Annotated in this window: 59 protein-coding genes, 1 tRNA gene and 1 pseudogene (2 of these 61 only partly in view); 38 read left to right on the top strand and 23 right to left on the bottom strand. The window is 64.6% G+C overall.

The genetic code is table 11. The annotated features are described in order from the left end of the window. Positions 1 to 583 carry the end of a leucyl aminopeptidase family protein gene (locus L8F97_RS03790; protein WP_242146640.1) on the top strand. 806 nt of this gene lie to the left of the window's left edge, so only the last 583 of its 1,389 coding nucleotides appear in the window; its start codon lies off the left edge, out of view; its stop codon occupies positions 581 to 583. A gap of 7 nt (positions 584 to 590) precedes the next feature. On the opposite strand, the gene tpiA is transcribed toward L8F97_RS03790, so the two are convergent. Further along, on the bottom strand, positions 591 to 1,340 hold the full coding sequence (tpiA, locus tag L8F97_RS03795) for a triose-phosphate isomerase (protein WP_242146641.1): 750 nt from the start codon (positions 1,338 to 1,340) through the stop codon (positions 591 to 593). Positions 1,341 to 1,474: 134 nt separating this feature from the next. Here tpiA and L8F97_RS03800 point away from each other — a divergent pair, with 134 nt between their 5' ends. Next, a complete protein-coding gene (locus L8F97_RS03800) occupies positions 1,475 to 3,433 on the top strand; it encodes a peptidylprolyl isomerase (protein WP_242146642.1) in 1,959 nt (652 codons plus the stop codon). Continuing rightward, positions 3,423 to 4,943, top strand: coding sequence for an anthranilate synthase component I (gene trpE, locus L8F97_RS03805; RefSeq protein ID WP_242147154.1), 1,521 nt, complete (start codon positions 3,423 to 3,425; stop codon positions 4,941 to 4,943). The genes L8F97_RS03800 and trpE overlap by 11 nt, the downstream gene beginning before the upstream one ends. A gap of 26 nt (positions 4,944 to 4,969) precedes the next feature. Here trpE and L8F97_RS03810 read toward each other — a convergent pair whose 3' ends face one another. Together L8F97_RS03810 and L8F97_RS03815 are read right to left on the bottom strand one after the other, a co-directional pair. Continuing rightward, positions 4,970 to 5,353, bottom strand: a complete 384-nt coding sequence (locus L8F97_RS03810; RefSeq protein WP_242146643.1) for a hypothetical protein — start codon at positions 5,351 to 5,353, stop codon at positions 4,970 to 4,972. 58 nt (positions 5,354 to 5,411) lie between these two features. After that, the gene (locus L8F97_RS03815) at positions 5,412 to 5,924 is read right to left on the bottom strand and encodes a hypothetical protein (RefSeq protein WP_242146644.1); all 513 of its coding nucleotides are present in this window, start codon (positions 5,922 to 5,924) and stop codon (positions 5,412 to 5,414) included. 135 nt (positions 5,925 to 6,059) lie between these two features. Here L8F97_RS03815 and L8F97_RS03820 point away from each other — a divergent pair, with 135 nt between their 5' ends. From L8F97_RS03820 to lexA, 6 genes are all read left to right on the top strand, one after another. Beyond that, a complete protein-coding gene (locus tag L8F97_RS03820; RefSeq protein WP_242146645.1) occupies positions 6,060 to 6,644 on the top strand; it encodes an anthranilate synthase component II in 585 nt (194 codons plus the stop codon). Next, positions 6,641 to 7,636 (top strand): anthranilate phosphoribosyltransferase, encoded by a 996-nt coding sequence (gene trpD / locus L8F97_RS03825; RefSeq protein WP_242146646.1) that lies wholly within the window; start codon positions 6,641 to 6,643, stop codon positions 7,634 to 7,636. The genes L8F97_RS03820 and trpD overlap by 4 nt, the downstream gene beginning before the upstream one ends. Continuing rightward, positions 7,633 to 8,418: an indole-3-glycerol phosphate synthase TrpC gene (gene trpC, locus L8F97_RS03830; RefSeq protein WP_242146647.1), complete on the top strand. Its 786-nt coding sequence runs from the start codon at positions 7,633 to 7,635 to the stop codon at positions 8,416 to 8,418. Before trpD ends, trpC begins: the two co-directional genes overlap by 4 nt. After that, on the top strand, positions 8,415 to 8,900 hold the full coding sequence (gene moaC, locus L8F97_RS03835) for a cyclic pyranopterin monophosphate synthase MoaC (RefSeq protein ID WP_242146648.1): 486 nt from the start codon (positions 8,415 to 8,417) through the stop codon (positions 8,898 to 8,900). Before trpC ends, moaC begins: the two co-directional genes overlap by 4 nt. After that, a complete protein-coding gene (glp, locus tag L8F97_RS03840) occupies positions 8,901 to 10,085 on the top strand; it encodes a gephyrin-like molybdotransferase Glp (RefSeq protein WP_242146649.1) in 1,185 nt (394 codons plus the stop codon). It abuts the gene before it with no gap. A gap of 69 nt (positions 10,086 to 10,154) precedes the next feature. After that, on the top strand, positions 10,155 to 10,835 hold the full coding sequence (lexA, locus tag L8F97_RS03845) for a transcriptional repressor LexA (RefSeq protein ID WP_242146650.1): 681 nt from the start codon (positions 10,155 to 10,157) through the stop codon (positions 10,833 to 10,835). On the opposite strand, the pseudogene L8F97_RS03850 reads toward lexA, so the two are convergent. After that, a pseudogene (locus L8F97_RS03850) lies at positions 10,807 to 12,981 on the bottom strand (ComEC/Rec2 family competence protein); the annotation flags it as partial. The gene lexA and the pseudogene L8F97_RS03850 overlap by 29 nt on opposite strands. Before the next feature lie 27 nt (positions 12,982 to 13,008). On the opposite strand from L8F97_RS03850, the gene gltX reads away from it, so the two are divergent. The 3 genes from gltX to L8F97_RS03865 are packed head-to-tail and all read left to right on the top strand — an operon-like array spanning position 13,009 to position 15,952. After that, positions 13,009 to 14,451, top strand: a complete 1,443-nt coding sequence (gene gltX, locus L8F97_RS03855; RefSeq protein ID WP_242146651.1) for a glutamate--tRNA ligase — start codon at positions 13,009 to 13,011, stop codon at positions 14,449 to 14,451. Between the two features lie 18 nt (positions 14,452 to 14,469). Beyond that, the gene (locus tag L8F97_RS03860; protein WP_242146652.1) at positions 14,470 to 15,753 is read left to right on the top strand and encodes a citrate synthase; all 1,284 of its coding nucleotides are present in this window, start codon (positions 14,470 to 14,472) and stop codon (positions 15,751 to 15,753) included. Then, positions 15,743 to 15,952 (top strand): hypothetical protein, encoded by a 210-nt coding sequence (locus L8F97_RS03865; RefSeq protein ID WP_242146653.1) that lies wholly within the window; start codon positions 15,743 to 15,745, stop codon positions 15,950 to 15,952. The genes L8F97_RS03860 and L8F97_RS03865 overlap by 11 nt, the downstream gene beginning before the upstream one ends. Positions 15,953 to 16,020: 68 nt before the next feature. Here the strand turns inward: L8F97_RS03865 and L8F97_RS03870 are convergent, their stop codons facing one another. Continuing rightward, positions 16,021 to 16,989, bottom strand: a complete 969-nt coding sequence (locus L8F97_RS03870; protein WP_242146654.1) for a magnesium and cobalt transport protein CorA — start codon at positions 16,987 to 16,989, stop codon at positions 16,021 to 16,023. Positions 16,990 to 17,101: 112 nt separating this feature from the next. On the opposite strand from L8F97_RS03870, the gene L8F97_RS03875 reads away from it, so the two are divergent. Next, entirely contained in the window at positions 17,102 to 17,896 is a 795-nt protein-coding gene (locus L8F97_RS03875) for a TrmH family RNA methyltransferase (RefSeq protein WP_242146655.1), read from the top strand. 106 nt (positions 17,897 to 18,002) lie between these two features. Then, positions 18,003 to 18,287 carry a hypothetical protein gene (locus L8F97_RS03880; RefSeq protein WP_242146656.1) on the top strand — a complete coding sequence of 95 codons (285 nt, stop codon included), beginning with the start codon at positions 18,003 to 18,005 and terminating at the stop codon, positions 18,285 to 18,287. Positions 18,288 to 18,329: 42 nt separating this feature from the next. Here the strand turns inward: L8F97_RS03880 and L8F97_RS03885 are convergent, their stop codons facing one another. The 5 genes from L8F97_RS03885 to L8F97_RS03905 all read right to left on the bottom strand — a co-directional run bounded on the left by L8F97_RS03885 (position 18,330) and on the right by L8F97_RS03905 (position 23,762). Continuing rightward, positions 18,330 to 19,733: an NAD(P)H-dependent flavin oxidoreductase gene (locus L8F97_RS03885; protein ID WP_242146657.1), complete on the bottom strand. Its 1,404-nt coding sequence runs from the start codon at positions 19,731 to 19,733 to the stop codon at positions 18,330 to 18,332. A 69-nt stretch (positions 19,734 to 19,802) separates the two neighbouring features. Next, complete coding sequence (locus L8F97_RS03890) at positions 19,803 to 20,939, bottom strand: glycosyltransferase family 4 protein (RefSeq protein ID WP_242146658.1); 1,137 nt, start codon at positions 20,937 to 20,939, stop codon at positions 19,803 to 19,805. Positions 20,940 to 20,980: 41 nt separating this feature from the next. After that, positions 20,981 to 22,093 (bottom strand): glycosidase, encoded by a 1,113-nt coding sequence (locus tag L8F97_RS03895; protein ID WP_242146659.1) that lies wholly within the window; start codon positions 22,091 to 22,093, stop codon positions 20,981 to 20,983. Positions 22,094 to 22,097: 4 nt separating this feature from the next. Further along, positions 22,098 to 22,856 carry an SDR family oxidoreductase gene (locus tag L8F97_RS03900; protein WP_242146660.1) on the bottom strand — a complete coding sequence of 253 codons (759 nt, stop codon included), beginning with the start codon at positions 22,854 to 22,856 and terminating at the stop codon, positions 22,098 to 22,100. Positions 22,857 to 22,889: 33 nt separating this feature from the next. Further along, positions 22,890 to 23,762 (bottom strand): alpha/beta fold hydrolase, encoded by an 873-nt coding sequence (locus tag L8F97_RS03905; RefSeq protein ID WP_242146661.1) that lies wholly within the window; start codon positions 23,760 to 23,762, stop codon positions 22,890 to 22,892. Positions 23,763 to 23,799: 37 nt separating this feature from the next. Here L8F97_RS03905 and L8F97_RS03910 point away from each other — a divergent pair, with 37 nt between their 5' ends. The 8 genes from L8F97_RS03910 (at position 23,800) to L8F97_RS03945 (ending at position 31,031) form a co-directional block, all read left to right on the top strand. Next, a complete protein-coding gene (locus L8F97_RS03910) occupies positions 23,800 to 25,161 on the top strand; it encodes a protein adenylyltransferase SelO (protein WP_242147155.1) in 1,362 nt (453 codons plus the stop codon). A gap of 55 nt (positions 25,162 to 25,216) precedes the next feature. Continuing rightward, on the top strand, positions 25,217 to 26,632 hold the full coding sequence (gene astD, locus L8F97_RS03915) for a succinylglutamate-semialdehyde dehydrogenase (protein WP_242147157.1): 1,416 nt from the start codon (positions 25,217 to 25,219) through the stop codon (positions 26,630 to 26,632). Between the two features lie 41 nt (positions 26,633 to 26,673). Next, the gene (locus L8F97_RS03920; protein ID WP_242146662.1) at positions 26,674 to 26,889 is read left to right on the top strand and encodes a hypothetical protein; all 216 of its coding nucleotides are present in this window, start codon (positions 26,674 to 26,676) and stop codon (positions 26,887 to 26,889) included. Positions 26,890 to 27,030: 141 nt separating this feature from the next. After that, the gene (gene cobA / locus L8F97_RS03925; protein ID WP_242146663.1) at positions 27,031 to 27,822 is read left to right on the top strand and encodes a uroporphyrinogen-III C-methyltransferase; all 792 of its coding nucleotides are present in this window, start codon (positions 27,031 to 27,033) and stop codon (positions 27,820 to 27,822) included. Further along, entirely contained in the window at positions 27,819 to 28,109 is a 291-nt protein-coding gene (locus tag L8F97_RS03930; protein ID WP_242146664.1) for a DUF2849 domain-containing protein, read from the top strand. The genes cobA and L8F97_RS03930 overlap by 4 nt, the downstream gene beginning before the upstream one ends. Positions 28,110 to 28,174: 65 nt before the next feature. Further along, positions 28,175 to 29,806 (top strand): nitrite/sulfite reductase, encoded by a 1,632-nt coding sequence (locus L8F97_RS03935; RefSeq protein WP_242146665.1) that lies wholly within the window; start codon positions 28,175 to 28,177, stop codon positions 29,804 to 29,806. 45 nt (positions 29,807 to 29,851) lie between these two features. Then, the gene (locus L8F97_RS03940; RefSeq protein WP_242146666.1) at positions 29,852 to 30,292 is read left to right on the top strand and encodes a DUF934 domain-containing protein; all 441 of its coding nucleotides are present in this window, start codon (positions 29,852 to 29,854) and stop codon (positions 30,290 to 30,292) included. Then, the gene (locus tag L8F97_RS03945; protein ID WP_242146667.1) at positions 30,273 to 31,031 is read left to right on the top strand and encodes a phosphoadenylyl-sulfate reductase; all 759 of its coding nucleotides are present in this window, start codon (positions 30,273 to 30,275) and stop codon (positions 31,029 to 31,031) included. The genes L8F97_RS03940 and L8F97_RS03945 overlap by 20 nt, the downstream gene beginning before the upstream one ends. Before the next feature lie 13 nt (positions 31,032 to 31,044). Here the strand turns inward: L8F97_RS03945 and L8F97_RS03950 are convergent, their stop codons facing one another. Continuing rightward, positions 31,045 to 32,538 carry a replicative DNA helicase gene (locus L8F97_RS03950; RefSeq protein WP_242146668.1) on the bottom strand — a complete coding sequence of 498 codons (1,494 nt, stop codon included), beginning with the start codon at positions 32,536 to 32,538 and terminating at the stop codon, positions 31,045 to 31,047. Positions 32,539 to 32,656: 118 nt separating this feature from the next. Between L8F97_RS03950 and L8F97_RS03955 the strand changes: the two genes are divergently transcribed. The 4 genes from L8F97_RS03955 (at position 32,657) to dcd (ending at position 35,003) form a co-directional block, all read left to right on the top strand. Then, positions 32,657 to 33,139, top strand: a complete 483-nt coding sequence (locus L8F97_RS03955) for a UPF0262 family protein (protein ID WP_242146669.1) — start codon at positions 32,657 to 32,659, stop codon at positions 33,137 to 33,139. Between the two features lies 1 nt (position 33,140). Next, positions 33,141 to 33,833: a glycoside hydrolase family 25 protein gene (locus tag L8F97_RS03960; protein WP_242146671.1), complete on the top strand. Its 693-nt coding sequence runs from the start codon at positions 33,141 to 33,143 to the stop codon at positions 33,831 to 33,833. A gap of 26 nt (positions 33,834 to 33,859) precedes the next feature. Beyond that, entirely contained in the window at positions 33,860 to 34,303 is a 444-nt protein-coding gene (locus L8F97_RS03965) for a cytidine deaminase (protein WP_242146673.1), read from the top strand. 145 nt (positions 34,304 to 34,448) lie between these two features. Beyond that, positions 34,449 to 35,003 (top strand): dCTP deaminase, encoded by a 555-nt coding sequence (gene dcd, locus L8F97_RS03970; protein ID WP_242146675.1) that lies wholly within the window; start codon positions 34,449 to 34,451, stop codon positions 35,001 to 35,003. Between the two features lie 293 nt (positions 35,004 to 35,296). Here dcd and L8F97_RS03975 read toward each other — a convergent pair whose 3' ends face one another. The 4 genes from L8F97_RS03975 to L8F97_RS03990 form a co-directional block, all read right to left on the bottom strand. Continuing rightward, on the bottom strand, positions 35,297 to 35,722 hold the full coding sequence (locus tag L8F97_RS03975) for an ExbD/TolR family protein (protein ID WP_242146677.1): 426 nt from the start codon (positions 35,720 to 35,722) through the stop codon (positions 35,297 to 35,299). 46 nt (positions 35,723 to 35,768) lie between these two features. Continuing rightward, positions 35,769 to 36,254 (bottom strand): ExbD/TolR family protein, encoded by a 486-nt coding sequence (locus L8F97_RS03980; RefSeq protein ID WP_242146679.1) that lies wholly within the window; start codon positions 36,252 to 36,254, stop codon positions 35,769 to 35,771. Positions 36,255 to 36,344: 90 nt separating this feature from the next. Beyond that, complete coding sequence (locus L8F97_RS03985; RefSeq protein ID WP_242146681.1) at positions 36,345 to 37,109, bottom strand: MotA/TolQ/ExbB proton channel family protein; 765 nt, start codon at positions 37,107 to 37,109, stop codon at positions 36,345 to 36,347. Positions 37,110 to 37,170: 61 nt separating this feature from the next. Then, positions 37,171 to 37,836 (bottom strand): energy transducer TonB, encoded by a 666-nt coding sequence (locus L8F97_RS03990; protein ID WP_242146683.1) that lies wholly within the window; start codon positions 37,834 to 37,836, stop codon positions 37,171 to 37,173. 358 nt (positions 37,837 to 38,194) lie between these two features. Here L8F97_RS03990 and L8F97_RS03995 point away from each other — a divergent pair, with 358 nt between their 5' ends. Continuing rightward, positions 38,195 to 38,893 (top strand): hypothetical protein, encoded by a 699-nt coding sequence (locus L8F97_RS03995; protein ID WP_242146685.1) that lies wholly within the window; start codon positions 38,195 to 38,197, stop codon positions 38,891 to 38,893. 11 nt (positions 38,894 to 38,904) lie between these two features. On the opposite strand, the gene L8F97_RS04000 is transcribed toward L8F97_RS03995, so the two are convergent. Continuing rightward, entirely contained in the window at positions 38,905 to 39,276 is a 372-nt protein-coding gene (locus tag L8F97_RS04000; RefSeq protein ID WP_242146687.1) for a dihydroneopterin aldolase, read from the bottom strand. 171 nt (positions 39,277 to 39,447) lie between these two features. On the opposite strand from L8F97_RS04000, the gene L8F97_RS04005 reads away from it, so the two are divergent. The 4 genes from L8F97_RS04005 to L8F97_RS04020 are packed head-to-tail and all read left to right on the top strand — an operon-like array spanning position 39,448 to position 42,365. Beyond that, positions 39,448 to 39,957: a GNAT family N-acetyltransferase gene (locus L8F97_RS04005; RefSeq protein ID WP_242146690.1), complete on the top strand. Its 510-nt coding sequence runs from the start codon at positions 39,448 to 39,450 to the stop codon at positions 39,955 to 39,957. 37 nt (positions 39,958 to 39,994) lie between these two features. Beyond that, positions 39,995 to 40,579 carry a DUF1285 domain-containing protein gene (locus L8F97_RS04010; RefSeq protein ID WP_242146692.1) on the top strand — a complete coding sequence of 195 codons (585 nt, stop codon included), beginning with the start codon at positions 39,995 to 39,997 and terminating at the stop codon, positions 40,577 to 40,579. Then, a complete protein-coding gene (locus L8F97_RS04015) occupies positions 40,576 to 41,178 on the top strand; it encodes a CoA pyrophosphatase (RefSeq protein WP_242146694.1) in 603 nt (200 codons plus the stop codon). Before L8F97_RS04010 ends, L8F97_RS04015 begins: the two co-directional genes overlap by 4 nt. Then, complete coding sequence (locus tag L8F97_RS04020; RefSeq protein WP_242146696.1) at positions 41,166 to 42,365, top strand: CCA tRNA nucleotidyltransferase; 1,200 nt, start codon at positions 41,166 to 41,168, stop codon at positions 42,363 to 42,365. The genes L8F97_RS04015 and L8F97_RS04020 overlap by 13 nt, the downstream gene beginning before the upstream one ends. Here the strand turns inward: L8F97_RS04020 and L8F97_RS04025 are convergent. Together L8F97_RS04025 and parC are read right to left on the bottom strand one after the other, a co-directional pair. Then, on the bottom strand, positions 42,335 to 44,002 hold the full coding sequence (locus L8F97_RS04025; protein WP_242147160.1) for a putative bifunctional diguanylate cyclase/phosphodiesterase: 1,668 nt from the start codon (positions 44,000 to 44,002) through the stop codon (positions 42,335 to 42,337). The two genes, L8F97_RS04020 and L8F97_RS04025, sit on opposite strands and share 31 nt — an antisense overlap. Before the next feature lie 154 nt (positions 44,003 to 44,156). Further along, entirely contained in the window at positions 44,157 to 46,412 is a 2,256-nt protein-coding gene (gene parC / locus L8F97_RS04030) for a DNA topoisomerase IV subunit A (protein ID WP_242146699.1), read from the bottom strand. Positions 46,413 to 46,573: 161 nt separating this feature from the next. Between parC and purC the strand changes: the two genes are divergently transcribed. The 3 genes from purC (at position 46,574) to purQ (ending at position 48,496) form a co-directional block, all read left to right on the top strand. Next, entirely contained in the window at positions 46,574 to 47,353 is a 780-nt protein-coding gene (purC, locus tag L8F97_RS04035) for a phosphoribosylaminoimidazolesuccinocarboxamide synthase (protein WP_242146702.1), read from the top strand. 247 nt (positions 47,354 to 47,600) lie between these two features. Beyond that, positions 47,601 to 47,831, top strand: a complete 231-nt coding sequence (gene purS, locus L8F97_RS04040; RefSeq protein ID WP_242146704.1) for a phosphoribosylformylglycinamidine synthase subunit PurS — start codon at positions 47,601 to 47,603, stop codon at positions 47,829 to 47,831. After that, positions 47,828 to 48,496 (top strand): phosphoribosylformylglycinamidine synthase subunit PurQ, encoded by a 669-nt coding sequence (purQ, locus tag L8F97_RS04045; protein ID WP_242146706.1) that lies wholly within the window; start codon positions 47,828 to 47,830, stop codon positions 48,494 to 48,496. Before purS ends, purQ begins: the two co-directional genes overlap by 4 nt. A 4-nt stretch (positions 48,497 to 48,500) precedes the next feature. Here the strand turns inward: purQ and L8F97_RS04050 are convergent, their stop codons facing one another. After that, on the bottom strand, positions 48,501 to 49,343 hold the full coding sequence (locus tag L8F97_RS04050; protein ID WP_242146708.1) for a GGDEF domain-containing protein: 843 nt from the start codon (positions 49,341 to 49,343) through the stop codon (positions 48,501 to 48,503). A gap of 128 nt (positions 49,344 to 49,471) precedes the next feature. Continuing rightward, positions 49,472 to 50,245, bottom strand: coding sequence for a queuosine precursor transporter (locus L8F97_RS04055; protein WP_242146709.1), 774 nt, complete (start codon positions 50,243 to 50,245; stop codon positions 49,472 to 49,474). Positions 50,246 to 50,324: 79 nt separating this feature from the next. On the opposite strand from L8F97_RS04055, the gene L8F97_RS04060 reads away from it, so the two are divergent. Both L8F97_RS04060 and L8F97_RS04065 read left to right on the top strand, forming a co-directional pair. Then, positions 50,325 to 50,401 (top strand) — tRNA-Arg (locus L8F97_RS04060). Between the two features lie 20 nt (positions 50,402 to 50,421). Then, a complete protein-coding gene (locus L8F97_RS04065) occupies positions 50,422 to 50,682 on the top strand; it encodes a hypothetical protein (protein ID WP_242147162.1) in 261 nt (86 codons plus the stop codon). 32 nt (positions 50,683 to 50,714) lie between these two features. On the opposite strand, the gene L8F97_RS04070 is transcribed toward L8F97_RS04065, so the two are convergent. Both L8F97_RS04070 and L8F97_RS04075 read right to left on the bottom strand, forming a co-directional pair. After that, positions 50,715 to 51,308, bottom strand: coding sequence for a cytochrome b (locus L8F97_RS04070; protein ID WP_242146711.1), 594 nt, complete (start codon positions 51,306 to 51,308; stop codon positions 50,715 to 50,717). Next, the gene (locus L8F97_RS04075; protein WP_242146713.1) at positions 51,305 to 52,369 is read right to left on the bottom strand and encodes a catalase family peroxidase; all 1,065 of its coding nucleotides are present in this window, start codon (positions 52,367 to 52,369) and stop codon (positions 51,305 to 51,307) included. Before L8F97_RS04075 ends, L8F97_RS04070 begins: the two co-directional genes overlap by 4 nt. A gap of 243 nt (positions 52,370 to 52,612) precedes the next feature. Between L8F97_RS04075 and rplK the strand changes: the two genes are divergently transcribed. Both rplK and rplA read left to right on the top strand, forming a co-directional pair. Further along, positions 52,613 to 53,044 carry a 50S ribosomal protein L11 gene (gene rplK / locus L8F97_RS04080; RefSeq protein WP_242146715.1) on the top strand — a complete coding sequence of 144 codons (432 nt, stop codon included), beginning with the start codon at positions 52,613 to 52,615 and terminating at the stop codon, positions 53,042 to 53,044. A gap of 4 nt (positions 53,045 to 53,048) precedes the next feature. Further along, positions 53,049 to 53,747: a 50S ribosomal protein L1 gene (gene rplA / locus L8F97_RS04085; RefSeq protein ID WP_242146717.1), complete on the top strand. Its 699-nt coding sequence runs from the start codon at positions 53,049 to 53,051 to the stop codon at positions 53,745 to 53,747. An 89-nt stretch (positions 53,748 to 53,836) separates the two neighbouring features. Here rplA and L8F97_RS04090 read toward each other — a convergent pair whose 3' ends face one another. After that, positions 53,837 to 55,091, bottom strand: the 3' portion of a protein-coding gene (locus L8F97_RS04090; RefSeq protein WP_242146719.1) for an AsmA family protein. Its footprint extends 662 nt past the window's final position; the window shows 1,255 of its 1,917 coding nt (coding positions 663–1,917); the start codon falls outside the window, past its right edge — the gene reads right to left on this strand; it ends in the stop codon at positions 53,837 to 53,839.

The raw sequence follows: 55,091 nt of genomic DNA on the forward strand, positions 1-55,091 counted from the left end.
GCATCTGCCGGTGCGCCTGCATCTGCTGATCCCGGCGGTCGAAAACAGCATCGCCGGCAACGCCTTCCGCCCGGGCGACGTCCTCGCCACACGCAAGGGCATCACGGTGGAAAACACCAACACCGATGCGGAAGGCCGCCTGATCCTCGGCGACGCGCTCACCCGCGCGGGCGAAAATACGCCCGAACTGATCCTGGATTTCGCGACGCTCACCGGCGCGGCACGCGTAGCGCTTGGCCCTGATCTGCCCGCCACGTTCGTCAACGACGATGCGCTCGCCGAGGCGCTGCTCGCCGCCGGCACCGCCAGCGAAGACCCGCTGTGGCGCATGCCGCTGTGGGACGGTTATGACGAGATGCTGAGTTCCGACATCGCCGACATGGTCAACGCCCCCGATGGCGGCTTTGCAGGTGCGGTGACCGCCGCCTTGTTCCTTCGCCGCTTCGTGCCGGAGGGCACCGCCTGGGCCCATCTCGACACATTCGCGTGGCGACCCTCTCGCAAAGCCGGTCGCCCAAAAGGTGGCGAGGCGCTGGGTTTACGCGCAGCATGGGGGATGCTCCGCACCCGGTACGGCACGTGAGCGCGCGCTAGGTCAGCGCGGCTGCGGCTTCGATGATGGGCACGAACTTGGCCGCGGTCAGGCTCGCTCCGCCGACCAGAGCACCGTCTACGTCAGGCCCACCGAGTAGCTCGGTGGCATTTTCGGCTGTGACCGAGCCGCCGTACAGCACCCGCATCGACGCTGCATCGGCGCCGAGCAGTTCGGTCAGCATCGCGCGGATCGCGCCATGCATGGCGGAGATTTGCTCCAGCGTCGGGGTATGGCCACTGCCGATCGCCCAGATCGGCTCATAAGCGACGGAGAGCCAGCCCGAGGCCGCGCCCCACGGCATCGATGCGCGTACCTGCCCGGTCACCGTCGCCACCGCTTTGCCTGCGTTCCGCTGATCCGACGTTTCACCGACACACAGGATCGCGGCGAGTCCATGGCGCAGCAACGCCTCCGCCTTGGCTTTGACATCGGCGTCGGTCTCACCGCACCCGGCCCGCCGCTCGCTGTGCCCGACGATCGCGAAGCTGGCCCCCGCCTCGCGGACCATCGGCGCTGAAATGGAGCCCGTGAACGCACCGTGGTCGACCGCGTGAACGTCTTCCGCGCCGATCGCCAGCCTTGGTGCGCGGGCGTGCGCCGGCCCGATCAGGGTCGCCGGCACGCCGATGCCGACGTCCACCGCAGGGTTCGCGACCGCCGCCGCAGCGATGGCGTCGATTTCGGCGAGCGCGGCAAGATCGCCGTTCATCTTCCAGTTGCCGGCGACCAATTTCCTCCGCGCCATCGCGAGCGTTCCCTTTTTCGATGTTTGTTGCAGTGCGATAACGTGCTTGGTGAGCGGCACAAGCTTGAAGCGGCACGCCTCCGCCCGTAAAGCAGCCGCCGAGTTCGCCTTCAATAGATCGGCCCATCGCCCTTATGCTCAGTTTCTTTCGTCGCCTGACCCACTCCAAGGTTGGCGTCGTCATCACCATCGGCGGGCTGATCGTGCTCGCGCTGATGTTCCTGCTCAGCGACGTGACCGGCGTGATGGGCGGTGCGGTCAGCAGCGCCAACTCGGGCGATTCGCTCGCCAGCGTCGGTGGCCAGAAGATCAGCGCGAATGACGTGCGCTCCCGCGCGCAACGCGAGCTTGAAGCGTATCGCCAGCAGAACCCGAACGTCGACATGGCGCAATATGTCACCGGCGGCGGCGTCGACGGTGTGTTCAATCGCCTTGTCGACACGATCTCGCTGGAAGTGTTCGGGCATAAGCAGGGCATGGTCATCAGCAATCGGCTGGTCGACGGGCGGATCGCCAGCATCCCGCAGTTGCAGGGGCCGGACGGAAAGTTCAGCCAGGACGCCTACGACCGCGCGCTGAGACAATCGCATCAGACCGATGCCGCTCTGCGCGCCGATATGAAGCAGGGCATGATGGCGCAGTTGCTCGTCACGCCGCTGCAAGCCGAAAATACGCCCGTGCCGAAGTCGATCGCGCAGATCTATGCCGGGTTGCTGCTAGAGAAGCGGCACGCACAGATCGCAGTGATCCCGAGTGCCGCGCTTGCCACCGGCCCCGCACCGAGCGATGCCGACCTTGCTGCATATTACAAGGCCAATGCGGCCCGCTATTCGGTGCCCGAGCGGCGTACGATCCGCTACGCCAATGTCTCCGCCAAGACGCTGACCGATCCAGTCACGGTCAGCGATGCCGAAATCGCCAAGGCCTATCAGGCGCAGATCGCGAACTTCCGTGCGGTGCAGCGCCGTACCGTCACGCGCGTTATCGTCGGCGATGCCGCCGCTGCGAACGCGCTGGCCGCGAAGGTCAAGTCGGGCACGCCGATCGACGCCGCCGCGCGTGCCGCCGGGCTCGAACCCGCGACGCTGAAGGCGGCGGAAAAGAGCGCGATCGCCGCCCAGACCTCCGACGCGTTCGCCGATGCCGTCTTCGCCGCCGCCAAGGGCGCGGTGGTCGGACCGGTCAAGGGCACGCTCGGCTATGTGGTCGGCCGCGTCGACAGCTTCGACGATCGCGGCGAGGTATCGCTCGCCGCCGCGACGCAGCAACTGCGCGAGCAACTCACCACGCAGAAGAAGAACGATCAGCTTCGCAAGATCCATGACGCGCTCGATGATGCGATCTCGAACCATGCCACATTCGATCAGCTCGTCACGCGGCAAAAGCTGACGGCGGAAACCTCCCCTCCCGTGGTGGCGAGCGGCGCCGATCCAGCGCATCCCGATGCGAAGGTACCGCCGGCGGCCAAGGCGATCGTCGACGCCGGGTTCGCCAGCCAGCCGGGCGACGCACCGCAGTTGGTGCCGATCGACGCCGACACTTTCGCCGTCGTGTCGACCGCCAAGGTGTTCCCCGCCGCGCCGCCGCCACTTGCCGCCATTCACGACGCGGTCGCGCACGATCTGACGATGGAACGTGCCGCCAAGGCTGCGGGTGATGTCGCGCGCAAGGTGGTGGCGCAGGCTAACGCCGGCACGCCGCTCGCCAAGGCGGTGGCCGCCACCGGGCTGAAGCTGCCGCCGATCCAGCCGCTCGACAAGTCGCGTGCGGAACTAGCCGCTGCGCAGGGTGGCGTTCCGGCGCCGCTCGCGCTGATGTTCGGCATGGCGGCGCACTCGGCCAAGGTGATCGCGGCGCCCGGCAACAACGGCTGGTTCGTGATCTGGCTCGATCGGATCGACCGGGGCAACGCCGCCAATCGCCCCGACATCATCGCCGCGACCCAGTCGGACGTCGGCAAGGCGGTCGGCGGCGAGTATGTGCAGCAATTCGTCAAAGCGGTGCGCGGCACGGTCAAGGCGAAGGTCGACGCCGCCGGTCTCGCCAAACTCAAGGCAGCAATGCTCGGGCAGGAGACGACCGATCAGCCCTGATCGCGATGACGGCACGGCAGCGGCGATCGCGGCGCTTGGCGCCGGGCGGCCTGCCCTGCTGTGGCGGCGCCAGATCGCCGATACAGAAACTCCGGTCGCCGCCGCGCTGAAGTTGATCGAGCCGGGCCGGGGCGACTTCCTGCTCGAATCGGTGGAGGGTGGCGAGACACGCGGGCGGCACAGCCTGATCGGCCTCGCACCCGATCTGGTGTTCCGCGCACGCGGACAAGCGGCGGAGATCAATCCCCACTGGCTGACCGATCGGGAGGCGTTCGCCCCCGCCGAGAAGACGACGCTCGCGGCATTGCGTGATCTCGTCGCGTCGTGCCGGATGGATGTGCCTGCGGAACTGCCCCGCGCACTTGCCTGTCTGGTCGGCTACTTCGGGTACGAAACCGTTGGTCTGGTCGAGACGCTGCCGCGCCCGACAGCCGATCCGCTTGGCCTGCCCGACATGATCTTCGTGCGTCCGACCGTGATCCTGATCTTCGACCGGCTGGCCGACGCGCTGTTCGTGGTCGCGCCGGTCTGGCCCGACCCGACGCGCGACGCGCACGCGATCGTCGTCGAGGCAGCGGAGCGGATCGACGCGACCGCCGCGCGGCTCGCCACCACCACCCTGCCCGCGCCGGTGCGGGCGAACGATCTGCCCGACCTCGCGCTCACGCCGACATTGCCAGCAGGCCGCTACACGGAGATGGTCGAGCGGGCGCGCGAGTACATCGTCGCCGGTGACATCTTCCAGGTCGTACTGGCGCAGCGCTTCACCGCGCCGTTCCCGTTGCCGCCGTTCGAGCTGTATCGCTCGCTTCGTCGGATCAACCCGTCACCCTTTCTCTACCATCTCGATCTGCCGGGCTTTGCGCTGATCGGTTCGTCGCCGGAGATCCTCGTCCGCGTGCGCGATGGGGAGATCACGATACGCCCGATCGCCGGCACCCGCCCACGCGGCAAGACTGCGGCCGAGGACGAGGCCAATCGCACCAGCCTGCTCGCCGATGCCAAGGAGCGTGCCGAGCATCTTATGCTGCTCGATCTTGGCCGCAACGACGTCGGCCGGGTCGCAAAGGCGGGTAGCGTCCAGGTGACCGCAAGCTACACGACCGAGTTCTACAGCCACGTCATGCACATCGTCTCGAACGTGGTGGGCGAACTGGCTCCCGAGTCCGATGCGCTCGACGCGCTGTTCGCGGGCTTTCCTGCGGGTACCGTCAGCGGCGCTCCAAAGGTGCGTGCGTGCGAGATCATCGCCGAACTCGAAGGCACGGTGCGCGGCGCTTATGCCGGCGGCGTCGGCTATTTCTCACCGGACGGGTCGATGGATTCGTGCATCGTGCTGCGTACCGCCATCGTCAAGGATGGCGTGATGCATGTCCAAGCCGGAGCCGGCATCGTCGCCGACTCGGTGCCTGCTTACGAACAGCGCGAGTGCGAGGCGAAGGCGGGTGCCCTGCTTGCCGCCGCACGGGAGGCGATCGCACGCGCGGGCGAGGCGGACTTCGGACAGTAGCGCCGCATTGAAGCGGCGCTCGGCAATCAGGCGAGCGGCTGTTCCGGAATGGGTGCGAACAGCCACGCCTCTGCATCTTCGATGCTCGAGAAGGTTGCCGCATCCTGACGCACCTGAGCGACGCGTTGTGCCTGCATGCGCGCCAGTGACGCGCCACCGACCACGGCGACCCGACGTGCTTTCAACGGCACCGCCAGCATTTGCGTCATGAACGCCCCGACCACGTCTTGCGACTGGATTACAGCTTTACGCGCATCGAACAACAGCACGTAATCTCCCGACCTGTACCCGAGAGAACGGACCAGTTCCTGCTCCTGGCGGAAGAATGCGGCGACCTCTTCCACCTCAAGGAACCCTTCAAGCGTCGCCCGAACCAACGCCCGCGATGTATCCGTCTCGATAGTCAGCATGTCTGTTCGCCCCGGCTACTCATCCTGCCCCGGTACATGAAGGAGATTAATGCCGCGATTATGGTGCGGTCGGGTCGATTGACTGACCATTGCGCTTGGCGACACGCTCTGCTGTCCAGTTTTGCAGCATCTGCGTGGTGCACCCGGTCTGCCCGCCCGTGCCTACCGGCGAACAGGTATCGGGCAGGCCACCTGCCTCACGACCGACTTGATCCATCATCGCCGTGCGGTTGACCCAGCTCTGATTCTGCGCCGGGATCGGCTTCTTGTCGCGCAGCGGCTTGGGGATGCGAAACGGCTCGTCAACGCGTGAACATACCACCACCTCATCCGGGGTGCTCGCCTTCGGGCATGGTGTCGTGCCGGTCAGCGCGATGTTGCGAATGCGCTTCACCGGCTGTCCGGTCTCCGCCTGCTCTGCCACGCCGGCGTGATCCTCGCGTGCCATCACGTCCGCGGCAGTGATGGTGTCGCCCGATTGCGCGGCAGGCTTGGCGGTCGTAGCCGGTGCCTGCGCGGCGGCCATCATCGGCAAGGTCAGGGCAGCAACGAACATCAGGGCGCGAACCATCGTGATAATCTCCTTGCGGGCCGAACGCTCAGACCCGGCGAAACGCTCCATCCGGAATAGAGCCGAACGCCGCCGAAAACGCGGCCAAATCGGGGCGGTGTTGCGCTGTGTGTCACAAAGGCTATGGCAAGCGTCATGATCCTCGTCATCGACAATTACGACAGCTTCACCTGGAACCTCGTCCATTACCTGATGGAGCTCGGCGCCGAGGTTAAGGTCGTGCGCAACGATGCGCTCACCGCCGCCGACGCGGTCGCGAGCAACGCGCAAGGTTTCCTGATCTCGCCCGGACCGAAATCCCCCAACGAGGCCGGCATCAGCCTCGATCTCGTCGCCGCCTGCGCGGACGCCGGCAAACCGCTGATGGGCGTGTGCCTCGGGCATCAGGCGATCGGCCAGCATTTCGGTGGCAGCGTGGTGCGCGGCGGGCTGATGCACGGTAAGACCTCCCCCGTCACCCATGACGGGACCGGCCTCTTCGAAGGCTTGCCTTCCCCGTTCATCGCCACCCGCTACCATTCGCTGATCGTCGAGGATTTACCGGCCGGCCTGATTGTCAACGCGCGCGCCGACGATGGATCGGTGATGGGTGTGCGGCACGAAACCCTTCCGATCCACGGCGTACAGTTTCACCCCGAGAGCATCGCCACCGAACATGGCCACGCGCTGCTCGCCAACTTCGTGCGACTGTCAGGCATCGACGTGAAGGCGCTCGCGTGACCACGATCGCTCTGCTCCCCGACCCGGAGACGCCGCTGTCGCGCGAAAGCGCTGGCGAGGCGTTCGCCACGATCCTCGATGGCGCCGCGCCGGACGATCTCACCACGGACTTTCTGACCCGTCTGGCGATCCGCGGCGAGACCAGCATCGAAATCGCCGCCGCCGCCCGCGCGCTTCGCGAACGGATGATCGCGATCGACGCCCCTAAAGACGCGATCGACGTGTGCGGCACCGGCGGCGACGGGCACCACACGCTCAACGTATCAACCGCGGTTTCGATCGTCGTAGCCGCGTGCGGCGTGCCCGTTGCCAAGCACGGCAATCGCGCAGCCTCCTCAAAAGCGGGCGCTGCCGACACGCTGGAGATGCTGGGCCTCGATCTCGACCGCGCGGCGCGGGATGCCGAGGGGAGCCTTGCCGACATCGGCATCGCGTTCCTGTTTGCCGCCAGTCATCACCCCGCGATGAAGCGCCTCGCGCCGATCCGGCGCGCGATCGGCCGACGAACGATCTTCAATCTGATGGGTCCGCTCGCCAATCCGGCGCGCGTGACGCGCCAGTTGATCGGCATCGCCCGCCCGGATTACGCCATCACCTATGCCGAAGCGCTGCGCGATCTCGGGACCGAACGCGCGCTCGTCGTCGCAGGTGAGGACTCGCTCGACGAGCTGTCCTGTGCCGGATCGAGCGTCGCGGTCTCGATCGGGCCGCTCGGCCTCGGCGACCGCATTACGCCCCAGGATGCCGGCCTGCCCTGCCATCCGCTTTCCGCCATTCGTGGTGGCGATCCGGCCCACAACGCGCGCGCGCTGCGCGCGTTATTGCGAGGCGAGCGCGGGCCGTACCGCGACGCCGTTCTCCTCAACGCCGCAGCCGCGCTGATCGTCGCAGGCACCGCGGATACCCTGAGCGAAGGCGCGGAAACCGCCGCCGCTGCGCTCGACGATGGGCGCGCGAATGCGCTGCTCGACAGATGGATCGCTTACCGATGACCGACGTGCTCGACCGTATCCTCGAAACCAAGCGCGCCGACGTCGCCGCGCGTAAGGCGACCACGTCGCTCGCCGAACTGGATAAGCGCATTGCCGCGCGCACGAAACCGCGCGGGTTCCGCGCCGCGCTCGATGCGAAGGCGCAAACCGGTTATGCGTTGGTTGCCGAAATCAAGAAGGCCAGCCCGTCCAAGGGTCTGATCCGCGAGAATTTCGATCCCCCAGCCCATGCGGCCGCGTACCAAGCCGGCGGCGCGGCATGCCTGTCGGTGCTGACGGATGAGCCGTGGTTCCAGGGTTGCGATGACTATCTCACCACCGCGCGTGAAGCGTGCACGCTGCCGGTGCTGCGCAAGGACTTCATGGTCGATCCATGGCAAGCGCCGGAGTCGCGCGGGTTGGGAGCGGACTGCATCCTGCTGATCGTCGCCGCGCTCGACGATGGTCTGCTCGCCGACATCGAGGCAAGCGCGATGGAGTGCGACATGGACGTACTGGTCGAGGTCCACGACGCGAAGGAGATGGAGCGCGCCTTGAAGCTCAAGTCGCGGCTGATCGGCGTGAACAACCGCAACCTGCGCGACTTCACCGTCGATTTCGCCCGCACCTATGAACTGGTGTCGAAAGCACCGAAGGATTGCACCTTCGTCGCCGAAAGCGGTCTGACCACGCGCGCCGATCTCGACGCGATGGCCGAACATGGCATCAAATGCTTCCTGATCGGCGAGGCGCTGATGCGGCAGGACGATCTCGAAGCGGCGACACGGGCGCTGGTCGGATGAGTAATCTGACGCATCTCGACGAGAGCGGTGCCGCGCACATGGTCGATGTCGGCGGCAAGATCGTCACCGCGCGACAAGCAATCGCCACCGGTCACATCGCCATGTCGGCAGAGGCCGCGCATGCGATCCGCTCAGGCACCGCGCTGAAAGGCGACGTCCTGGCCGTCGCTCGCATCGCGGGTATCATGGCGGCGAAACGCACCAGTGAGGTGATCCCTTTATGTCATCCGTTGCCGTTGACCCGGGTGGCGATCGATCTCGTACCCGAGACAGATGGCGTGACCGTGACCGCCACCGCCGCAACCGAGGGTAAGACCGGCGTCGAGATGGAGGCGCTCACCGCGGCGAGCGTGGCCCTGCTGACGATCTACGACATGGCGAAGGCGATCGATAAGGCGATGGTGATCTCCGGCATCCGCCTGCTCGAGAAGCGCGGGGGCAAGTCGGGCGACTGGAACGCCCCGACCCAGGTGTCCGCCTGAATGGCAGCGCTACTGCCGGTCGATGAGGCTGTTGCGCGATTGCTGGCGTTGGCGGACCCGGTCGCACACGAGGATGCCCCGATCCGGCTCGCTGCCGGCCGCTGGGCTGCCGCCGACGTACCAGCGCTCCGCACGCAACCGGCGAGCGACTTGTCCGCGATGGACGGTTATGCGCTGCGTTTTGCCGACCTGCACGGCCCGCTATACGTGATCGGCGAAAGCGCCGCCGGCAGACCATTCGACAAGGTTCTTCGCCCGGGCGAAGCCGTCCGTATTTTCACCGGGGCGGCGATGCCCGACGGCTCCGACACCGTATTGGTACAGGAAGAAGCACGCCGAGACGGCGAACGGCTGATCGTAACAGGCGACGGCCCGGCGCGGCTCGGCCGTAACGTTCGGCGCAAGGGGCTAGATTTCACCGCGGGCGACATACTGGTCACGCGGGGTGAGCGACTCACACCAGCGCGGATCGCCGTCGCGGCGACCGGCGGACACGGCACGTTGCCTGTGCACCGGCCGTTGCGCGTGGCTACGGTCGCGACAGGAGACGAGCTGGCGGCACCGGGCGCGCCGCTGTCACCGGGCGCGCTACCGGAATCAAACGGTGCGATGCTCGCGGCGATGCTTGCCGATCTGCCTGTCGAGATCGTCGACCTCGGCATTCTACCCGATCGTCTCGACACCATCACCCAGGTATTTGCGGCGGTTCGGGCGGACATTCTCGTCACCACGGGTGGCGCGTCGGTTGGCGACCACGATCTGGTCCGACCGGCGCTCGAAGCTGCCGGTGGGAAGCTCGACTTCTGGAAAATCGCGCTGCGGCCGGGTAAGCCGATGCTCGCGGGGCGATTGAACGACGTGGTCGTGCTCGGCCTCCCGGGCAATCCCGTGTCCGCATTCGTCACCGCGACATTGTTCCTGCGTCCGCTCATCGCTCATATGGCTGGCGCCGCCCAACCCCTGCCGCGCCGCGCCTCCGCGATATTGGGCGAAGATCTGCCTGCCAACGATCACCGCGCCGACTATCTACGCGCCGAAACGCGCGGCGGTCACGTGTACGTCGCCGCGATCCAGGACAGCTCGATGTTACGCACGCTCGCGCGCGCTGACTGCCTCGTTATCCGCCCGCCCAATGCTCCGGCGGCAAAAGCCGCCGACTCGGTGGAAATCCTGCCGCTTTCGTGATGGATCGGCCTTGACGAGGGTAATGTCGTTCCATATTGGTTCCTCATCTGTTCGGATGGAGGAACGTCGATGCTCACTCGCAAGCAGCACGAGCTGATTTGCTTCATCAATGATCGCCTCGAGGAGACCGGCGTATCCCCTTCGTTTGAGGAAATGAAGGAGGCGCTCGACCTCAAGTCGAAGTCGGGTGTCCATCGCCTGATCAGCGCGCTGGAGGAGCGGCAATTCATCCGCAGACTGCCCAACAGAGCACGAGCCCTCGAAGTGCTGCGTATGCCGGAGCGGATCGCACCGGCAAAGAAAGTGGCTTCGCTGCCCGAACCGGCTGCCGCTTCCAACGTCCGTACCATGCCGCAGCCTGCGAACGACGTGATCGAAATTCCGTTGCATGGCCGTATCGCCGCCGGCGTGCCGATCGAGGCTTTCGAGGGGCAGTCTATGCTTGCAGTCCCGGCTGCCTTGCTGGGCGGTGGTGAACATTACGCGCTCGAAGTTGCCGGCGATTCGATGGTCGACGCCGGCATCCTGGATGGCGATTACGCGCTGATCCGGCGCACCGAGACTGCGCGGGACGGTGAGATCGTGGTGGCGCTGATCGAAGAGGCTGAAGCCACGCTCAAGTATTTCCGCCGCGAGGGCGCGATGGTTCGGCTTGATCCTGCCAATCGCTCCTACGACCCGCAGCGCTACGCACCCGCGCAGGTGCGGATCCAGGGTAAGCTCGCCGGGTTGCTGCGCCGCTACGATTGATCCGCCATGGGTGGCGGTCGCCCGGCTGGTTAACGGTGGTCACGGTAGCGGTCGAGAACGTCACCGCCACGCCACCGGTTTTCGCCAGCATCGCCTTGTTGAGCTTGAGCCAGCGTGGGCGGCAGGCACGTGGCAGGTTGCGATCACTAATGACGATATCGACAGTCGTGCATAACGGCACGAGTTGTTCGGTTGGAACGAAGTAGCCGCTTCGTGTGGCCAGAATGCGCCAGCGCCGACCGCCGCTGCTGCGCTGAACGAGGCACACGTCCCGGCTGCACCGCGCATCGGGCTGCTCGGACAGCAGCAACGGCACGCCGACGATACCACCATTCTCGGCAAAGGTGTTTGCGGTGTAGTCGCCAGTTCGGTCGCGCAGCACGGCGACATTGCCGGCGGCTGTGCGAATAGCAGCATGTCGACCATCGCTGGTTACCAGCAAGTCCGGAACGGGTGTGAGCAGCGCCCAAGTCGCACCGATCACCAGCGGCACGGCACCGACACGTCGCCACCGCGTCCGCCACAAGGCGATCCACAAGCCACCCACGACCATCAGCGCGTAGGCGCCGGTCGGCATCGCCGGGATGGAGGCAACGGCTCCCGGCAGCGCGGCGACCGAGTGCGCGATCCACAACAGCAGGTCGAGAGAACGAGCCGTCACCCACCAGAACGGGCAGCCTGCGCCAATTACGTCGAACACCAGCGCGAGCGCTTCGAACGGCATGGTGACGAACGTGGTGAGCGGGATCGCGATGATGTTGGCGACCGATCCATACACGCCGGCACGGTGAAAATGGAACGCCGAAATCGGGATCAGCGCCAGTTCAACAACCACGCCGGTGAACAACAACGACAGCAGCCCACGCGCGATCGCTCGCCACCGCTTCTCCTCATGTGGGCCGAACCAGCGCTTCACTGCCGGATGTTCATGCAGCGACACGATCGCCGCAACCGCCGCAAACGACAGTTGGAAGCTTGGGCCAGCCAGTGCCTCCGGATACAGCACCAGCACCACGAACGCACCCGCCGCAACCAGTCGCAACGTAATCGCCTCACGCCCCATCATCAGCGCCGCCAGCACCAGCAGCGCCGCCACGCACGATCGCACCGTCGGCACCTCCGCCCCGGTCAGCAGCGTGTAGCCGATCGCCGCGACGGCTCCCGCGCCGGCCGAGATCATCGGCACGCGCCAGCGCAAGGCGACCCACGGGCTGAGCGCCAGTAGCCGCCCGACGATCAGCATCACGGCACCGACTGCGGCGGTTATGTGCAGCCCGCTGACCGACAGCAGATGCGCCAGCCCCGATCTGCGCATCGCATCGGCGTCACCCTCTGAGATCGCATTTTGGTCGCCTGTCGCCAGCGCTGCCGCGATCGCGCCCGCTCCCCCGGGGGCGCTATGCTGGATATGAAGCGATAGCGCCGCGCGAAGGCGGCCTAGCCCCAATTCACTGCCGCGCGTTCCGGGGGTCAGCACCGTCACCGGCGCGAGCCCGCGACCGGTCGCGCCGATCCCGTCGAACCAGGCGACACGCGCAAAATCGTACGCGCCGGGCACCGCCGGACCAGGCGGCGGCATCAGCCGCGCGCCGAGCCGGATCGTCGCCCCCTCGTTCATCCCCGCTGGCACATCGCCGCTGGCGAGATTGATCCGGAGGTGCGCGGGCAAACTTGGCTCGGGGCGTCTGCCATCACCGATAACGCGTAGTGGCGTGAGCCGCAGCCGTACAAGGTCGCGCGCGGCAAGCGGCTCGACCCGCTCCACCCGCGCCTCAAACCGCGCGATGACCGGTGCGGCGATCGGCACCACAGCGATGGACTCAGCGCGCGCCCATATCAGTAGAACCCCAAAAGCGGTCAACATGGCCCCCGCGGCAAGCGCCCGCCCGGCCCGCCCGCCACGCCCCACCGCGAGCGCGGCAAGCGACACCCCGCCTGCCACCAGCGCAACGACGCTCCACGCAAGTGGATCGGGCAGCACGAGCCATAGCGCGATGCCGAGACCCAGCATCACCGGCAGCCACAGCACCAACTGATCGCGCTCGGCCTCTAGCCAGCGCTCGATCGAGACCCCAAATGCGACGTGCCAGCCGATTTGAAGCGGCCGGGGTCGCGTGCTAGGGGCGGCGTCGGCTGAACTGGCCATCGTTTTCACGTCTGGGAGACAGCGCGGTTGAGCGCAACATCTGATAGCGCGTCGGCCGAAATCGCCACGCCCCGTACCGCAAAGGTCGTGACCCGGTTCGCGCCGTCGCCGACCGGTTATCTGCACATTGGCGGCGCCCGTACGGCGTTGTTCAACTGGCTCTACGCCAAGAGCATGGGCGGCACGTTCCTGCTGCGGATCGAGGATACCGACCGCGCCCGCTCGACCCAGCCGGCAATCGACGCGATCCTTACCTCGATGCGCTGGCTCGGCCTTGATTGGGACGGCGACGCGGTGTTCCAGTTCCAGCGCGCCGCGCGGCATGCCGAAGTCGCACACCAAATGGTCGCGAACGGCCACGCCTATCGCTGTTACATGACGCAGGACGAACTCGCCGAAATGCGCGCGGAGGCGGAAGCGGCCAAGCGGCCGTTACGCGTGCGCAGCCCCTGGCGCGACCGCGACCCTGCCGAGGGTGGCGACAAGCCGTACGTCGTGCGTCTCAAGGCGCCGACTGACGGTGCCACCACGATTGTCGATCAGGTACAGGGCAGCATTACCGTCCAGAATGCCGAATTGGACGATCTCATCCTGCTGCGCTCGGACGGCACGCCGACCTATATGCTCGCGGTGGTGGTGGACGATCACGACATGGGCGTGACGCATGTCATCCGTGGCGACGATCACCTCAACAACGCGTTTCGCCAGCTTCCCATCATCACGGCGATGGGGTGGCCCGAACCGGTCTATGCGCATGTGCCGATGATCCACGGACCTGACGGCGGCAAGCTTTCCAAGCGGCACGGCGCTGTCGGTGTCGAATATTACCGCGACGAACTCGGCATGTTGCCCGAGGCGGTCGATAACTACCTGCTGCGGCTCGGCTGGGGGCACGGCGATGACGAGATCATCAGCCGTGCGCAGGCTATCGAATGGTTCGACCTGTCCGGCATCGGGAAATCGCCGTCGCGATTCGACATCAAGAAACTGGAAAATCTCAACGGCCATTACATCCGCGAGGCGGATGATGCGCGATTGGCCGAACTCGTCGCCGAGCGATGCGATCCCCCGCTCGCGGACACGCAACGCACGTTGCTGGAGCAGGCGATGCCCTCGCTGAAGCCCCGCGCGGCGAGCCTGATCGAGCTGGCGGACGGCGCGCAATTCCTGTTTCGCAGCCGCCCGCTTGAGATCGCGCCGGAGGCTGCGCCGCTGGTCGCCGGAAACGCGCCACAGCTCCTTGCTGCGCTGCACACGGCGCTTGACGCGCTCGACCGCTGGGATACGGAGAGTACCGAGTCTGCGGTTCGGCAGGTTGCCGAGGATGCGGGGGTCAAGCTTGGCCAGGTCGCGCAGCCGCTGCGCGTCGCCTTGACCGGCCGCAAGACCTCGCCCGGCATCTTCGACGTGCTTGTGCTGCTTGGGCGCGATGAAAGCCTGGGCCGGATCGCCGATCAGATAAAGAACTGAATAGAGGAACTGAAACCGATGACCGACACCGCGAAACTGAGTGTAGCCGGCAAGGACGTTGAGAACGCGGTGCTTTCGGGCACGGTTGGCCCCGACGTGATCGATATCCGCAAGCTGTATGCGCAGACCGGCATGTTCACGTACGATCCCGGCTTCACCTCGACGGCGAGCTGCGATTCCGCGATCACCTATATCGACGGCGACGAGGGCGTGCTGCTCCACCGCGGCTATCCGATCGGCCAGCTGGCGGAACAGTCGACGTTCATGGAGACGTGCTACCTGCTCCTCAACGGAGAACTGCCGTCGAAAGACGAACTTGCCAAGTTCGACCACACTATCACGCGCCACACGATGCTGCACGAACAGCTCGCCACCTTCTACAAGGGCTTCCGCCGCGATGCGCACCCGATGGCGGTGATGTGCGGCGTGGTCGGCGCGCTGTCGGCGTTCTACCAGGATTCGGCGGACGTCACCGATCCGATGCAGCGCATGATCGCCAGCCACCGCCTGATCGCCAAGATGCCGACGATCGCGGCGATGGCGTACAAATATTCGGTCGGTCAGCCGTTCATGCATCCGCGCAACGACCTCAGCTACACCGGCAATTTCCTCCAGATGACGTTCGGCGTTCCCGCCGAGCCGTATGAGGTCAACCCGATCGTCGAAAAGGCGATGGACCGCATCTTCATTCTCCACGCCGATCACGAACAGAACGCATCGACCTCGACGGTACGGCTCGCCGGTTCGTCGGGTGCGAACCCGTTCGCGTGCATCGCGGCGGGCATCGCCTGCCTGTGGGGCCCGGCGCATGGCGGCGCCAACGAAGCGGCGCTCAACATGCTGCGCGAGATCGGCACGCCCGACAAGATCCCGGAGTATATCGCGCGCGCCAAGGACAAGAACGATCCGTTCCGCCTGATGGGCTTCGGCCACCGCGTGTACAAGAACTACGATCCGCGCGCGACGGTGATGCAGAAGACCGTGCGCGAGGTGTTCGAGTCGCTCAACGTCACCGATCCGGTGTTCGAGACGGCGCTGCGGCTTGAGGAAATCGCGCTGAGCGATCCGTACTTCATCGAGAAGAAGCTGTTCCCGAACGTCGATTTCTATTCGGGCATCATCCTCTCGGCGATCGGCTTCCCGACCACGATGTTCACCGCGCTGTTCGCACTCGCTCGCACCGTCGGCTGGGTCGCGCAGTGGAACGAGATGATCTCGGATCCGGCGCAGAAGATCGGCCGCCCGCGCCAGCTCTACACCGGCGCGACCCAGCGCGATTACGTGCCCGTCAGTGGCCGCTAAGAACGCGATCCGCGTCGTGCTCCTCATCGCCGGCGCGCTTGCGCTGGCGATGGGGCTGCTGTGGATCGGGCAAGGGCTTGGCCTGATCCGCTGGCCGGCGTCGAGCTTCATGATCGATGAGCGCCGCTGGACGCTGTACGGCGCGGTGCTGGTCGTTGCGGGCGTGCTGCTGATCGCCAGGAACCGGCGCATCCGCTGAATCTAGGGAGCTGGTTCCAAGCGGCTGACTCGCTCGGGCTGACCGACATCCTGCCTGGCGCAGCGATCCTACAGCCAGTTCAGCCGCTTGAACCGCCAGTACAGCACGCTGCACACTACCACGATGATGACGAGCGTCAGCGGATAGCCATATTCCCACTTCAGCTCGGGCATATGTTCGAAGTTCATGCCGTAGATGCCGGCGATCGCGGTCGGCACCGCCAGGATCGCCGCCCAGGCGGCAAGCTGTCGGGTGATATCGCCGGTACGCTGCCCCTCCAGCAGATTGCTGATCTCGAACACCGACGTCAGCACGTCCCGCAAGCCGTCGACCATCGATTGTACGCGCCGAATATGGTCGAGGACGTCGCTGAAATACGGCCGCGCCTCCGGGTCGATGCACGGCAGCTCGAGCCGCACGAACTTGCCCGCCACCTCGCCCATCGGCACAAGCACGCGCTGGAACCGCATCAGTTCACGGCGCAGCGCGAAGATGCGCGCCACCTCGCCGCGATTCAGGAACGTATCGAGCGCGCGCCGCTCCATTGCGATCACATCCTCCTCGATCGTTTCGACGATGGGCAGATAGCCGTCCGCAATGAAATCAAGGATCGCGTGCAGCACGTAGTCGACACCCTGCGCAAGAAGGGTCGGCGCTTTTTCGAGATTGTCGCGCAGGCTGACATGCTTGCGCGGCGACCCGTGTCGGACGCTGATGATATGGCTGTGCCCGACGAAAATTGACGTTTCACCGTAGATGATCTTGTCACCCTCAAGGTGCGCGGTGCGCGCCACCACGAACACCTGATCGCCATAGACGTCGACCTTGGGCAACTGATCCGCCTTCAGCGCGTCCTCGATCGCGAGCGGGTGAAGATCATACGTTTTTTGCAGACGCCGCAGTTCCGCCTCGTCCGGGTCTGCGATCCCGATCCAAACGAATTCGGATTTGTCGTGCGCGCAGTCGACCTTTTCTTCGATGTCGATCTCCCGCACCCGCGCCCCGTGGCGGTACAAATAGGCGGCAATCACGCTCATCGGCAAAGCCCTTGGTAGTCCAGTATGGCGCGCGGTAGCAGACCGTTAGCGTGCCGTCAGCGTCTTCGCGCAAAACATCGACGCGGACGTCAGGTTGCGGCATAGCGGCGCGATGCCGCGCGAGATCACCGCTTATTCCAATCCGCTCATCAAGCGCATGCGTGCGCTTCGAGAGAAGCGCCACCGCCGCGAAGAGGGGCTGTTTCTCGCCGAGGGATTGCGCATCCTGACCGAAGCACGCGAGAGCGGCCGGTTGCCGATCTACCTGTTCTACGCTCGCGACAGTGCCGCGCATCCGCTGGTTCGCACCTTAATCGAGCAGGTCGAGGCTGCCGGTGGCGAGGCGATCGAGACGGTGGCCGACATCCTGTCGAAGCTGTCCGGCAAGGACAACCCGCAGGCGGTGGTCGGCGTGTTCGAGGAGTTCGCGCAGCCCCTTACCGCGCTCGACCGTCAAAGCTCGAGTATCTGGCTGGTAGCGGAGCGGCTGCGCGATCCCGGCAATCTCGGCACGATCCTGCGCACTGGAGACGCAGTCGGCGCGGGCGGGCTGATCCTGATCGGCGAATGCGTCGATCCGTTTTCCGTCGAGGCTGTGCGTGCCAGCATGGGGGCGTTGTTCACCGTGCCGATCGTGCAGAGCGGCTGGGACCCGTTTCTCGCCTGGCTACGCGCCGGCCCGGGGCAGCTCGTTGGGCTGAGCCTCGATACCGACCAACATTACCGAACCGCGACGTACGCGAAGCCAACATTCCTCCTCACCGGTAACGAGGCGCAAGGCATGCCGCCGGAATATGCGCAGGCGTGCGATCTGCTCGTCAAGATTCCCATGCTTGGTAAGGCGGATAGCCTGAACGCGGCGGTGGCGACCGCGGTGATGGCCTATGAAGTGTTGGCCCGCGGGTAAGCGGCGCACGGCAAACCTGTACCTGACACTACAATGACATTCAGCAACGATACGAATCGCGGTGCTTAGAACCAAGTTACTCGATGAGCTTGGAAAGGATCGTTCGATGAAGAGTCTGAAAATTGCGGCCGCTGTTGGCCTGATGGTTGCTGGCGTGGGCGTCTCCACCAGCGCGGATGCGCAGCGTTACGATCATGGCGATCGGCGCGACTGGCGCGGTGGCCATCATGAAGGGCGGGACTGGCGCGATGGTCGTCGTGGCTATTACGGCCATGATCGCGGCTACGGCTATGGCCGTAGCGGCTATGGTTATAATCGCGGTTGGCACGGCCGGCGCGATTGCCGGACGACCTATCGGTATCACCGCCCCGTGACGGTCTGCTACCGCTAAGAAGCACAGGGGGCGGCGGAGCGATCCGCCGCCCCTTCTCTGTCAGTCGCCGGTCAGGATGCGATCGACCAGTTCCTTCACCGTCGGCACGAAGCCGTTCGAGTAGAATGGGTCACGCTTGAACTGATAGGCTCCATGCCCGGCGAACATTAAATTCTGTTCGACGTCGCCGCCATGCGCGATATCCTGCAAAGTCTTCTGGATGCAGAAACTGCGCGGATCGGCCAGCCGCCCGGTCGAGTTGGTCTCGCTATCCGCCCAGGACGAGAACGAGCATTGGCTGAGGCAGCCCATGCAATCCGCCTGATCCTTGCGGATAACGCCTTTCTCTACGGGCGTCACGAACACCAAAGTATTGTCCGGCGTCTTGAGCGCGTCGGTAAAACCTGCGCCGAACCATTCGCGCGCGCGCAGCAGATCGTTGCGCGTCACCCAGAAGTTTTTGCCCTTCACGCCGACATCAAGCTGGAACACGTGGTCGCCCGCTTCCTGCGTCGAGAAGGCGATCTGCCGGTCCGACCGTGCTTCGAGCTGGCGGAGAAACGGGTTGAGCACCGCGCTCGAATAGAAACCGGTCGGCGAAAATTTGTGCAGCAGCACCTCGCCTTCCTGGATATTGGTCAGCCGCGCCTTCCACGCCTCGGGAATCGGGCTTTCCTTGGTCAGCAGCGGTCGCGTGCCGAACTGAAACGCGATCGTGCCGAGTTCGGGATTGTCGATCCAGTCGCTCCAGTCGCGTAGGTACCAGACGCCGCCCGCCATCACGATCGGCACTTCGTCGGAAATGCCGCCCTCGCGCATCGTGTCGCGCAGCGCTTTCACGCGCGGATAAGGATCTTCCGGCTTGCGCGGATCTTCCGCATTGGACAGGCCGTTGTGCCCGCCAGCCAGCCACGGGTCTTCGTACACCACCGCCGCCAGCCACTCGGACGCCTTGGAATAGGCGCGCTTCCACAGAGCGCGAAATGCCCGGCCCGAACTGACGATCGGCAGATAGCTGACGTCGTAGGAGGAAGCGATCTCGGACAATTTATACGGCATGCCCGCCCCGCAGGTTACGCCCGAAACGAGGCCGCGCGTGCGCTCCAGCACGCCATGCAGGATTCGCTGAGCGCCGCCCATCTCCCACAGCACGTTGATGTTGATCGCACCCTTGCCGCCGGCGATGTCGAACGCGCGGCGCACCTGCTGTACGGCACCCTCGATCGCGAACTCGATCAGTTCCTCGTGCCGCTCGCGCCGGGTCAGCGATTTATACACTTGCGGAATGATTTTGCCGTCGGGATCGTAGCTGTCGGCGTTGACCGCCGACACGGTACCGATCCCGCCTGCCGCCGCCCAGGCGCCCGCGCTCGCGTGATTGGTCGCGGCGACGCCTTTTCCGCCCTCCACCAACGGCCAGACCTCGCGGCCGTTGTACATGATGGGCTTCAAACCTTTGAACACCGAACTCTCCCGGAAACAACTCAAACCGTCCTATAGCGGATCATCAACGCTTGACGAGAGGCTTGCGGCTCACCCCAAGGCGCCGGGCCGACCCATTGCCCCGGAATAGAGCGCGGCGTAGCGCGCGATCATCACCGCCTCGTCATATTCGGCGACCGCTTTCATGCGGTTCTGCTCGCCCAGCCAGATCCGCGCTGCCGCGTCCGCCCCCGCGATCGACTGCAACGCGTCGCGGATACGCACTTCATCCGAGGCGTGCTGGATGTACGGCAGGTTTGACGGTGCGACCATGTCGAGAATGTCGCCGACCGGCGGCGCGACGATCGGCAAACCCGCCGCCATGCCCTCCAGGATCGATATCGGAAACTGCTCGCTGCGGGATGATAAGGCCATGATATCGAACAGCCCGACATAGCGGTGCGGCTCGGGCAGGAAGCCCGGCATCACCAACTGGTCCGCCAGCCCCATCGCCTCGGCCGTGTCGAGGATTGCCTGCCGCTCCGGCCCCTCGCCCACCACCACCAGTCGCGCGCGCGACGCCATGCCGCCGACCGCGCGCACCAGCAGGGGCAGGTTCTTCACCGCGCGGAGCCCGGCGAGCGTGCCGATCACGATCTCGCCCGGTTTGCGGCGGAAACCGGGGATCGCGTTCGGTGCTGGCGCTACCGCGTAGCGGGCGGTGGCGATGCCGTTAGCGATCCGGTGAACGCGCGTCTCCGGCTGCTTCCATGTCTTTCGCGCGATCGTCTCAAGCGTCTTCGACGGTACCACCAGCGCGTATGCGGCGCCGAGCGCGATGCGGCGGTATAGATTGCGCTGCGGCTTCAGGCCTTCCGCTTCATCCTCGTTGAAACCGTCCTCGTGGTGAACGACCGGCGGACCTTTCGATCCCACCACCCGCCGCGCCATCACCCCGTCAATGCCGCCCCAATTATAGGTCAGAACGAGATCGAAGCGTCGCATGAATCGCGCGATCTCTTCATAACGCTTTACCGATGGCCGGCCGGTCAACGGCGGCGCGGCTTGCGCGAGTTCATAGGAGATGCCCGGCGCAATCGCGTCGCGCGCGCCATATTGGTCTGGCATCGCCGAGACGATAGTGTGCCGCGCCCGCTCTCCGAACGCGTTCATCAGCCGGACGGCGCGCGCCTCCTTGCCGCCGAGGCTAAAGCTGGAATGGAGATGGAGGATATGGACCGCAGGCATCGCGAAGCCTCCTGCCCGCTTTCTCTCTCGGCTTTCAAGGCTCAGGCGGAAAAAACGGCCTTATCGACATGCGTGATGCGGCAGGCGAGATCCGCCTCACCGCTCGCCACGACATAGTGATCGCCCGCGTCGGCGATGCCGGTCGTGAACACCACATCGTTAAGGTACATCAGATCCTTGATCGGCTCGGTCAGTTCGGGGGATGCCTCCAGCAGCGGCGTGTCGCTGGTCGCCACCACTACGGAGGGATCGTCACGGTCTAGCACCGACCAATAGGTGCGATAGATGCCCACCACCCCAGACGGCTCTACCCCATGCCAGAGGGTCAGCCAGCCACGATCGGTCAGCACCGGCGGCGCGCCGCCCCCCATCCGCGCGGTCGCGAGCGTCTTGGCATGCGGACGGATGCCGGGTTTGTCGTACGGCTTCCAGTGCAGTGCGTCGGGTGACGACGCGAGATTGATCGACGGTCCTGCCCGCCACTCGCTGCCGGGAGGATAGGCGAAGTAGAGGTCACCCAACGGCCGGGTCTGCGCGAAATACTTGCCGACGATCTGCCCTTCGAAGATGAGCATGTCCTTGTTCTGGTGATCGAGCACGATCCCCTCCAGCCGCCAGTCGAGCGCATTGTCCGACGTATACAGCGTGGTCGAATGTCGCTCCGGGCTGACCGAACAGGTCGTCATCAGATACCGATCGCCGACCCGGCTGATCCGCGCATCCTCCACCCCGTAGCATTGGTACGATGCGCGCGGCACGATGGCGCGGTTATAATGCACGTCCACGACCTCGGTACCATCCGCGGACAGCTCGACCGGCAGCAACCAGGAAAGCGAGGTCAGCGCCATGACCTTCCACCCGCCGCCGCGCATCATGAACTTGCGCGGGTCGGCGGTATCGACATAGTCGATCGGCCAGGCGTCGAGCACGTAAGCGCCCTCGTCCCAGCGGATCGCATGGATATGTTGATCGACGATCGGCCGCTTCAACGCCTCCGCCACCCGCACCATCAACAGCAGATTGCCGTTTCGAAGCCGCGTCATGCCGGGGTTGAACGCGCCCAGCACATAGGTTTCCGCATCGACCTTCCCCGCCAGTGGAGACCGCACGAGATCCACGTCGCGCGGGTCGAAGACGATCTGGTCGAACGCCACCCGCTTACTCCTCGCTGATGCACGGGGCGACGACGACGGTCTGCACCACCGCCCGGCGCGGCTGCGTCAATGCGTAATGCACCGCAACCGCGATATCCTCGGACCGGAGCATCTTGTCCTTACGCACCATCTCCTTCTGCGCGTCGGCATCCTTGTCGGGGTAGTGCATGTCGGATTGGGTCAGCGCCGGCTCGACCAGCGTGACGCGAATGTTTTTGGGGCCCAGTTCCCTTCGAAGCGCTTCGGCAAACCCGGCGATGCCCGCCTTGATGCCGGCGTACACCGTCGAACCCGGGCCGAGGATGTGCGAGGAAACCGAACCGATCAGCACGATGTCACCACCCGCTTCGCCGATCGCCTCGACTGCGGCATGCGCGCTGGTAAGGTATGCCGTAAAATTGGTGGCGATCGCGTAGCGCAAGTCGCTGTCGCTCATGTCCGACAGGCCCTCCGCCGGGATCGCCGCGTTGATCACCGCGACGTCTAGTCCGCCGAGCCATTCGCTTGCCGCCTTCACGTAACGCTCGGGCGCGCCCTGCTCCGCGAGATCGACGGTGGTGCCGGCGCCCGCGCCAACCTCGTTGAGCCGCCCAACCGCATCGGCGAGATGTTCGGGCGTGCGGCCGCAAACGTGGAGGCGCGCGCCCTCGCTCGCCAGCAGCACCGCGATGGCACGACCGATCCCGGTGGTGCCGCCGGTCACGAGGATGCGCTTGCCTGACAGGCTGGAAACGGCGGTGTGCGCGTCGGCGAGATCAAGCATGTACAGCTCCCGTAAAGTCCCGGGGAAGACGGTTCAGCCCGCCTCCGGTTCCCCGATGTGGGCCAGCAAACGGTCGATCGCCGCCACCGCTTCGGGTTCGCACAGGCTCGGCGCGTGGCCCACGTTGGGCACAGTGACGAGTTCGGCCTGGTCCAGCGCCGCCACCATCCGCGCCGCCGTGCGCGCCGACAGCAGATCGGACAGGCTCCCGTGCACCACCAGCGTCGGTACGCCATGCAACCGCGCGAGCGCGCCCCACATATCCAGCCCCGCCTCGTTCCCCGGCACGCGGAACGGTTCGGCGATCTTCATGTCGTAATCGAGCACGATGCGGCCGGCACTGTTCACCCGGTACAGCCGCTTCGCCATCGCCAGCCAGTCCTCGATGGCATAAGCCGGAAACGCATCGGCGTTGGCCTCGGCGACTGCACGTGCGGCGTGCAGCCAAGTCGGCCAGCTGTTCGATTTGCCGACGTAGCCACGGATGCGCAGGATGCCCGCCGCTTCGATCTCCGGCCCCACGTCGTTGATGAGCGCCCCGGCCAACCGCTCGCGCGCCGCGCCCGCCAGCAGCATCGTCAGGATACCGCCGAGCGAGGTTCCGAACGCAATGAAACTCTCAAGCTCCAATTCAGCGAGCAACGCTTCGATGTCCTGCACGTACGTCATCGGCACGTAGGTCATCGGGTCCTTCGCATAGGCGCTCTCGCCGCGCCCGCGCAGATCCAGCGCGATCACCCGCCAGTCGGGCGACAAGCGCATCGCGAGATCGTCGAAATCGCGCGCGTTGCGTGTCAAACCGGGGATGCAGACGATCGGGGGGCGCCCATTGCCGCCCGGATAGTCGCGATAGTGTAGCCGCAGCCCGTCGTTAGACCACCAATAGCGGTTTTCGTATGCGGGCATGGTTGCGTCCTCGGCTGCGGCGCACCCATATCGCGGCATGGCAGACTTCCCGCAAGCATATCACCCCGATCCGCGCATCCTTGATCTGGGAGACGCCTTTTACGATCCGGTGGCGGCGGCCAACTTCCCCGAAACCCGGCTGCGCTTCCGCAACGACCGCGCTGCCACCGGCGTCGGACTTGACGGGTTGAGCGATGGCGAGTGGATCCGCCATTTCGGACGGTTCACGCCACTACCGGGAAACCTCCCGCAGCCGCTCGCGCTTCGCTACCACGGCCATCAGTTCCGCGTGTACAACCCGGACATTGGTGACGGGCGCGGCTTTCTGTTTGCGCAGATGCGCGACACGCAAGGGCGCCTCATGGACCTCGCCACCAAGGGCAGCGGCCAGACGCCGTGGAGCCGCTTCGGCGACGGTCGCCTGACGCTGAAGGGCGGCGTCCGCGAAATCCTCGCGACCGAGATGCTGGAGGCGCTGGGCGTCGAAACGTCCCGTACCTTCTCGCTGATCGAAACCGGCGAAGCGCTGGATCGCAACGACGAACCCTCACCCACGCGCGCGGCGGTGATGGTGCGGCTCAGCCATGGTCACATCCGCATCGGCACCTTCCAGCGGCTCGCCTATCACCGCGACGAGGACAATATGCGCCGCCTCGTCGATTACGTGCTGCGCAACCTCTACCGCGAAGAACCCGGCGCGGAGCCTGCCACCCGCCTGCTCGATCTGGTCGTGCAGCGCACTGCGAAGCTGGCGGCAAGCTACATGGCGGCGGGATTCGTGCACGGCGTGCTGAACACCGACAACATCAACGTGACGGGTGAGAGCTTCGACTATGGCCCTTGGCGCTTTCTGCCGACATGGGACGCAGGGCTCACCGCCGCCTATTTCGACCACGCCGGCCTGTACGCGTTCGGTCGCCAGCCCGAGGCGATCCACTGGGACGTGATGCAACTTGCGGTCAGCTTGCGCGCGATCAGCCCGGCCGAGCCGCTGATCGCGGTGCTCGACACGTTTGGTGCGCGCTATCAGGCGGCGGTGGGCGACGCGATCCTGTGGCGGCTCGGCCTTGTTTCGCGCGGGCCTGAGGACAACGCCGCCCTTGTCAACGCGGTTGAACGCGGGTTGCGCTCCGACAACCTCCAGGTCGATCGCTTTTTTCTCGACGCGTTCGGCGGCGCCCTGCCCGATACCGAAGCTTTTGCCGAGGCCCGCACGCTAGCCGCACCCTATGCTGCGCGGAAAAGCCGCACCCACGCGTATTGGCGCGACGACACGCCCTGTTCGATGCTGATCGGCGAAGTCGAGGCAATCTGGTCAGCGATTGCCGAGCGGGACGACTGGTCGCTTCTGCACGCGAAGGTCGATGCAATTCGTGACATGGGCGCGGCACTCGCGTGAGGTGGTAACGCCCGGAGTGGATTTGCGCCGCGAACTCGGGCAAGACCGCGCCAATATGGTCGCAACAGAACTAACTTCGATCGAACCGGCCACGGGTGCCGTTCTCTGGCGTGGGCATAGCGGCGATGTCGACGCCGAGGTGGCGACTGCGCGCGAAAGCTGGGCGAATTGGGCCGCACGCCCGCTCGCCTATCGCACCGAGGCGCTTCGCCGCTTCGCCAATGTCGTTCGCCGCCGCGCCGACGCGTTTGCCGATCTGATCGCGCGCGAAACCGGCAAGCCGCTCTGGGAGGCGCATACCGAGGTCGAGTCGGTCATCGCAAAGGTCGACATCTCGGTAAAAGCCTATGCCGAGCGTAGCGCGCAGCGTCGCCTCGACGCGCCGATGGGCAGCCGCATCGCGCTCCGCCACAAGCCGCATGGTGTGCTGGCGGTGCTGGGCCCTTATAATTTCCCCGCGCATCTACCGAACGGCCACATCGTTCCCGCGCTCCTCGCCGGCAATGCAGTGGTGTTCAAGCCCTCCGAAAAAACGCCAGCGGTCGGCGAGTTTCTCGTTTCCTGCTTCCACGAAGGCGGCGTGCCGGAAGGCTGCGTGCGATTGCTGCTAGGCGGTCCGGACGAGGGCAAGGCACTCGCCGCGCATGACGGCATCGACGGGCTGCTGTTCACAGGGTCGGCACGCACCGGCATCGCGCTCAACCGCGCGTTCGCCAACCGGCCCGAGAAGATCCTGGCGTTGGAGATGGGCGGCAACAATCCGATCGTGGTGTGGGAATCGCCCGACGTTCACGCCGCCGCTATCATCATCGCGCAATCTGCCTTCATGAGCGCGGGCCAGCGCTGCACCGCCGCACGACGGCTGATCGTAGACGAGCGCGTGCACGATCAGCTTATCGAGGCGGTGAACGGCTTGATTGCGCGCATCATCGTCGATGAGCCGCACGCCAAGCCGCAACCTTTCATGGGTCCGGTGATCGACAACGAATCCGCCGATCTTCTGACCGAAAGCTTTCTCGAGCTGATGATCCGTGGCGGTCGCCCGATCCGCCACCTCGAACGGCCGAATCCCGATCTGCCGTTTTTAGTCCCCGCGCTGATCGACGTGACCGAGATGAACGATCGCCCCGATATCGAGCTGTTCGGTCCGATCCTTCAAGTGGTCCGCACGCGCAGTTTCGAGGATGCCATCGCCGAGGCGAACAACACCCGTTATGGGCTGTCGGCGACGTTGCTCAGCCAGAACCCAGCGCTCTACAACCAGTTCTGGGCAAACGCGCGCGCCGGTATTGTGAATTGGAACAAGCCGACCAACGGCGCCTCGTCTGGCGCGCCATTCGGCGGTATTGGCTGGTCCGGCAATCACCGACCGAGTGCTTTTTATGCGGCAGATTATTGTGCTTACCCAGTGGTTTCCAGCGAATCGGAACAAGCCCGCGCCAGCATCGGCGTTGGCCTTCGCGACAGCTGACGAACCGTTGATCGCATCATAGTGTTGCCGTGCGACGAACCGTGGAACCTCTGTTCAAACCGGTGATTACATCGATCGTGACGACCGACGATTCTGCCCCAGTTCGCTTTACCCGCTCTGCAAAGTTGCGTCAGCAAGCTACCAATTGCCTGTCGATCGCGGTTCGCGAAAAGACACCCGATTTCGCGGCCGACCTGATCGATGAGGCTATTCGCCTCTCCCGCCGGGCACGTGAACTGGAAGTTCCGAAGCGGTGATGCTGCGGGCTACGCGTTGCCCGCTTCATCGTCACCGGCCAACACCGCTCACCAGGCGTTGCGCGACCATCAAGTTATCCTACCTCGCCCGATAGCAGGCGTCGGGTTGAACCCACACGCCAATTCGCGCATCTGGCGGGCATGGCTACTCTGCTCGATCCTACCGCGCGCGGGCGCGTCATCCTCGTTGGTGCAGGGCCGGGCGATCCCGGCCTGTTAACAGTGCGCGCGGTCGCAGCGCTGAAGTCCGCCGATGTCGTGGTGCATGACGGGCTGATCGATCCACGCGTGCTGGAGATCGCGCCCGCCGCCGCACAGCGCATCTCCGTCGCCAAGCGGCGCGCGCGTCACACATTGCCGCAGGAATCGATCAATGCGCTTATCGTCGCGCATGTGAAGACCGGCGCGATCGTGGTGCGGCTGAAGGGTGGCGACCCATTCATCTTCGGGCGCGGCGGCGAGGAGGTCGAGGCGGTGCGCGCCGCCGGTCTGCCGGTCGAGGTGATCCCCGGCGTATCGGCTGCGCTCGGGTGTGCGGCGGAGGCGATGTTGCCGCTCACCCACCGCGATTATTCCAGCGCGGTCAGCTTCGTCGCCGGGCAGTGCAAGGGGCTCGCCGATCAGGATTGGTCCGGTCTCGCCGGCAAGGGCCGAACGCTCGTCATCTACATGGGCGTCGCCACCGCAAACGATATCGCCGACAAATTGATGCGCGACGGTGTCGCCCCGGACATGCCGGTGGCGGTGCTGGAACGCGGTACGCTTGTCGGGTCGCGCGCGCTGCGGACCCTGTTGGCGGATCTCGGCGCGATGGTGACGCGGGAGGCTGTCGGCAGCCCGGCGATCATCGTCGTCGGCGAGGTTGTCGAACTGTCCGATGCCGAGGATCGGCTCGGCCGCTGGGCGAACGTTGCTGAAGGAACCTTTGCGTGAAGCTGTTGACGGGAAACGATCTGGCGACGGGCGATGTGATCTGGTGGACCGGTTCTGGCTGGTCCCGCCACGTCGCGGACTCGGTGGATGTCGGCAGCGAAGGCGAGGCGCTGGGCCGCATTGAGGAGGCCGCGCGCCGCGTCAACGGGCCGGTGGTGATCGAGGCGGTCGCCACGCCGGAAGGCCCCCGCCCCGACCACATCAAGGATCGCATCCGCGCGCTCGGCCCGACTGTGCGGATGGACCTGACGCTCGCGCCGGACGTCTCACCGCAGGTGGTGCTGTGACCGCGCGCGACCTGATCGACCAGAACTCCACGTTCCCGGCGCCGACCGGCGCGACGAGGTAAGCCATGTACCAGTACGACCAATACGACCAGTCGATCGTCGACGCCCGCGTCGAGGAGTTCCGCGATCAGGTGAAGCGCCGCCTGTCGGGGGAAATGACCGAGGACCAGTTCAAGCCGCTGCGGCTGATGAACGGCCTCTATCTTCAGCTGCACGCCTATATGCTGCGCGTCGCGGTGCCGTATGGCACGCTGTCGGGCAAGCAGATGCACATGCTTGCTCACATCGCGCGCAAGTACGATCGCGGCTACGGCCACTTCACCACGCGGCAGAACATCCAGTACAACTGGATCAAGCTGGACGAGGCACCCGACATCCTCGCCGAACTGGCGACGATCGAGATGCACGCCATCCAGACCAGCGGCAATTGCATCCGCAACATCTCGTCCGACCAGTTTGCCGGTGCCGCCGCGGACGAAGTCGCCGATCCGCGCCCTTGGGCCGAGCTGCTGCGCCAGTGGAGCACCTTCCACCCCGAGTTCAGCTACCTGCCGCGCAAGTTCAAGATCGCGGTCATCGCGGCGGAGGAGGACCGCGCGGCAATGCGGCTGCACGATATCGGCATCCAGTTGCTCAAGCGGGACGGCGTGCTCGGTGCAAAGATCTTCGTCGGTGGCGGTATGGGCCGAACGCCGATGATCGGCCCTGAGATCAAGGACTTCATTACCGCCGAAGACCTGATGAGCTATCTCGAGGCGTGCCTGCGCGTCTACAACCGCTACGGCCGGCGCGATAACATCTACAAGGCGCGGATCAAGATCCTCATCCACGAGATCGGCGCGGCGGAATATGCACGTCAGGTCGAGGAGGAGTTCGCGCACGTCAAGACACTCGGCATCGACCCGCCGCTTGCCGAGCTGGAGCGGATCACCGCGTTCTTCGCGCCCCCTGCGTTCGACACCGCCGCCGCCCACACGGTGGATCGCAGCGACCCGGACTTCGCGGTCTGGCTCGACCAGAACGTGCGCGCGCACAAGCAAGCGGGCTATGCCATCGTCAACATCAGCCTCAAGCCGACGGTGGGCATCCCCGGCGACGCCTCGGCCGACCAGATCGACGTGATGGCCGATCTCGCCACGCGCTATGCGTTCGACGAACTGCGCGTCACCCATGCGCAGAACATCGTCCTGCCGCACGTCCGCAAGGCTGATCTGTATGCAGTGTGGCAGGCGCTCGACGCCGCCGGCCTCGCCACCGCCAACCTCGACCTGATCGGCGACATCATCGCCTGCCCCGGGCTTGATTATTGCGCACTGGCCAACGCCCGCTCTATCCCCGTCGCGCAGAAGATCGCCGATCGCTTCGCCAGCCTCGAACGGCAGCGCGATCTCGGCGAGCTGAAGCTGAAGATCAGCGGTTGCATCAACGCCTGCGGCCACCACCATGCCGGCCACATCGGCATCCTTGGCGTCGACAAGAAGGGCATCGAAAATTACCAGCTTTCGCTCGGCGGGTCGGGCGCGGAGGATGTCAGTCTCGGCAAGATCACCGGCCCCGGCTTCGACGAGGACGGGATCGTCGACGCGGTCGAGACGGTGACCAATGTCTATCTCGCGCACCGTACGAGCGGCGAGCGCTTCCTCGATACCTATCGCCGGGTCGGCATGGAGCCGTTTAAGGTCGCGCTCTATGGGTAAGACCACCCGCAGCGTCCCGACAGCCTTCTCGGAAAGCCCGTTAGCATGACCGACTCGCCCCTACGCTTCCGCGACGACGCGCCGCATGAGGAGCCTGCCGTCACGCTCGACGCATTCCTTGGCCAGAGCAACGCCACCGCCGTCCGTGTCGAGCCCGGCGACGACGCGCGCGCGCTGCTGCCGCACCTCGACCGGATCGCACTGGTCGAGGTCGCCTTCCCCGGCTTCCGCGACGGGCGCGGCTATTCGGCGGCGCGCATCCTGCGCGAGGCCGGCTACACCGGCGAACTGCGTGCCGAGGGCGACGTGCTGGTCGATCAGCTCCCGCTGATGCGGCGGTGCGGGTTCGATAGTTTTGCTCCCCGTGCTGAAATCGATTCTGCCACGCTGGAGGCTTCGTTGTCCCGCTACGAGCACGTATATCAGGGGGCGGCCGATGGCGCCGTACCTGTTTGGAAACTCCGTCATGGCCAGCCCCGCCCGTAAGCTCGACATTATCGACACGCGACCCGTCTTCACCCAGGCGGATGCCGATGCGCTCAACGCCCGCTTCGCCGGCGTCGATGCGCAGACGATGCTGGCGACAGTGTTTGCCGAGGGGCTGGTCGGTCGCATCGCGGTGGTGTCGTCGTTTGGCACGGAGAGCGCGGTGCTGCTCGATCTCGTCGCCAAGACCGACCCGAACGTGCCGGTGATCTTCGTCGATACGCTCAAGATGTTTCCGGAGACGCTCGCCTACCGTGAGGCGCTGGTGTCCCGGCTTGGCCTGACGCACAGCTGGGCGGTCGAACCCGATAAGGCGGTGCTCGCTGCCAAGGACGACAAGGGCCTGCGGTGGTCCTACGATCCCGACGGCTGCTGCGAGATCCGCAAGGTCGAGCCGCTCAAACGCGCCAAACAGGGTCTCGACAGCTGGATCTCCGGGCGCAAAGCGTTCCAGTCCTCCACCCGCCAGAACATCGCCCGTTTCGAGATCGAGGACGGCCGGCTCAAGATCAACCCGCTGGGCGATTGGGTGAAGGCCGATCTCGAAGCGTATTTCGACGCCCACGATCTGCCCCGCCACCCGCTTGAGGCGGACGGCTATCTGTCGGTCGGCTGCCAGCCCTGCACCTCGAAGGTGTTACCCGGCGAGGACCCCCGCGCCGGGCGCTGGCGCGGTTGGCAGAAAGTCGAATGCGGTATCCACGTCGCCGAGAAGCCGGGCGAAGAACCGGTCTTCTAGGCGGCGCGTCCGTTCAGTAGCCGATGTAATCGCTGAAACGCGTGAACATCGGCTCGAATTTCAGGATCACCTTGCCGGTCGCGCCGTGACGCTGCTTGGCGACGATGAACTCGGCAAGACCGAACACTCGTTCCATTTCGCTCGCCCAGCCGGCGTGATCCTCGAAGATCTTAGCGCCGTCGCCCTCGACCGGGCGCTTCGGCTCTTTGGCGGCTACGTAATAATCCTCGCGGAACACGAACATCACCATATCGGCGTCCTGCTCGATCGAGCCGGATTCGCGAAGGTCGGACAGCTGTGGGCGCTTGTCCTCGCGTTGCTCAACCTGACGGCTAAGCTGCGACAGCGCGATTACCGGCACGTTCATGTCCTTGGCAAGCGTCTTCAGGCCGCGTGAAATCTCCGAGATCTCCTGCACGCGCCCATCGCCCGACGCCTTGGCCGAACCGGTCAGAAGCTGGAGGTAATCGACCACCACCAGACCGATCTCGTTGTTATGCCGCCGCTGCAACCGCCGCATGCGCGTGTGCAGCGCCGCGATCGACAGGCCGGCGGTATCGTCGATGAACAGCGGCAGATTCTCCAGCTCGGCAGCGGCGGCGGCGAGCTGGTTGAACTCGGTCTTGCTGATCTTGCCCATGCGCAGCGCCTCGCCGCTGATCCGCGCCTGTTCGGCGAGGATACGCGTGGCAAGCTGATCCGCCGACATTTCAAGGCTGAAGAACGCGACCTTTGCGCCCACCGATTCGCTGTGCGGCAGGCCATCCGCGCGGTCGCGCATGTAGCGCTGCGCCGCGTTGAACGCGATGTTGGTGGCAAGCGCGGTCTTGCCCATGCCCGGCCGCCCGGCGAGGATCATCAAGTCGGAATGGTGCAGACCACCGATCTTGCCGTTAATCGAATCGAACCCGGTGGTGATCCCCGACAGGTGACCGCCGGAATTGAGCGCACGCTGCGCCATCTTCACCGCTAGCGTGGTCGCCTGCGCGAAGCTCTTGACCGCGCTCTCGCTGCCACCATCTGCCGCGACCTTGAACAGTTCCTCCTCGGCCAGTTCGATCTGCGCGCGCGGATTGACCTCCTCCGAGGTATCGAGCGCGCGGTCGACCAAGCTGCGCCCAACCGTCACCAGCGTGCGCAGCATGGCAAGATCGTAGATCTGCTTGGCGAACTGGCGCGCGCCGATCAGGCCAGCGCCGCTGCCGGTCAACTGCGCGAGATAGGCCGGGCCGCCTAGTTCACGCATCCCCGCGTCGGCATCGAAAAGCGGCCGCAGCGTTACCGGCGAGGCGAGCATGTCGGCCCCGCGCAGCTTGCGGATCGCCGCAAAGATGCGGCCGTGCAGCGGCTCGAAGAAATGCTCCGGCTCCAGCTTGTCGATCAAATCGTCGGCAAGCCGGTTATCGATCATCATCGCGCCGAGCATCGCTGCTTCGGCCTCGACGTTTTGTGGGAGTGCGAGCGCCTCGGGTACGGGCGAAACGGGGTTTGCGAATGCGGTTGCCATTCGCGCTCTCTACGCGCCGGCAGCCCCGCACTCAAACCCGCTTGCGCCAAACCGAACGTGCAAAACGTGGATAAGCGAGTCATTGTCGAAGGCCCCCTTCCCCGATAGGGGATGCGGGATGGCGGATCCGCGCATCATCCACGTCTCTCTGGACGAGGCCACCATCGCGTGGCGATCGGCGGATAGCGAACAGGAACGGCGGATCGCGATCTTCGACCTTATTGAGGAAAACCATTTCGCGCCGCAGCGGGTTTACGCGGACGGCTACGCCGGGCCGTATCGGATCGAGCTGGCGGTCGAGGAGGGTCGGATCGGTATCGCCATTCATCGCGAGGACGGATCGCACCTCGAGACCTATGTGCTGGCGATGGGCCGGTTTCGGCGACCGATCAAAGATTATTTCGCGATTTGCGACAGCTATTATCAGGCGATCCGCGCTGCGACGCCGCAACAGATCGAGACGATAGATATGGCCCGGCGCGGCGTTCACGACGAGGCCGCGACCTTGCTGAAGGAGCGACTCGCCGGCAAAATCGATATTGATTTTGCGACCGCACGGCGTCTTTTCACTCTCATCTGCGTGCTGCACATCCGCAACTGACATGGTTCGGCTTAACACCTGGGGCAAACGCATTATCGCGGCTGCGGCATTTCTTGTGATCGCGGTCGTCACTGCGAGCGTGCTATGGCTATGGGCTCAGCAATGGCAGCCGAGCGGCAAATACCCGATTCAAGGCATCGACGTGTCGGACGACGCTGGCGAGATCGACTGGTGGTCGGTTCAGTCGGCTGGCGCCGACTTCGCCTATGTCCGCGCGACCACCGGGGCGGCGGGACGCGACATGCGCTTCGCCGTAAACTGGGAGGAATTGGCCAAGACGCGGCTGCGGCGCGGCGCGATGCACCGATACTCGCTTTGCAACTCGGCGGTCGATCAGGCGAACAACTTCAACACCACGGTGCCGCGTACACGCGCCGCACTTCCGGCGGCTGTAGAACTCGACTTCACGGACGATTGCACTGCACGTCCGGAGGCGAAAACACTGGTCGAGGATCTGCGGCGGTTCCTGACAATGGTGGAAGCACATACCGGCACACCGGTATTGCTCAAGATCAGCCGCGCGTTCGACAGGACTTATGGTGTCACGTCCGAACTACGCCGACCGGTGTGGGCCGTCGGCAACTTCTTTCCACCGACTTATACTGCCAGACCGTGGCAGATCTGGCAGGCAAACGACATGCGGCATATCGACGGTGTTGATGGGTCGGTACATTGGGATGTGGTACGACCATGATGAATGATCCGGTTCTAGATGACGGGATGCGTGACCGTCTGGTGGCGGCGGCGAGGACAGCAGCGTTGAAGGCGCATGCGCCCTATTCGCGCTTCGGCGTTGGTGCCGCGGTGCTCCTCGCCAATGGCAGCGTCATCACCGGCGCCAATTTCGAAAATGCCAGCTACGGCTTGTCTCTTTGCGCCGAGACCGTCGCGCTGGCGACGGCGAGCAGCGCTGGGCATCTGACCGACGCAGTCGCGGTGGCCGTAATCGGCGGCGTCCTTGATGCGAACGGCGTGCCACGTGGCGTCGCGGTTGTCGGCCCGTGCGGACGTTGTCGCCAGGTCATCAACGAAGCCGCGCAACTGGGCGGGCGGGATATTACCGTGTGGTGCGCTGCTGCCGAGGGCGAAGCGGTAGAGCGCTACCTGCTATCGGAATTGCTGCCGCACGCGTTCGGGCCCGGCGATCTTGGGATCGGCAACTAGTCGTCGGGCTGTCCTCGCGATAGCTCGTCTTGCATTATCAATCCGCCGCGCGTCCCGCTCGATGACATCGACCTCTATAACTCTACTGCCCTCTTGTTCTTGCCGGTTATTCCCGCAAAAGCGGGCCGGGTAAGGGGAACACATCATGTCCGTCATGTCAGACCGCTGGATTCGCGAGCAGGCGCTCGCAACCGGCATGATTGAGCCGTTTGTCGATGCGCAGAAGCGCGATGGCTGCATCTCATACGGCCTCTCCTCCTACGGATATGATGCGCGCGTTTCCGATGAGTTCAAGATTTTCACAAATATCGACAGCGTGATCGTCGATCCCAAGGACTTTGCGGCGAACAGTTTTGTCGATCGCAGTACCGATGTGTGCGTGATCCCACCAAACAGCTTCGCGCTCGCGCGAACCGTCGAGTATTTCCGCGTACCACGCGACGTTCTGGTGATCTGTCTCGGAAAATCCACCTACGCGCGTTGCGGCATCATCGTGAACGTCACGCCGCTCGAGCCGGGGTGGGAAGGTCACGTCACGTTGGAGTTTTCCAATACAACGCCGCTACCAGCGAAGATCTACGCCAACGAAGGGGCGTGCCAGTTCCTGTTCCTGCAAGGGAACGAGGCTTGTGAGACAAGCTACGCCGATCGTGCGGGCAAATACATGGGTCAACGCGGCGTGACGCTTCCAAAACTTTAGGAACCGCACCTAAGGCCCAAAGGATCGACCTTACGGATGTGCCAGCATGTGCCCTTCTCGCTCGCGCACAAAGCGTTGACGCGCCCGTCTACCTGTCGTGAGTAACAAGGCAGCAGAGTGCCGCAGCGGAGCCAGCAGCGTAAGCGCGGATTGGCAGGTCTGCGGCAGCCTCTGGGAAGATAGGGGGCTTGCGACAGCGGGATGCTAACGAACACCGCCCCACTCCAGCACGTCACACAAAAAAAAGGCGGCCGCAGGGGCCGCCTTTGCGTAGGCTGTAAATCAGAGCACGATCAGAAATCGTTGCGATACTGCTCGTTGCCGATGAAGCCGAGCTTGGAAATGCCCGAGCGCTTGATGACCGCAAGAACGGTATCAACCTTCTCGTATTTCGCCGCCGGATCAGGCTGGAAGTGCAGCTCCGGTTCCGGGTTCATCGTCTTGGTCTGCTCAAGATACTGCTGGAGCGTCACCAGATCGACCGGGCTCCCGTTCCACTGAACGGTACCAGTCGGATCGACGATGACCTTGTTCTTGACCGAATCAACAACTGGCGTGTTGTTCTTCGAGTTGATCGGCAGATCGACCTTAACTGCGTGCGTCTGCGGCGGGATGGTGATGATGAACATGATCAGCAGAACCAACATGACGTCGATCAACGGCGTCGTGTTGATGTCCATCATGGGATCGCCTTCACCGCGACCGGAACTCATTGCCATATTGAAATTTCCCTAAAACCGCGGTCCCAAAGGGCCGCCAACGTGATCAATCGCCTGGGACGACGTTGGGCGGCGGCTGCGAAATAAAGCCGACCTTTGCGAAACCTGCCATCTGCATCGTGTAGATCGCACCACCGATGCACTTGTAAGGCACGTCCACATCGCCGCGGATGTGTGCCTCGGGCAGATCGTCCGGCGTCAGATTGGCCGCGCCACCGAGTCGTTTCACTTCGGCAGTCAGCTTATCGACCGCACGCTTCAGCAGTTCATCGTGCGTCACGCGCGTCAGGTTCCAATACACCGCACAATTGCCGCTGCCGTCTTGAATGACAGACAGGCTGACGTTTTCGGGCTTGGTCGTCGTCGGATCGTATTTCACGTCCGGCAACTTCAGTTTGATGTTCTGAACCACCACCGGAACGGTGATCAGAAAGATGATGAGGAGAACCAACATGACGTCCACGAGCGGCGTCGTGTTGATGTCCGACATCGGTGCATCGCTGTCAGTTGGTGCGCCAGTGCTCATCGCCATGGACGGCTATCCTATTCTCAACAGTCTACTGCCGGAACCACTTCCGGCAGCGAGGGTGGGAGCCGCCGCATGACGGCTCCCATATGCTGCTTACGCCTTGGTGGCGGTGGTCGTCGTGGCAGGCTTGACGGGAGCCGCCGGAGCCTTGCGAACAACCGTCGGCTTCACGGCGCCGTTCGACGCGATGTAACCGAGCACGTCATTCGAAAACGCGCTGAGGTTCTCTGCAATCGCCTTGTTGCGACGCTGCAGGAAGTTGAAGGCCAGCACGGCCGGAACCGCGACGACCAGACCGAACGCGGTCATGATGAGAGCCTCACCGACCGGGCCTGCGACCTTGTCGATCGAAGCCTGACCAGCCTGACCGATCTTGATCAGCGCGCGGTAAATACCGAGCACCGTACCGAACAGACCGATGAACGGCGCGGTCGAACCCACCGTTGCGAGGAAGGCGAGACCGCCGCCCAGCTGCGAGTTGATCGCGGCTTCCGAGCGCGCGAGCGAGCCGTGCACCCAGTCATGCGCCTCGACCGGATCGGTCAGGCGACCATGCTGGTCCTGCGCCTGCAGGCCGTCGTCGACGATCTGCTTGTAGGCCGAGTTCTTCTCGAGCTTGGCAGCACCTTCGCGCAGGCTGTTGGCAGCCCAGAACTGAGCACCGACACGCTTGCCCTGGTTGATGACCTTCTGCTGCTCGAACAGCTTGGTGAACAGGATGTAGAGCGTGAAGAACAGGAAGATGGTGAGGATGATCGCGACCGTCCAGGTAACCGGACCGCCTTCGTTCAGCGAGTTCATCAGGCCGAAATTGTTCTCGGGCGGCGTCGCCCCTGCGGCGAGAATGGTGGTGATCATGCGGTAACTTCCCTCTCAAGAAACCCCCGGCGCCCGATCAGCGGCGCGCCGGGGAAAATGGTTATTCAGGCAGGACCCATTTGACGGGCAAGACGGCGGTCGACGTGATCGGCGTGCCAGATGCATCAAGAGCGGGCGAGTATTTCACCCGACGCTTCGCGATGCTGCACGTCGTCGAATCGAGATCCGAATTGCCGCTCGAGGTCGTCACGGTACAATCTGTCACACGGCCGTCGGTACCCACGGTTAGCTTCGCCACCACGCGACCCTGCGCCTCGGCACGAAGCGCCGCAGCAGGATAAGCGTCAGGACCGAAGAACTGGCCAGGGTTACCCTTCAGACCAGCAGCCTTGGATACAGCCGGCGGCGCGGGTGGCGCTGGCGGTTGCGGAGGAGCTGCCTTCGGGGTGAGCTGGATCGCCGGCGGCGGCGTTTGAACCGTCTGGATCACCGGCGGCGGGGTTTGCACCTGCACGATCGGCGGCGGCGAGACCACGGGAGGCGGCTGCACCTGCGGCTGGTCTGGTGGCGGTGGGGGCGGCGGTTTGTCGGGCGGCGGCGGTGGCGGTGGTGCCACGTCGAACGTGTTGAGCTTCTCTTGCGCCTTCTTGATATATTTGAAGGCGAGCCCGTTCACGAATGCCCAGCCGAATGCAGCGACCACGATCGAAACGATCACGATCGAGACAATACGGCTGCCACTTGTATCTCGATCAGCGTAAGCCATTCAGTAACGAAACTCCTCTATAACGAAACGGCTGTTATGCCGTGCCGCAATGTCCGCTCGTGCAACCCTTGCATGGGCTAGTGTATCCTGGACAGGCCAATTCTGTATCGTGAGGAAAACCGCGAAGCAAACGCTTTGTCCCCGCAAAACCCCTTAGTGCGTCCCGATGGCAGAATTATTTCTGTATCGGCAGCGGTCGTTCCGCTAGTCCGACAATATGGCCACCCCTCCCGCAATCGCGCTGCTTTGTACGTTTGCAGCATTATCCAGCCCCGTTTGGGCGGCTCCACAGCCGGTACAATCGTCTGAACAATCATCGGCAGCGCCGCTACCCTACACCCGATTCGCCGATCTGGTAGTGGCGGCACCTACTATCGTTGACGCGGCGATCCATGACGTCGTGCCGCTCAAGGGTCCTGACGCGGCCGGCGTTCAGCCCGGCTTCGCGCGCGCGTATGTGGAAGCAGATGTCGCAGCGCTTATCCGCGGACCCGACGCGCTGCCGCCGACGGTAGGATACGTCGCCGACATCCCGCTCGATTCGCGCGGCCGCATACCCAAGCTTCGCAAGGCTCGCGTGTTGCTATTCGCTCGCCCTGCTCAGCAGCCCGGCCAGATCCAGCTCGTCTCGCGCGATGGGCAGCAGCCCTGGTCTCCCGAGGCAAATGCACTGACCCGCAAAATTGCCACGGAGCTGGTCGCCCCCGGGGCGCCGCCAGCTATCACGGGTATTGGTCACGCCTTTCACACGCCAGGCGCACTTCCCGGCGAGGGTGAGACGCAAATCTTTTTGACTACCGCCGACGGCAGTCCGATCTCTTTGAATGTCGTTCGCCGGCAGGGCGAACCGCCGCACTGGTCATCTTCGATCGGAGATCTTACCGATCCTAACGCGCAGCCGCCCGCCCGCGACACGTTGTTATGGTATCGTCTCGCCTGCGGCCTTCCCGCTGCAATACCCGACGTGAGCTTCGACGGGGTCGACGCTGCAGACGTCGCGGCGGCACGTGAAGATTACAAGATCGTGCTCGATTCGCTCGGCCGCTGCGAGCGCTGAATTCGCGCGCGTTAGCGGCGATGACGAATCAGCGTTATGCCGATCGATTCGCCGTCCTCAGCGATGGCGAGCTTGACGATCTTGACCAGCACCCGCAGCACGCGCTTGTCCTGGAGAAACAGCGTGTCGACGATATGATCGGCCACCGCCTCGATCAGAGTGAAGTGCACGCCCGCCGGCAGCGCGCCGGTGGCGGCGTGTTTTAAGTCCAAGTAATTCTTCGAGCGATCGAGCGGATCACCCGGTGCGAAATGCGCCGGACACTCGAGATCGACCGTCAGCGATATCCGCAGCGGCTGGGGCAGATGCGTTTCCTCGGAATAGATCCCGGTCAGCACCTGCACTTCAAGGTCGTGCACTTCCAGGGTGAGGCGATCGTTCAACGCGGCGTCCTTGGTTCAGCGAGAAAGCGCGCCCCATAGCAGAAGCGGCGCAGAGGGGAACCGCGTCCCGTTGCGCATTCAGCTTGCGTTCGCACGCGTCAACGCTACAGCGCGCGGCCCCGGCGCCCTTGCCAGCCCTGTTCGGAACCACCCGGTACGATGCCAAGCTCCATGACGACGATTGCGCCTCTTACCGGAACCGCAGACAATGCCGTGGAGCAACTCCTCGACCGCGCCTTTGGGCCGGATCGACACCGCCGCACTGCCTATCTGATCCGCCAGGGCACTGCCGCGATCCCGCACCTGAGCTTCGCGGCGCTTGATCGTGATATGCTCATCGGTACGATCCAGTGCTGGCCGGTGCAGCTGGTCCGCGACGATGGCGGCAGCATCCCGCTGGTGATGGTCGGTCCGATCGCGGTCGAGCCGACGCGACAAGGTGAAGGCATAGGACAGCGGCTGACCCATCACGCGATTCGCTGCGCCGAACAAAGCGACGATGCCGCGGCCATGATGCTGATCGGCGATCCCGAATATTACGGCCGATTCTTTGGTTTCGATGCCACCGCGACTGCGCGGTGGCGCGCACCCGGTCCAGTAGAGCAGCGTCGGCTGCTCGCGCGTGGAACCACACCCCTAGCGGCAGGGATGCTCGCGCCGCGCTTGTCAACGCCCGCCTGACTGGACGGATCGGCAGCCCTGCCCTACCGCGTCGCGCATGCCGATGGACCCGATGCCCGACTTGTCCGCACTGTCGCTTGCCGAGATTGCGCGGATGGCCGCAGATCAGAAACTGCCGCCGATCGATCGCTGGAACCCCATGCACTGCGGGGACAGCCAGATGCGAATCGCGCGCGACGGCACCTGGTATCACCAGGGCACGCCAATCGCGCGCGAGGCGATGGTCCGGCTGTTTTCCACGATCCTGCGGCGCGAGGGGGATGGCAGCTATGTACTCGTTACACCGGTCGAAAAGCTCGACATCCTGGTCGAGGATACGCCCTTCATCGCCGTCGAGATGAAAGCGGAGGGAAGCGGGCCAGCGCAAACGCTTACGTTCAGGCTCAACACCGGCGATCTCGTAATCGCCGGACCGGAACAACCGCTCCGCTTCACTGAAGGCGATGACGGTCCCCGCCCGTATCTCACCGTGCGCGGTGGTATGGATGCGCTGGTGGCGCGCTCTGTCTATTACGAATTGGCCAATCTAGCCATCGAGGATGGCGAGACACCACCGGGCGTCTGGAGCAAAGGCGCATTCTTCGCGATGGAGCAAACGGTTGCAGCGAGAGGTCACGCATGACGTTGGTGGAACGCCTTCACCATGCGTTGGTGGCCGGTCATGCCGCGCACGTGTCGCTGCTCACCGGCGATCTTGCCGATCACGATTCAATCTATCCGGAGACACTGGTCGAGGCCGCGGTATTGGTGCCGGTCACCGATCGCCCTGAACCGGGCGTGATCCTGACACGTCGTACCGAAACGATGAGCCGCCACGCCGGCCAGGTCGCGTTTCCGGGTGGGAGGGTTGACCCCGAGGATCACGACGCGGTCGCAGCCGCCTTGCGCGAGGCGGAGGAGGAGATCGCGCTTCCGCGGGAGCAAGTGACGTTGGTGGGCGCGAGCGACCAGTATCGCACCGTCACCGGTTACCTCGTCACACCAGTGATCGGCGTCGTGCCGCCTGATCTTGTCCTCGTGCCGAGTGCTGCCGAGGTTGCCGACGTGTTCGAGGTGCCGCTCGCCTTCCTGCTTGATTCGGGCAATCATCTGGAGGCGAGTGTCGAGTGGCAGGGCCACGTCCGGCATTATTACGAGATCCTTTGGGGCGATTACCGGATCTGGGGCGCGACAGCAGCCATGATCGTTAACCTCTCGCGGAGGTTGCGATGGGCGACCTGATCCTGCCGGAGGCGGCATGGCGAAGGCGGGCCGGCATGGACCGGCTGTGCGAGGTGCTCGGCACGGATGCGGCGCGGTTCGTCGGAGGCGCGGTGCGCGATACGTTGCTCGGACTGGATGTGGCGGACGTTGATCTCGCCACCGAGCTACCGCCGGAAGATGTGCTCGATCATGTGCGCGCGGCTGGCATGAAAGCAGTGCCGACCGGCCTCGCCCACGGTACGATCACTGTCGTTTTGCCGGACGGCCCGGTTGAGGTGACGACACTCCGCCGCGATGTGGCGACTGATGGCCGCCACGCCACAGTGGCCTTCACCCGCGCGTGGGAAGAAGATGCCGCGCGGCGGGATTTCACGATCAACGCGCTCTACGCCGATCCCGTCAGCGGCACGGTATTTGATTATTTTGGCGGGGTCGACGATCTCGCCGAGCGGCGGGTGCGGTTCATCGGCGATCCGCTCAAACGGATCGCGGAGGATCATCTTCGCATCCTGCGCTTCTTCCGCTTTCAAGCACGCTTCGGGGCAGAGGTGGACGCGGATGGGCTGGCCGCCTGTACTGTTCGCGCCAACGACCTGATGGCGCTCTCTCGAGAGCGGATCGCGGCGGAGCTGTTGAAACTGCTGCTCGCGAATCGCGCGGTTCCGACCGTGCGGTTGATGATAAAACAGGGGATCTTCCGCCCGGTCCTGCCGGAGATCACGAATGTCGATCGCTTGGCCACTCTGGTCGATCGCGAGATCGGAGCCGGCATCGCTCCCAGTGCGATCCGCCGACTGGCTGCATTGCTTCCGCCCGAAGCCGCGATCGCGGAGGACGTCGGCGCACGGCTGAAGCTTTCCAAATCCGATCGCCGCCGACTGGTCAGCGCGACCTTTCCGGCCGGAACCGAACCGCCACAGGCGATCGCCTACACTCTCGGTACCGATCTCGCGATCGACCGGCTGCTGCTGTCAGACCGGCCCGGGGCGGATGCGCAGGCGATTGGAGATTGGCAGGCACCGCGCCTGCCGGTGAGCGGCGGCGTTCTGGTCGAGCGCGGCGTGCGCAAAGGGCCGGAAGTGGCGACGCTGCTCCGCACGATCGAGGCGGAGTGGGTGCGGGCAGGTTTCCCGGACAAGGATCAACTGGACGGTATCGTTGCAGCGGCCCTCGATCAGTGGCGGCGGGATTCCAGCAACGCATAGGCGTCGTCGACTTCAAGCGGTTTCGCATAAGCGAACCCCTGTCCATAGGTACAGCCAAGCGCCGCAAGCGTCTGTGCGAGTTCGTTGGTCTCGATTCCCTCAGCCGTGGTTTGCATGCCTAGCGCCTGTGACAGGCTGAGGATCGCGCGTACGATCGCGACCTTGTCACGATCGACGAGCATGCCTGTCACAAAGCTGCGATCAATCTTGAGAATGTCGATCGGCAGCTTCTGGAGATAGGCGAGATTTGAATACCCGGTACCGAAATCGTCCATCGCGATGGTGGTGCCCAAGCCTTTCAGCGCGTGCATGATGCCGGCGATACGATCAGGGTCCGTGACGAGAGCGCTCTCGGTCAATTCGAGCGTAAAGCGCGACCCCGGCAGGTTGTGCGCGATGAGCGCGCTTTGCAGGAGTGGCGCGATTCCATCGCGTTGAAGCTGGATCGCCGACAGGTTGACCGCGATCTTGACGCCGCAATCGCCGCCGAACTGCGCGTCCCAGCCGGCGAGCGTGCGCACAGCTTCTCTGATGGCCCATCGCCCGAGCGGAACAATGAGCCCGGATTCCTCAGCAACCGGGATAAAGGCAGACGGCAGATGCTCCACGCCGTCCTCGCCCCGCCAACGGGCCAGCGCCTCGAACGAAACCAGCCGTCCGCTCGCAAGATCGTAGATCGGTTGATAGTTAAGCCGAAGCTGCCCGCGGTCGATCGCACGGCGCAACGCGGTCTCCATGCCGAACTGTTCACGCGCTATGTCGAATGCCTGCGGTTGATATGCCTCCGCGTGGCCGCTGCTCTTCGAGCGTTTGACCGAAAATTGCGCGTGGCGGATCAAGTCCTCAGGGTCGTCTACCCGCCTTGCGCCAAACGCCACGCCTATGGAGCACGAGACGCAGATCTCGTAGCCGGAAAGCCTGAACGGTGTGGCGAGGGCGCTGCTGATCCGTTTGGTGACGTGGGCAACGTCGTTGCCGCCCTCCTCCACTGCTAAAAAAATCGCAAACTCGTCGCCGCCGGTACGGGCGAGCACGTCATTCGCGCGCAGGATGCCCTTCAGGCGACGTGCAACCGTGATGAGCAACTCGTCGCCCGACATCGACCCTAGACACGCGTTGACGCGGCTGAACCGATCAAGATTGACCATCAAGATGGCGTAGCGGAAGCCTGGCGCCGCCGCTTCCAGCAACTGCTCGGTCCGCTCGCTGAAACCTGCTCGATTTGGCAGACCCGTAAGGCTGTCGGTCAGCATTTCGCGCCGAAGATTATCCTCGGTGCGTAACTCGGCGGTCTGATCGACGAAGGTGACGACGCAGCGTCCCTCGGCATTGCGGGAGAGCCGCGCCATCGCGACACGGAAGTGGCGGCACTCGACGCTGCTGCCGAACTGCAGCGGGAAATCCTCGTTAAGCCGATCGCTTTCGACAAACGCGCCGATCCTCGCCCCGATGGCATCAAGCAGCGGATGCCGGGGCACTTGCTGATCATTCGCGTTCGCGAGTCCGGCCTCACGACATGCTGTGTTGGTCGCCTCGACGAGGATCGCACCATCCTTCGCACGCACGACCATCGCCGGTATCGGCAGCAGTCCGATCAGCTTGGCGGAAACGTCGGTCGACGGAATAATGCCGAACATCCGCTCGACCAGGCCGAGCGGTGACCGAGCGACTGACGCGGCAGATTTTTCCAGTGCCATTACAATCTGTGTTACGGCGCGTTGGTTAAGACAGACTGAAGGTTTCGCCCGTGAATGCCTGGTTTGCTTCTGCAACAAGCGAGCACGCCAAGGCCTAGAACCTGTTGTCGCGAGGAAATCCATTTGGCGGCATTCGCCCCGCCGCCCCACGCGCAGAGCGCCAGAAGGTCAGATCGGTTTCGCTGCGAGTACGCCCGCTGTCGCCGCCCATCGTCCAGCTCAGCCCTTGCGCCAGCACGAACGTCATAGCGTCGGATATACCACCGTCATTATATCGCTGGAACTGCACCCCCTGCCCCCGCGCCATCTCGGGCAGTTCGGCCAGCGCGAATACCAGCAGCCGCCGGTTCTCGCCGATCACCGCGACCGCATCGGCAATTGGATCGACCGCACGCACCACCTTCAGCTTCGCGCCCGCACGCGGCGTGACGACCGTCTTGCCCTTGCGCGTCTCGGCCAGCGTCTCCGCGATCGGTACGATGAAACCGCGTCCATCGCTCGCCACGACCAGGAGCTTGATGGCCTGGCTGGCCCGGAACAGCCCCACGATCTCGACCTGCCCGTCGAGGTCGATCATCACCCTCACTGGCTCACCGAATCCGCGCCCGCCTGGCAACTTGTCCGCGCCGAGCGTGAAGAACCGCCCGTTATCGGCAGCGAGCAGGATCTTGTCGGTGGTCTGCGCGGTGAGATGGAACAGCGGGCCATCGCCCTCTTTGAATTTCACCGCTTCAATGCCAGCCGCGTCGAGATGCCCCTTCATCGCGCGGATCCAGCCGCGCTGCGACAGGATCACCGTGATCGGCTCACGCTCGATCATCGCCTCCATCGGGATCTCGCGCGCGGGCGCGGCCTCCTCGATGGTGGTGCGGCGCTTGCCGAGCGGCGTATCGAGGCCGTAGCGATCGCGCAGCCGCCCGAAATCCTTCTTCAAGCGCCGGCGCTGCGCGGCGGGTTCGGCGAGCAACTTTTCCAGCCCGACGCGCTCCTTCTCCAGCCCGTCGCGCTCCTTGCGGATTTCCATCTCCTCCAGCTTGCGCAATCGCCGCAGCCGCATGTCGAGGATCGCTTCGGCCTGGCGATCGGTCAGGCCGAACTCAGCGATCATCACCGGCTTGGGTTCATCCTCGGTGCGGATGATCTCGATCACCCGGTCGAGATTGAGGAACGCGATCAGATAGCCGTCGAGCAATTCCAGTCGGTCGGCGATCTTGCCGAGCCGGTGCTCGCTGCGACGGCGCAGGATGACGAACTGATGCTCGACCCACGCCAGCAATGCCTCGCGCAGACTCATCACGCGCGGCGTGCGCGTCTTGTCGAGCACGTTGAGGTTGAGGCTGAAGCGCGATGCGAGGTCGGAAAGCCGGAACAGGCTTTCCATCAGCATCTGCGGATCGACCGTGCGACTGCGCGGCTCGATCACCACGCGAATCTCGCTATCCGATTCGTCGCGGATGTCGGCGAGGATCGGCAGCTTCTTCTCGTTGATGATGCCGGCGATCTGCTCGATCAGCTTGCCCTTCTGCACGCCGTAGGGGATTTCGGTGACGACAGCGTTCCACACGCCACGCCCCTGATCCTCGACATGCCAGCGCGCCCGCACGCGGAAACCGCCACGCCCGGTGCGGTACGTCTCGGCGATTGCGGCGGGCGAATCGACGACGATTCCGCCGGTCGGGAAATCCGGCCCGCGCACCAGCCCGTTGACCGCCGCATCCTCCGCCTCCGGCTGATCGACCAGCAGGATCGCCGCCTCGTACAGCTCCGCCACGTTATGAGGCGGGATGCTCGTCGCCATGCCGACCGCGATGCCGGCCGCACCATTCGCGAGCAGGTTCGGGAAGGCGCCGGGAAACAGCTCCGGCTCGTGATCCTCGCCGTTATAGGTCGGCCGGTAATCGACCGCATCCTCGTCCAGCCCGTCCATCAGGTCGATCGCGACCTGCGTCAGCTTGGCCTCGGTATACCGGTACGCGGCGGCGTTATCGCCGTCGATGTTGCCGAAATTGCCCTGCCCGTCGACGAGCGGGTAGCGCATCGCGAAATCCTGCGCGAGCCGCACCATCGCGTCGTACACGGACTGATCGCCATGCGGATGATATTTGCCGATCACGTCGCCGACGACGCGCGCGCTCTTCTTGTACCCCTGTGCGGGGTCGAGCCGCAGCAGTCGCATCGCCCACAGCAACCGCCGGTGCACCGGCTTCAGCCCGTCGCGCACATCCGGCAGCGAGCGCGCGGTGATCGTCGAAAGCGCGTAGACCAGATACCGGTCCGACAGCGCGCTATCGAACGGCGCGTCGAGGATGCCCACGGGCGGATTGTCGGGCGGCAGGTCGGTGTTGGCCATACGTTCCGGTTAATCGGCTTTGCCGCGCGTGGGAAGTGGTTCCCGGCATCGACACCGAAGCGACGATTGCACGCCGCCGACGCATTCGATATAGCCCAAGCCTCCCCGCCCCGGCCGCGCGTCCGCGATGCCGGGGCCGATCATTTTAAGGGTAATGCCGCATGGCTCGCCGCCGCCAGATTTACGAGGGCAAGGCCAAGATCCTCTACGAGGGTCCGGAGCCGGGCACGCTGATCCAGTATTTCAAGGATGACGCGACCGCGTTCAATGCCCAGAAGAAGGGCACGATCAACGGCAAGGGCGTGCTCAACAACCGGATTTCCGAGCATATCTTCACGCTGCTCGGCAATATCGGCATCCCGACGCACTTCATCCGCCGCCTCAACATGCGCGAGCAGTTGATCCGCCAGGTCGAGATCGTCCCGATCGAGGTGGTCTGCCGCAACGTCATCGCCGGCAGCCTCGCCAAGCGGTTGGGTATGGAGGAAGGTGGCCAGCTTCCGCGCACCATCATCGAATACTACTACAAGGACGATGCGCTCGGCGACCCGATGGTTACCGACGAGCATATCGCCGCGTTCGGCTGGGCAAGCCAGGAGGAGATGCACGACATCGCCGACCTCGCGATCCGGGTGAACGATTTCCTGAGCGGCCTGTTCGCCGGAATCGGTATTCGCCTGGTCGACTTCAAGCTGGAGTTTGGCCGGATCTGGGACAATGATTTCGGCCGCATCATTCTGGCGGACGAGATCAGCCCGGATGGTTGCCGGCTTTGGGATATCGCCACCAACGAGAAGCTCGACAAGGATCGCTTCCGCCGCGACCTCGGCGGCGAGGTCGAGGCGTATCAGGAAGTCGCCCGCCGGTTGGGTCTGCTACCCGAGGGCGCCGACAACGCTGTGCTGGATCTGGAACAGCATCGGCAGAACCGCGGCAAGTAGATCCGGCGCCGTCGCCGGTGCCACGGGGTGCCGGCGGCTGGACGCGGTTTCGGGCACTCCGGACGTGCTATAGCCTCGCCACCGTGCACCTGTTCGCGACATAGCCGGCGCATCCACGCGTCATGGCATTTTGCGGATGTGACGAGACAGGCGCGCGATCGAAACAGGCGAACTGTCCGAAAGACTTGCGGCACACGTTCGCCGCCGTCATAGCGGCGCCATCTTTTCCGTAAGCAGGACCATGCTCATGAAGCTCCGCATCTTTGTCACGCTGAAGCCGGGCGTGCTTGATCCGCAGGGAAAGGCGATTCACAAGGCGCTCGACAACCTTGGCTTTGCCGGCGTGAACGACGTTCGCCAGGGCAAGCTTATCGAACTCGATGTCGCGGATCAGACCGACGATGCCCAGATCGACGCAATGTGCCGCCAGTTGCTCGCGAACACGGTGATTGAAAACTACCGGGTCGAACGCGCATGAAGACGGCCGTCATCGTATTTCCCGGCTCGAACTGCGACCGCGACATCGCCGTCGCGCTGGAGCATGTGACGGGAACAAAGCCAGAGATGGTGTGGCACGGCGACAGCGCCCTGCCCGACGGCGTTGGGCTCGTGGCGGTGCCGGGGGGCTTTTCCTACGGCGACTATCTGCGTTCTGGAGCAATCGCGGCGCGTTCGCCGATCATGCGCGCCGTTGTCGAGGCGGCCGACAACGGGCTGCCGGTACTCGGCATCTGCAACGGATTTCAGGTATTAACCGAAGCGGGCCTGCTGCCCGGCGCGCTGATGCGGAACGAGGGGCTGAACTTCGTATGCCGGCCGGCATCGCTGACGGTGGAGAACGCGCAGAGCGCATTCACCAGTCGGTATACGGCGAGTGAGACGATTACGATTCCGGTCGCTCACCATGACGGCAATTATTTCGCCGATGCTGATACGCTTGATCGGCTTGAAGGCGAGGGACGCGTTGCGTTCCGCTATGCCGGAGCCGTCAATGGGTCGGCGCGCGGGATCGCCGGCGTTCTCAACGCCGGCGGCAACGTACTCGGGATGATGCCCCACCCGGAGCGCCGGATCGAAGCCGCACACGGCGGCGATGACGGGCGTAGGTTGTTCGAAGGTCTGCTCGAGACAGTCGGAGCGTAAGCGCTCAGGCCGTGGTGCGGTCGCGGCCCATGCGCTTGGCTTCGTAGAGCGCTTCGTCCGCCCTGCGCATCGCCTGCGCCAGCGTCCCATAATCACGCGCGACCGCCAGTCCGCAGGAGAAGGTGATCGGCAAGCCGGGGCCTGCCTCAAGGGGAGCGATGCGCAACCCGGCGCGAAGCCTCTCGATCAGGTCCCGTGCTTCGTCGAGCGCCGTATCGGGCAACAGCACCGCAAATTCTTCTCCACCCCAACGCGCGCTCAAATCCGAGCGACGCACGCCCGCCTCTAGCCTTTGCGCAAAGGCGCGCAACACGCGGTCGCCAGCGTCATGACCAAAGCGATCGTTCACTGTCTTGAAGTGATCGAGATCCAGCATCGCCATGACCGACGTTCGCTCGCGCTGGAGCAATGGCGCGACCGCATCAAGGAAGCCACGGCGATTGCGTAGACCGGTGAGTACGTCGGTCTCGGCCGCGTCGCTGAGCCGCTCGATGCGAGCCGTTGTCTCGGCCGCAGCATGTGAGACCCCCCGCAGCAGGTCTCCGATCAGATCTGTGCCTCCTTCGGGCGCGGTTGCGATCCGTTCGCCGTTTTGCAGGGCGCGCAACATGGCGGTCGCACGCGCAATCGGAGCAAGCAACGCCCAGACGGAGCCGATCGCGGCAGCGCTGCCGACAACGGTGGCGAGGAGCAACGGCACAAACACGCGCCAATCCCAACGGCCGAGTGCAACCTCGGTACCGCAGAACGCGATCAGCGGTAGATGCACTGCGACAAAGCACAACGTGAACAACCGCAGGTGGAAATTGCGCGGGAACAGAAAGCTTGTCGCCCGATAGAAACGCATTCAGTATCTCCCGGCGATGCTGACCCAGTCTTACCGGATTGGCCGCCGCAGGTACGTCACCATGGTTTCACAATCCTTAACGCAGCGTCAGGCAGTGCGATGCGGACGATGTACCGAAGCGCGGGATTTCAGACGCCCGCGCGAAATGGTGAGAAATCGGTTCCGCGATCATAAACGTCCAAGCCCTCACGCCGTTTGAGGAAACCGACAATCATATAGGTCGCGGGCGTCAACAGAACCTCCCAACTCACCTTCAGGACGAACTGGCTGAGCATCACGGTCAGCATGGCCTGCAAAGGCCAGTCGGGCAGTCCGTAAAACGCGAGTGGATAGAAAACGAGGCTGTCCGCCCCTTCCCCGATGATCGTGGAGCCGATCGTGCGAGTCCACAGCCACTTCCCGTCCGTCAGAATCTTCATGCGCGCGAGCACGTAGGAATTGAGCAGGTCGCCGACCCAGAACGCGCAGAGCGAAGCAAAAGCAATCCGCCCGCCGATACCGACGCTGACATACGGAAACCTCGCAACCAGATGCGGTGGCGCACCGAACACATATTCGTAATGCGCCTGCCCGGCCCAATCCGCTGCGGGCGGCAGCGCCACCGTCGTCCACTCCATCACCACCAGGAACGCCATCGCCGCAAAGCCTACCCACACGACGCGCCGAGCGCGGGCGTAGCCGTAAACCTCGGTCAGCACGTCATCGAGAATATAGGACAGCGGAAAGAACAGGATGCCCGCACCAAACGGCCAAAGCCCGATGACCGGCAAATCGATCACCGCGCGCTTTCCAGCGCCGACGACGTTCGACAGCACGAGGATGACCACGAACGCGACCATGACAAAGTCGTAATAGCGCAGTTGCCTGCCGCGCAGATCGGCGGCCGTCACCTTGTCGAGCATGATAGCGCCCCCTTTCACGCAGCGAATGTCATATCGCCGTTTCGCAATCCCGCAAATCCCGCTAACCGGGATACAGCGCGCGCCCGTAGCTCAGTTGGATAGAGCAAGGAGCTTCTACCTCCTTGGTCGGGGGTTCGAATCCCTCCGGGCGCGCCAAGACCTTGTCGGACCGGCGCATGGCGAAGAAGAAGCGTTACCTCACCGCGACGATGTCGGACGGCTATGTCAAGACGATCGGGCCGACAGCGGCGCCGTTCACCCACTACTGGCGCATCGTCGCCGAGATCGAGGGTCGCCGTCCGGAGGTGTTCTGGGGCCACGCCCGCTCGCTCAAGGAAGCGAGCGGCAAGACCACCGCAGCGCGCGAGGCTGCCACGCAGCGCGGCTGGAAAAGCTATGCGTTCGAGATCGTCGCGCTGACCGAGACGCAGGCCTGAGACACGCGACGACGCCTTCGCCGCGTCCTGCCTTACTCGAGCGGCTCGGCTAAGGGTTCGGACGGTAACGGCTCCGCTGGCATGGTTGACCGCGCGGCGGCGCCGGTCATGCTCTCCAGCACGCCATCGCGACGGATCAACCCGTGGAACAGGGCCGCGCCGACATGCCCCAGGATCAGCAGGAAAAAGGCATAGGCGAACAGCCCGTGCGCATAGCGAAGCCAGCCATAGAGCAGCGGTTCATGCGGCAGGATCGGCGGTAACGCGGCGCCCTTCCACAGCAGCACGGGGTAACCGCCAGCCGACTGCATACCCCATCCGATCAGCGGCATCGCGATCATCAGGCCATACAGCAGATAGTGGGATCCCGTCGTGCCGGCCGCCATCAGCGGCGGGAGATCGGCGGGAAGCGGTGGCGGATGATGGGTTAGCCGGACTGCGAGCCGTATCAGCGCGAGCACCAGGATCGCGATGCCGATCGGCCGATGCCATGCGAGAAGTTCGGGGTACCGCGCGGTTGTCGTCGACACCATACCGGCACCGATCAGCAGCATCGCCAGGATCAGTCCTGCCATCACCCAGTGCAGCACGCGGGCCGGGAGCGCGAAAACGTCCGGGCGGCTCATCGGCTCGCCTCCTGGCTGATCGCGTCCGGGTGCGGACCCTCGATGGTGCGCCTGCAGAACGACGCGGAGTAAGCAGCGGACCGGGCCGGCAACAGCGGATCGTCCGAAGCGGCGACGCCGCGTGGCAGGATCAGCGGATCGAAATTATAATCACGGCAGTCGCCGGCCGCTTCCGTCGCGGCGTGATCGAGCACCAGCGTTCCGACATCGACCTCGCGATGCGGCCCGGTCCACAGCACGGTGGCATTGTCGGTGCGATCGCCGGGATTGGCGAGCGTCACCACCATGTGCCACTTGAGCGGCCCCTTCGCGATCCGTGATCGCGCCTCGTCGAACAGCGCGTTGGTGGGTAGCGAGTCAAGCTTTGCCTTGTCGAGCGCGTTGAACGCGGCCTCCGGCACAAAGCGCCAGCGCACGGGTCGGGTTACCCCTGCGGCGTCGACAAAGCGGAAGGCGTCGATACTGTAGTAGGTGCCGTTGGCGAAACTCGACGGCAGTGGCGCGCTTTTCATGTACGCGAGAAACGCTTGCGTTTCAGGATGTGCGGCCGCGAAAGCCTTAACGCGCATCGGATCGGGCTTACCCGTCTTCGGATCGGGCACACTCGCCTGCTGGAGCGCGACGAAATCTGCCGGGTTCGAGACGATGAAGATCGGGGTATGATCGATCGCCATCCGCCATTCTTCACCGCCGGGCAACGCGAAGCGAAGGCCGAGCGCATGGAACACGTTGCGCCCGTCGGTGGCGAGCGGGTTGCCGCCGCCGGTCGAGAACCGGCCGATCACCGGCACACTGCCGCGCGGGAACAGCGCGGCGCGCGAAACCGCGACGCCGGCACCATTCGCCTCGAACTGGCCCGACACGCACAGCCCCTTGGCGTGCGCGCGGCGGAAACCGGGATAGACCTTGCCGGTCGCGGCCTGGAGCACGTCGGCGACAGCGCTGCCACTGATCCGCTCCGGCGAAAGAAACCCGGCTACCCAGGCGAACACCAGCACCGCCGCACCTAAGATGGCGGCGATGATTCCCAGGCGAGCGATGGTCTGACCGGACGTTGGCATAGGCGACACCTTCGGATCGGATCGAACCGATCTACGCCGCAACGGCTATTGATCCAAGTCCGAAACGATCGTGCGTCGCGACTATCAGCATTGCACCCCAACCCGGCTTGCGCTATGCGCCCGCGCTTCCAGAGCGACAGCAATGGGAATCGTTGCGGGAGGGTACGTTCAGACGTGCCCGACTGAACCGCTAGACTTGATCCGGGTTCGCCACCGCGCGCGCCCAGATGGAAAGAGAGTGACATGGCAAAGAAGATTACCGGATACATCAAGCTGCAGGTTCCTGCAGGCAAGGCGAACCCTTCGCCGCCGATCGGCCCTGCGCTGGGTCAGCGCGGCGTGAACATCATGGAGTTCTGCAAGCAGTTCAACGCCTCGACGGGCAATGAGGAAGTGGGCACGCCGCTGCCGACCGTCATCACCGTCTATGCCGACCGCAGCTTCTCGTTCGAGACCAAGACGCCGCCGGCGACCTACCTCATCAAGAAGGCCGCCGGCCTGAAGTCTGGCTCGAAGGAGCCGGGCAAGACGGTTGCGGGCAAGATTGCCCGTTCGAAGCTGTCGGAAATCGCGCAGGCCAAGATGAAGGATCTGAACGCGAACGATATCGAAGCGGCAACGCGCATCATCGAGGGCTCGGCCCGCGCGATGGGCCTCGAAGTGACGGAGGGCTGATTTCATGGCAAAGCTGACCAAGAAGGCGAAGCCCCTCGCCACCGCGATCGACCGCGACAAGCTGTACGGCATCAACGAGGCGATCGACCTCGCGCGTGCCAACGCCACCTCGAAGTTCGACGAGACGATCGAAGTCGCGCTGAACCTCGGCGTCGATCCGCGCCACGCCGACCAGATGGTCCGCGGCGTCGTTACGCTGCCGAAGGGCACCGGCAAGACCGTGCGCGTCGGCGTGTTCGCCAAGGGCGCGAAGGCTGAGGAGGCGCTCGCCGCCGGTGCCGACGTCGTCGGTGCGGAAGACCTCATGGAAATCGTGCAGGGCGGCAAGATCGATTTCGATCGCTGCATCGCGACCCCGGACATGATGGGCGTCGTTGGCCGGCTCGGCAAGATTCTGGGTCCGAAGGGCCTGATGCCGAACCCGAAGCTCGGCACCGTCACGATGAACGTCGCACAGGCGGTCAAGGACGCCAAGGGCGGCCAGATCGAATACCGCGTCGAGAAGGCCGGCATCATCCATTCGGGCATCGGCAAGGCGTCGTTCCCGGCGGAAGATCTGCGCGCCAACTTCGACGCGCTGGTCGATGCGGTTGTCAAGGCGAAGCCGTCGGGCGCCAAGGGCAAGTATGTCCGCAAGGTCGCCGTCAGCTCGACGATGGGCGCGGGCATCAAGGTCGACACGGCCGAGGTGAGCGCGGCGTAAGCCACGTTCCCAGCTAATGTAACGAAGGGCCGGGAGAGCGATCTCCCGGCCCTTCTCGTATTCCTCGTCGGCTAATTACTAAACGATGTTCAGCGCAGCGCCGCCGCACTCAGCCGCCGACAATCGAGCGGCGCGAAGACAGGGCGCGGCGGAGCATCGTCACCGAAGCCGAGCGCGTCCTTGATCGAGCGGCCAAGCGCCTTGAAAATACCGCCGACACTCGGTTTGCCCGATGCGGTGCCGCTCCCCGCGATTGCGATAGACGGTTTGCTAAGCGTGCCGCCAAGCCGGATCGGATCGACGATGCGTAGCGCTGGATTGCCCCGCGTGCGCCCCGCAAGCGTCAGCGCGATCGTCTCGTCCGCAAGGTTGATCCGCCCGCTGCCGTGACCGACCGCATTGCCGGTGTCGATCGCCAGCGGGTCCGGCGTCAGGATACCACCGCGTGCGCGGAGATCGGCAACTAGGCAGCGTAGCGGCTCGCGGTCGGACGGGTGAAGGATCGCCTGCTGGATCGTCCCGCCGAGATCCTGCCCTAGCACGTCCGCAACCGTCGCCTTGATCGTACCGTGGTTTGACACGATCGCCGCCCTGCCATCGGCATGGCTCAGCGCCGCTCGCAAGGTGTCGCCCTCGCCCGACAGCGCGATGCGGCCGCGCAGGATGCCCGCCACATCGTCGGGCATGCCGATCAACGTGTCGAGCGCCACCCCCTCCAGCCGGAGGTCGGTCGACAGCTTGGGGCGCCCGCTACGGTGATCCACCCGGAGCAGCCCGGTCATCTGCCCGCCTCCTAGCGTGGCGACGATATGATCGACGCTCAGTACACGGTGATCGAGGTTGAGACGCCCGGCGAGGCTGCGGAATACGGTGCCGCCGCTCGCCAGCAGCCGGTCGATCCGAACCGTCAGCGTGCCGTCGGTGCGCTCGAGGTGGGACAGGTTGATCGGCGTCGGCGGCAGCACCCGGGGGCCGATTGCGGCGCGGCTGGCGGCGGACCGCGCTCGTCCGGCGGCATCGGAAAGATCGTCGAAATCGAACTGACTGGCCCGGAACCCGCCGTCGATCCGGGTGCGGCCATCGCGCTTCAGCACGGTGGCCTTGCCGACGAAGCGGGACCGACCGACCCCGCCGCCGAGCCGGTCGAGATACCAATCACGGCCATCGTGCCGCACCTCGCCGATCAGCGCGATCGGCTGCGTGCCGAACAGCCCCGCCTCGATCACCCGGTCCAAATTCTTCAGCGTCGGCGCTCGCGCGGTTATGGTAGCGTGGAATCGGTGCGTGTTGAGCACACCGTCGGTAGCGCCGCTCGCGTCGAGATGCAGCGCGGGGGACGCCAGA

Origin of the sequence: Sphingomonas sp. BAUL-RG-20F-R05-02, from assembly GCF_022662305.1 — a bacterium.
In the GTDB taxonomy this organism is placed as follows: domain Bacteria; phylum Pseudomonadota; class Alphaproteobacteria; order Sphingomonadales; family Sphingomonadaceae; genus Sphingomonas.

Excerpts from the sequence above, each read along its gene's own strand:
- tpiA (WP_242146641.1), bottom strand. The coding sequence starts at position 1,340 with ATGGCGCGGAGGAAATTGGTCGCCGGCAACTGGAAGATGAACGGCGAT.
- L8F97_RS03800 (WP_242146642.1), top strand. The coding sequence starts at position 1,475 with ATGCTCAGTTTCTTTCGTCGCCTGACCCACTCCAAGGTTGGCGTCGTC.
- L8F97_RS03810 (WP_242146643.1), bottom strand. The coding sequence starts at position 5,353 with ATGCTGACTATCGAGACGGATACATCGCGGGCGTTGGTTCGGGCGACG.
- L8F97_RS03815 (WP_242146644.1), bottom strand. The coding sequence starts at position 5,924 with ATGGTTCGCGCCCTGATGTTCGTTGCTGCCCTGACCTTGCCGATGATG.
- L8F97_RS03820 (WP_242146645.1), top strand. The coding sequence starts at position 6,060 with ATGATCCTCGTCATCGACAATTACGACAGCTTCACCTGGAACCTCGTC.
- trpC (WP_242146647.1), top strand. The coding sequence starts at position 7,633 with ATGACCGACGTGCTCGACCGTATCCTCGAAACCAAGCGCGCCGACGTC.
- moaC (WP_242146648.1), top strand. The coding sequence starts at position 8,415 with ATGAGTAATCTGACGCATCTCGACGAGAGCGGTGCCGCGCACATGGTC.
- glp (WP_242146649.1), top strand. The coding sequence starts at position 8,901 with ATGGCAGCGCTACTGCCGGTCGATGAGGCTGTTGCGCGATTGCTGGCG.
- lexA (WP_242146650.1), top strand. The coding sequence starts at position 10,155 with ATGCTCACTCGCAAGCAGCACGAGCTGATTTGCTTCATCAATGATCGC.
- L8F97_RS03860 (WP_242146652.1), top strand. The coding sequence starts at position 14,470 with ATGACCGACACCGCGAAACTGAGTGTAGCCGGCAAGGACGTTGAGAAC.
- L8F97_RS03870 (WP_242146654.1), bottom strand. The coding sequence starts at position 16,989 with ATGAGCGTGATTGCCGCCTATTTGTACCGCCACGGGGCGCGGGTGCGG.
- L8F97_RS03875 (WP_242146655.1), top strand. The coding sequence starts at position 17,102 with ATGCCGCGCGAGATCACCGCTTATTCCAATCCGCTCATCAAGCGCATG.
- L8F97_RS03880 (WP_242146656.1), top strand. The coding sequence starts at position 18,003 with ATGAAGAGTCTGAAAATTGCGGCCGCTGTTGGCCTGATGGTTGCTGGC.
- L8F97_RS03890 (WP_242146658.1), bottom strand. The coding sequence starts at position 20,939 with ATGCCTGCGGTCCATATCCTCCATCTCCATTCCAGCTTTAGCCTCGGC.
- L8F97_RS03900 (WP_242146660.1), bottom strand. The coding sequence starts at position 22,856 with ATGCTTGATCTCGCCGACGCGCACACCGCCGTTTCCAGCCTGTCAGGC.
- L8F97_RS03905 (WP_242146661.1), bottom strand. The coding sequence starts at position 23,762 with ATGCCCGCATACGAAAACCGCTATTGGTGGTCTAACGACGGGCTGCGG.
- L8F97_RS03910 (WP_242147155.1), top strand. The coding sequence starts at position 23,800 with ATGGCAGACTTCCCGCAAGCATATCACCCCGATCCGCGCATCCTTGAT.
- astD (WP_242147157.1), top strand. The coding sequence starts at position 25,217 with ATGGTCGCAACAGAACTAACTTCGATCGAACCGGCCACGGGTGCCGTT.
- cobA (WP_242146663.1), top strand. The coding sequence starts at position 27,031 with ATGGCTACTCTGCTCGATCCTACCGCGCGCGGGCGCGTCATCCTCGTT.
- L8F97_RS03935 (WP_242146665.1), top strand. The coding sequence starts at position 28,175 with ATGTACCAGTACGACCAATACGACCAGTCGATCGTCGACGCCCGCGTC.
- L8F97_RS03940 (WP_242146666.1), top strand. The coding sequence starts at position 29,852 with ATGACCGACTCGCCCCTACGCTTCCGCGACGACGCGCCGCATGAGGAG.
- L8F97_RS03945 (WP_242146667.1), top strand. The coding sequence starts at position 30,273 with ATGGCCAGCCCCGCCCGTAAGCTCGACATTATCGACACGCGACCCGTC.
- L8F97_RS03950 (WP_242146668.1), bottom strand. The coding sequence starts at position 32,538 with ATGGCAACCGCATTCGCAAACCCCGTTTCGCCCGTACCCGAGGCGCTC.
- L8F97_RS03955 (WP_242146669.1), top strand. The coding sequence starts at position 32,657 with ATGGCGGATCCGCGCATCATCCACGTCTCTCTGGACGAGGCCACCATC.
- L8F97_RS03960 (WP_242146671.1), top strand. The coding sequence starts at position 33,141 with ATGGTTCGGCTTAACACCTGGGGCAAACGCATTATCGCGGCTGCGGCA.
- L8F97_RS03965 (WP_242146673.1), top strand. The coding sequence starts at position 33,860 with ATGCGTGACCGTCTGGTGGCGGCGGCGAGGACAGCAGCGTTGAAGGCG.
- dcd (WP_242146675.1), top strand. The coding sequence starts at position 34,449 with ATGTCCGTCATGTCAGACCGCTGGATTCGCGAGCAGGCGCTCGCAACC.
- L8F97_RS03975 (WP_242146677.1), bottom strand. The coding sequence starts at position 35,722 with ATGGCAATGAGTTCCGGTCGCGGTGAAGGCGATCCCATGATGGACATC.
- L8F97_RS03980 (WP_242146679.1), bottom strand. The coding sequence starts at position 36,254 with ATGGCGATGAGCACTGGCGCACCAACTGACAGCGATGCACCGATGTCG.
- L8F97_RS03985 (WP_242146681.1), bottom strand. The coding sequence starts at position 37,109 with ATGATCACCACCATTCTCGCCGCAGGGGCGACGCCGCCCGAGAACAAT.
- L8F97_RS03990 (WP_242146683.1), bottom strand. The coding sequence starts at position 37,836 with ATGGCTTACGCTGATCGAGATACAAGTGGCAGCCGTATTGTCTCGATC.
- L8F97_RS04005 (WP_242146690.1), top strand. The coding sequence starts at position 39,448 with ATGACGACGATTGCGCCTCTTACCGGAACCGCAGACAATGCCGTGGAG.
- L8F97_RS04010 (WP_242146692.1), top strand. The coding sequence starts at position 39,995 with ATGCCGATGGACCCGATGCCCGACTTGTCCGCACTGTCGCTTGCCGAG.
- L8F97_RS04015 (WP_242146694.1), top strand. The coding sequence starts at position 40,576 with ATGACGTTGGTGGAACGCCTTCACCATGCGTTGGTGGCCGGTCATGCC.
- L8F97_RS04020 (WP_242146696.1), top strand. The coding sequence starts at position 41,166 with ATGGGCGACCTGATCCTGCCGGAGGCGGCATGGCGAAGGCGGGCCGGC.
- L8F97_RS04025 (WP_242147160.1), bottom strand. The coding sequence starts at position 44,002 with ATGTTCGGCATTATTCCGTCGACCGACGTTTCCGCCAAGCTGATCGGA.
- parC (WP_242146699.1), bottom strand. The coding sequence starts at position 46,412 with ATGGCCAACACCGACCTGCCGCCCGACAATCCGCCCGTGGGCATCCTC.
- purC (WP_242146702.1), top strand. The coding sequence starts at position 46,574 with ATGGCTCGCCGCCGCCAGATTTACGAGGGCAAGGCCAAGATCCTCTAC.
- purS (WP_242146704.1), top strand. The coding sequence starts at position 47,601 with ATGAAGCTCCGCATCTTTGTCACGCTGAAGCCGGGCGTGCTTGATCCG.
- purQ (WP_242146706.1), top strand. The coding sequence starts at position 47,828 with ATGAAGACGGCCGTCATCGTATTTCCCGGCTCGAACTGCGACCGCGAC.
- L8F97_RS04050 (WP_242146708.1), bottom strand. The coding sequence starts at position 49,343 with ATGCGTTTCTATCGGGCGACAAGCTTTCTGTTCCCGCGCAATTTCCAC.
- L8F97_RS04055 (WP_242146709.1), bottom strand. The coding sequence starts at position 50,245 with ATGCTCGACAAGGTGACGGCCGCCGATCTGCGCGGCAGGCAACTGCGC.
- L8F97_RS04065 (WP_242147162.1), top strand. The coding sequence starts at position 50,422 with ATGGCGAAGAAGAAGCGTTACCTCACCGCGACGATGTCGGACGGCTAT.
- L8F97_RS04070 (WP_242146711.1), bottom strand. The coding sequence starts at position 51,308 with ATGAGCCGCCCGGACGTTTTCGCGCTCCCGGCCCGCGTGCTGCACTGG.
- L8F97_RS04075 (WP_242146713.1), bottom strand. The coding sequence starts at position 52,369 with ATGCCAACGTCCGGTCAGACCATCGCTCGCCTGGGAATCATCGCCGCC.
- rplK (WP_242146715.1), top strand. The coding sequence starts at position 52,613 with ATGGCAAAGAAGATTACCGGATACATCAAGCTGCAGGTTCCTGCAGGC.
- rplA (WP_242146717.1), top strand. The coding sequence starts at position 53,049 with ATGGCAAAGCTGACCAAGAAGGCGAAGCCCCTCGCCACCGCGATCGAC.